Genomic DNA, 50,462 nt, shown 5'->3' with positions numbered 1-50,462 from the left:
GACCTCCAGCCAGTCGCGGCGGGTGGCGGTCAGATCCAGCCGTTGCTGCTGGATCTGACTAAGCAGCAGCGCCTTACGTTTTTCGCGTTCGACTTTACTGCTCATTATGCATCATCCTCCAGGGCCTGCCTGTCGTTAGCAAGTTCATGGCGGGTATGACGTAACAGCGTTGACTTACGGGCTTTACGTAGCGTCCATATCCCGCCAATGAGCGCCAGAAGCAACAGCACAACGGTGGTGGCTATCATCGCGTTGAGACGGTACTGAGGGTCAATGGCCCAGATGATAAGCACCATCAGGCTCATCAGGCCAAATGCTGCGAACAGCATAGTTAGCCCCAGCATCAGCAGTAGCTGAAAGAGGTTGGCTTTTTCCTCTTCCAGTTCAACAACGGCCAGACGTAACCGGGTCTCAACTATCTCAACGAGGATCGTGATGATCCGTTGTCCGATACCCAGTACGTTTTTGCCTGGACCTTGTGCGTGATCGGAGTCCGCCATTGTTAGCGGCGCGACAGCAGTACGCCAAGCACCACGCCGACCGCAGCGCCAATACCAACGCCTGTCCATGGATTTTCGCGTACGTAGTTGTCGGCTTTTGCCGCGGCTTCGCGAGTTTGCTTAGCAATCACATCGCTGGTTTCACCCAGGCGATTGCGGCTCTCTTTCAGCGCGCGTTCTGCTTTACTGCGAATTTTACTCAACTCTTCTTTCGACTTATCGCCAGAGGAGCTCAGTACCTCTTCAAGCGTATCCGCAAGGGATTTCAGCTCAGCGCGCAGGTGTTCCGTAGCATTATCTTTTGACATAGTTTTCTCCAGGTGAGTGGGTCGTTACCGTACTTAGTAATCGCGTGACTCGAGTTCTTTCAGTTCAGTCTGAGCTTCGGCAAGCTTGCGCTCGCGTTTGGTGATTTTATCTGTATCGCCTTTTTGTTTCGCCTCGGCGAGATCACGTTTACGCTCGGCGATCTCATCTTTCTGTTCTGCAATTTTTTTCTGATGCTCGGCACGTAGCTTGCTGTCAGAACAATTGGCCCGGACTTCGCTCAGGGCCTTGTTCAGGCCGTTGATACGACTCTGATTGTTGTGCTTTTCGGCATAGCTAATCTCCCGCTGAATATCGTGTTCTTTTTCCTGACAGAGGGTGTTGGCGTAGCTGCTGGCACTGAGAGCGAAAAGGGTAACAGCCAAAGCGATGCGGTATTTCATACTTGAACCTTCCATTGTGATTCGACCCGGTAACGCGAGGGTCGTTGCTCCAGATAAAAAAGCGTGGGCCATAAACCCAGCTTATTAATCATAGGCACTAAACGGCGAAATCACCAAAGTGGGTGAAATAATTCAGATTCCTGGAAGTTAACCAAAACGGTGTGGGTTATCACGCAAACGTGATAACCACTGCACCGCCTGATTATCATCATCCTGTTGGGCGATGACGAAGCCGTGCGGTAACGTTCTGTCGAGAACGACCTTCGCGGCTGCGCTTTGCGCGCTGGAATCAAAGGTGATCAGCAGCGCATCATTTTGCGGGGTAATGCTTTTAAAGCGAATGCCGTTGGCATCCAGATGATGCCAGATAGAAAAACCGTCTGGCATGCTGGCGCCCTGATTAACGGCGCGAATGGCTAGCGTCGACTCCTGCTGACGAATGGCAGACCAGGTCAGGATAAGCGCGCCTAAAAACAGGATAAAGGTGGCTGTCCAGGCCAATCGTCGGAGCGTTATGCGTGGTAGCAGCATAATTTATCCCCGGTTCCCGTATTTCTTTTTCCATAAAACAACCAGTGAACCGGCGAGGCCAAACACCAGTAAAACAACAGGAAGCAGCATCAGGCACGACATTAACTGATCTTCGTACTTGAGGAACACCGGTGTTTTGCCCAGCAGATAACCGAGTGACGTCAGGATCAAGACCCACAGCAGTCCGCTCATCCAGTTGAAGAACTGAAAGCGCGCATTGTTCAGGCCGGAGAGTCCTGCAATGGTCGGCAGCAGCGTTCTGACGAAGGCAATGAATCGCCCGACCAGCAACGCAGACAGGCCATGTTTATGGAACAGATGGTGCGCGCGCTGATGATAATGCGCGGGAAGATGAGAAAGCCAGTTTTGCACGATGCGGGTATTCCCCAGCCATCGTCCCTGAATGTAGCTGACCCAACAGCCGAGGCTGGCCGCGGTGGTGAGGAGCAGCACCGTTTGTGGAAAGCCCATTGCGCCTTTAGCAATAAGCACGCCGACCAGCACCAGTAAGCTGTCACCAGGTAAAAAGGCCGCAGGAAGCAGCCCGTTTTCCAGAAACAAAATGGTAAACAGGACAAAATACAGCATGCCAATCATCGACGGATTGGCCAGAGTTTCAAAATCCTGAGCCCACAAGGCATTCAGTAATTGAGTCAGTAGTTCCATTCAGTATTCCTGGAGAAATCGGTTGTCGTCATGCCGGTTTTCTGGAGTTTGTAACGCCGCAATATTATTGATCTTTTTTTGCATGTATCGCGGTCTGACACAAATTCACGGCCTGAACTGTTCCCTGTTAAGTTGCAAAGTAAGCAAGCACTGATACACAAAAATTCAAAACGCATGTAATTGTAACAAAGGTCAACGTAGTCCGTTATAGAAATTACGGTCGCTGAACCGTGATTTTGCTTATCGCAAAGGAGGGTGGCGAGAGGATTTACACAGGCTGACACTTTATACCTAATGCTTACCGAGCGTCAGAAACAGGCGCCCTGGCGCGCCTGTGAATATGAGAACGCTTATTTTGCCCCGTTAGCGGCCGTATCCAGATGAACCACCGGATTATCGGTAAAAAGATAACGGTCGGCGTTGAACTCAAAATCATCGCTGGTTTCGTTAAACAGCATCTGTTTGGTGTTCTCAAGGTGCTGCCACATCGCCAGTTTGGCAGCATGAGGATCTTTACGGATTAATGCCCGTAGGATCTGGTCATGGTCATCGCACCAGTTATCTACCGTGCGCAGGTCGATGTGATCGTGCAATTTCTTCCAGTACGGGTTGTGAACACGCTGAGTCCACATTTTTTCAACAATCGCCGCCAGTGCGGTATTTTGCGTTGCCAGCGCCACTTGCACATGGAACTGGAGATCCCACTCGGAGTCACGGAAGCTTTTTTCGTTGCGCGACTTCTCCTGGATTTCCATCAGTTTCATGATGTCCTGTTTGGTCACCTGGGTGGCGGCAAACTCGGCAATATTGCTCTCTATAAGCTGGCGTGCCTGCAGCAGTTCAAATGGACCGTAGCTGGCAAACTCAAGATTGGCATCTGGCGCGACGTAGTGTTTTGGCTGGTTAGAGATGACGTGGATCCCGGATCCTTTACGCACCTCAACGTAGCCCTCAACCTCGAGCATGATAATGGCTTCACGGACCACGGTACGGCTGACGTTCTTTTCATCGGCGATAAAGCGCTCGGCGGGAAGTTTTTCACCCACCAGGTAAACACCCTGCTCAATGCGCGCCTTCAGATCGGCAGCAAGTTGTTGGTACAAACGTCGTGGTTCGGTGATTTCCATATGCGCTCCAGGCATGATACGGCAGACTCTATTTGTTATACCACTTTTGCGAATTTGGCTCCACTTGTGACGATAAAAAAGCCGCCAGAACGCTGGCGGCTTTGAACGTATTTCGTTGGTGATTGAGTCAGGTCAACTTTGTGGTGCGGGATCGCCGGTTTGCGGTCCCGAGTCGACCTCGCTGGCCGGTTTGTTTTGCAGCACCGTCCAGATGACTAACGCACCGAGCAGGTCGAATACTGCCAGTACCGCAAACAGTGGGCTAAAGCCGATAGTGTCAGCCAGGGCGCCCACGACCAGCGCAAACAGGGTACTTGCCAGCCAGGCAGACATCCCGGTCAGACCGTTCGCTGTAGCCACTTCATTACGACCAAAGACGTCAGAAGAGAGGGTGATCAACGCACCGGACAGGGCCTGGTGAGCAAAGCCCCCGACGCACAGCAGCGCGATGGCAATATACGGGCTGGTAAACAGACCAATCATGCCCGGGCCAATCATCAGGAATGCGCCCATGGTGACGACCATTTTACGTGACACAATCAGGTTGACGCCGAACCAGCGCTGGAACAGCGGCGGCAGATACCCACCAACGATACAGCCGAGGTCAGCAAACAGCATGGGCATCCAGGCGAACATGGCAATTTCTTTCAGGTTAAAGCCGTAAACTTTAAACATGAACAGCGGGATCCAGGCGTTAAAGGTACCCCAGGCCGGCTCTGCCAGGAAACGCGGCAGTGCAATGCCCCAGAACTGGCGGTTACGCAGGATCTGCGCGACGGACATTTTCTTCGCCGTGCCGTTTTTATGCTGTGATTCCTGGCCGTTGAGAATGTAATCACGTTCTTCGTCGGACAGTTTTTTCTGATCGCGCGGGTGTTTGTAAAACACAAGCCAGCACATGGCCCAGATGAAGCTCAGGACACCAGAGATAATGAACGCCATCTGCCAGCTGTGCATCACGATGGCCCAGACTACCAGCGGCGGCGCAATCATCGCGCCAATAGAGGAACCGACGTTAAAGTAACCGACGGCAATGGAGCGCTCTTTGGCCGGGAACCACTCCGAGCTGGCTTTCAGACCCGCTGGGATCATCGCCGCTTCAGCTGCACCGACCGCGCCTCGCGCCAGCGCCAGTCCACCCCAGCTTCCAGCCAGTGCAGTCGCGCCACAGAAGACGGCCCACAGAACGGCGAACATCGCGTAACCTATTTTTGTTCCCAGCACGTCCAGAACGTAGCCAGCAACGGGTTGCATAACGGTGTAAGCAGCAGAGTACGCTGCGATGATATAGGAATACTGTTGAGTGGAGATGTGTAACTCTTCCATCAGCGTTGGCGCAGCTGCCGCCACAGTGTTACGCGTCAGGTAACCCAGCACGGTGCCAAGCGTCACCAGTGCGATCATATACCAACGTAACCCTTTAATTTTACGCATGTAAAACCTCATCGTTTTGTTATTTCCGCGAACGAGCGGTCATCTTCCTGTGTAGGGCGGAGGATGTTCTTTTTACGAAAGGGGTGACCGAAAAAAACCGGGACTCCCCGAACTTTGCCATTTCAAGAATCGTGCTAATTCGGTTTCCGTACCGGTCAATCCGATGGTGGACCATCGGTAATTTGCATTCCGTCGGCTTATGTATTGCGACGGCAAAAAGATAACTTGTCATACAGCTTTAAAAGGTGAGTGCCATCACAAAAGTGTGAATCTTCGTGTGGTCATTATTTCGATTCAGCAAAGCCAGTGCTGGCGCGGGCTGGCGTAAGATTTACCTCTTTGAGAGTAATTTTTTTGTCGCCATTTGTTGATCTAACTCACGAAAATATCTTCAGTCTGTGGAAATTGGTGTGATAACTTTGTCAGCATCAAAACATAAGCAATCTGACGCACTCGCTGAGAGGAAGACGATAATGACCCCGTTTATGACTGAAGATTTTCTGCTGGATACCGAATTTGCCCGCCGTCTGTATCATGATTACGCCAAAGATCAGCCAATCTTCGATTACCACTGCCATCTGCCGCCGCAGCAAATCGCGGACAACTACCGTTTTAACAACCTGTATGACATCTGGCTGAAAGGCGATCACTACAAATGGCGCGCTATGCGTACTAACGGTGTTGCTGAGCGCCTGTGTACCGGCGATGCGTCCGATCGTGAGAAGTTTGACGCCTGGGCCGCGACGGTTCCGCACACTATTGGCAACCCGCTTTACCACTGGACGCATCTTGAACTGCGTCGCCCGTTTGGTATTACAGGTAAGCTGCTGTCGCCTGCGACGGCGGATGAAATCTGGAATCAGTGCAACGAACTGCTGGCGCAGGAACAATTTTCCGCGCGCGGCATCATGCAGCAGATGAACGTGAAAATGGTCGGTACCACTGACGATCCGATTGATTCACTGGAACATCACGCCTCGGTCGCCAAGGACAGCACCTTTGCCGTCAAAGTGCTGCCGAGCTGGCGCCCGGATAAAGCCTTCAATATTGAGCAGGCAACCTTTAACGACTACATGACGAAGCTGGGTGAGGTGTCCGACACCGATATCCGTCGCTTCACCGATCTGCAAACCGCGCTGACCAAACGCCTGGATCACTTCGCTGCACACGGCTGTAAAGTGTCTGACCATGCGCTGGATGTAGTGCTGTTTGCTGAATCTAATGAATCTGAACTCGACAACATCCTGACGCGTCGTCTGGCCGGTGAAACGCTGAGCGAGCATGAAGTGGCGCAGTTTAAAACGGCCGTGCTGGTGTTCCTTGGTGCGGAATATGCCCGTCGTGGTTGGGTCCAGCAGTACCATATTGGCGCACTGCGTAATAACAACCTGCGTCAGTTCAAACTGTTGGGGCCGGATGTGGGCTTCGATTCGATCAACGATCGTCCGGTTGCGGAAGAACTCTCCAAACTGCTGAGCAAGCAGAACGAAGAAAACCTGCTGCCAAAAACCATCCTGTACTGCCTGAACCCGCGCGACAACGAAGTGCTGGGCACCATGATCGGCAACTTCCAGGGCGAAGGTATGCCGGGAAAAATGCAGTTCGGGTCCGGCTGGTGGTTCAACGATCAGAAAGACGGAATGGAACGCCAAATGACGCAGTTGGCGCAGCTCGGTCTGCTGAGCCGTTTTGTCGGCATGCTAACCGACAGCCGTAGCTTCCTGTCATATACGCGCCATGAATATTTCCGCCGCATTCTGTGCCAGATGATTGGCCGCTGGGTTGCCGCGGGTGAAGCCCCGGCAGATATCCAGCTGCTGGGTGAAATGGTGAGAAATATCTGCTTCAACAATGCGCGCGATTATTTTGCCATTGAACTGAACTAAGGTCCGGGTTGATATGCAATACATCAAGATCCATACGCTGGATAACGTTGCGGTTGCGCTGGCCGATCTGGCGCAAGGCACGCAGGTTAGTGTAGATAGCCATACCGTAACGCTACGACAGGACGTTGTACGTGGACACAAATTTGCCTTGAGCGATATTGCTCAGGGTGAGAACGTCATTAAATATGGCCTGCCGATTGGCCATGCTCTGGCGGATATTGCGGCGGGTGAACATATCCATGCTCACAATACGCGCACCAATCTGAGCGATCTGGATGAATATAGCTATCAACCCGACTTTCAGGAACCTGAGGTACAACCGGCAGATCGCGATGTGCAGATCTACCGTCGTGCCAACGGCGATGTCGGGGTGCGTAACGAACTGTGGATCCTGCCGACGGTCGGCTGCGTCAATGCCATGGCGCGACAGATGCAGACCCGCTTCCTGAAAGAGACCAACGATGCTGAAGGCATCGATGGCGTTCATCTTTTCAGCCACACCTACGGCTGCTCGCAGCTGGGTGACGATCACATCAACACCCGCACCATGCTGCAAAACATGGTGCGTCACCCGAACGCGGGGGCGGTGCTGGTGGTGGGGCTTGGTTGTGAAAACAACCAGGTGGATGCCTTCCGCGAAACGTTGGGCGAGTTCGATCCTGAACGCGTGCACTTCATGGTCTGCCAACATCAGGAAGACGAAGTGGAGGCGGGGATCGAACATCTCCATCAGTTGTACAACGTGATGCGCCACGATAAGCGTGAGCCGGGTAAACTGGGCGAGCTGAAGTTTGGTCTGGAATGCGGCGGGTCTGACGGCCTGTCCGGCATCACGGCTAACCCGATGCTGGGACGTTTCTCCGACTATGTGATTGCCAACGGTGGCACCACCGTGCTGACCGAAGTTCCGGAAATGTTTGGCGCTGAGCAACTGCTGATGAGCCATTGCCGTGACGAAGAGACGTTTGGTAAGCTGGTGACGATGGTCAATGACTTCAAGCAGTACTTCATTGCCCACGACCAGCCGATTTATGAGAACCCGTCACCGGGTAACAAGGCGGGGGGCATCACCACGCTGGAAGATAAATCACTGGGCTGCACGCAGAAAGCGGGTTCCAGCCAGGTTGTCGATGTATTGCGTTACGGTGAACGGCTAAAAACGCACGGTCTGAATCTGTTAAGCGCGCCGGGGAACGACGCCGTTGCCACCAGCGCGCTGGCGGGTGCTGGCTGCCATATGGTGCTATTCAGTACCGGTCGCGGCACGCCTTACGGCGGCTTTGTACCGACGGTGAAAATTGCCACGAACAGCGAGCTGGCGGCGAAGAAAAAGCACTGGATCGATTTTGATGCGGGACAGCTGATCCACGGTAAAGCCATGCCTCAACTGCTGAATGAGTTTGTCGATACCATCGTCGAGTTTGCTAATGGTAAACCGACCTGTAACGAACGTAATGACTTCCGCGAGCTGGCTATTTTCAAAAGTGGCGTAACGTTGTAATAATTGTACAGGCCTACGCGATCAGTAGGCCTGATAAGCGTAGCGCCATCAGGCATAAACCGTTGCCGGATGGCGGCGTAAACGCCTTATCCGGCCTACATGCTTGTCGCCTTGCTGTCGCACGAAATCTATTGGGTAATCGAAATAGAGTAGATTTTAAAAACGGCGTTTCATAATATGAGGCGCCGTTTGTTTTTGCATTTCCTCACAAGGATTTTTCATGACCGCGTATTGGCTGGCCCAGGGCGTAGGTGTCATCGCCTTTCTGATCGGGATTACCACCTTTTTCAACCGCGATGAGCGCCGCTTCCGGCTGCAGCTTGCCGTCTATAGTGCCACTATCGGGGTACACTTCTTTTTGATGGGGGCCTGGCCCGCGGGGATGAGTGCGGAGCTAAACACCATCCGAACCCTGGTCTCGATGCGCACCCGCAAACTGTGGGTGATGACCGTTTTTATCGTTCTCACGCTGGTTCTTGGGTTGGCGAAACTACAGCATGCGATGGAGTTACTCCCCATTATTGGCACGCTGGCCAGCACTTGGGCGCTGTTTCGCTGTAAAGGATTAACCGTCCGCTGTGTGATGTGGTGCGCGACTGCCTGCTGGGTGGTGCATAATTTCTGGTTGGGATCGATTGGCGGCACGATGATTGAAGGCAGTTTTCTGGTGATGAACGGCCTGAATATTATTCGTTTCAGACGCATGCAAAAACGGGGGATAGATCCCTTCAAAATTGAAAAAAGCGTACAGAAAGAAAACCCCTCCGCACCATGACGGAGGGGAAAAGTGATTAGCCGCGCAGGGCGTTGTTTGCCAGACGTTCGTCTTCAGCCTGGCAGGCTGCAGCGGTAAACAATACGTCGGTTGAGGAGTTCAGTGCGGTTTCACAGGAGTCCTGCAACACGCCGATAATAAAGCCGACGGCAACTACCTGCATGGCGATATCATTCGGGATACCGAACATATTACACGCCAGTGGGATCAGCAGCAGAGAGCCACCCGCCACGCCAGATGCGCCACAGGCACAAAGCGATGCCACGACGCTCAACAGCAGCGCAGTCGGTAAATCAACCGGGATCCCCAGTGTATTCACCGCTGCCAGCGTCAGCACGGTAATGGTGATCGCCGCGCCAGCCATGTTGATGGTTGCACCCAGTGGGATAGAAACCGAGTAGGTATCGCGGTCCAGATTCAGCTTCTCACACAGCGCCATATTCACCGGAATGTTGGCGGCAGAGCTGCGGGTAAAGAAGGCATACACGCCGCTTTCACGCAGGCAAGCCAGCACCAGCGGATACGGGTTGCGACGAATTTTCCAGAACACCAGCAGCGGGTTGACCACGAACGCCACCAGCAGCATACAACCTACCAGCACTGCCAACAGCTGCGCATAGCCCCACAATGTAGCAAAACCCGTGGTGGCAAGCGTGGAGGAGACCAGGCCGAAAATACCGATAGGGGCGAAACGAATCACCAGTTTCACCATAAAGGTGACGGCGTTGGACATATCGTTGACCAGATTCTTGGTCGTTTCATTCCCGTGGCGCAGGGCAAAGCCCAGGCCGACGGCCCATACTAGAATGCCGATATAGTTCGCGTTAAGCAGGGCATCAATCGGGTTCGACACCATACTCATCAACAGCCCACGCATCACTTCGACAATGCCCGATGGTGGCACAATATCGTTAGCGCTGCTGGCAAGATGCAGCGTCGAGGGGAAGGCAAAGCTGAACACCACTGCCGCTAATGCCGCGGAGAAGGTACCGAGCAGGTAGAGGAACAGAATCGGACGGATATTGGTTTTTTGCCCATGCTGATGGTTCGCAATAGAGGCCATTACCAGCATCAGAACCAGGATGGGAGCGACGGCTTTTAATGCGCCGACGAACAGGGTGCCCAGCAAACCAGCGGCTTCTGCAGCCGGTTTTGAGATCAGTGCCAGCGCAATCCCCAGTACTAAACCTATCAAAATTTGCTTAACAAGGCTCCCTTGCGCCAAACGCGAGATCAGCCCCGACGAACGTTGCGTAGTCATTTCGTAATCCTTTTATTGTGTTGTCGCCTGACCCTTGTGCGTTCTATAGACGCATCTTTCAGAGTGAGGCAAATGTTTGCATGGCTGAGTATAAGGAAAGAACACGCTTCGGGAAGCGAAATATCCTGGATTTTACGCTGAGATCATATTTTATAACTTTAAATTAACATCGTGATGACATGTTAAACAGAAAGCCCGACGCACACAGTGGGCGTCGGGCTTTGTAGGCTAGTGGATGAGTGTTACTGCGTTTGCTGCTTTTTATCGTGCTGGTGGTTGACCCACGCATTCACAATCAGCGTCACAAACAGGATCCCGAACACCACGCCTAACGAGATAGCGATAGGGATATGGTAGAAGTCGACAATCAGCATCTTGATGCCGATAAATACCAGAATGATCGACAGGCCGTACTTCAGCATCGAGAAACGCTCCGCCACGCCGGCCAGCAGGAAGTACATCGCACGCAGACCAAGGATGGCAAACAGGTTAGAGGTCAGTACGATGAACGGGTCGGTGGTCACGGCAAAGATTGCCGGAATGCTGTCGACGGCAAAGATAACATCGCTCAACTCAACCAGAATCAGCACCAGCATCAGCGGCGTAACGAACAGCAGACCGTTTTTACGCACGAAGAAATGCTCGTTCTCGATGGTGTCGGTCATACGCAGATGACCGCGCAGCCAGCGCACTAACGGCCTGTCGCCAATGCCGGAAGCATCATCTTTTGCCAGCGCCATCTTCACGCCGGTAAACAGCAGGAACGCGCCGAACACGTACAGCAGCCATTCGAACTGGGTGATAAGCCAGCTGCCCGCGAAGATCATGATGGTACGCAGAACAATCGCCCCCAGCACGCCATACACCAGCACTCGACGCTGCAACGCTGGCGGCACCGAGAAGTAGCTAAACAGCATCAGCCAGACAAAGACGTTATCCACCGCCAATGATTTCTCGATCAAATAGCCGGTGAGGAACGCCAACGCCTGCGGGTCTGCGACCGCACGCCCCTGGGTTTCTGCCAGATACCACCAGAATACGGCGTTAAACAGTAACGACAAGGTGACCCAGACGATTGACCAGGCAGCCGCCTGCTTCATTGACATCGTATGCGCGCCGCGACGACCCTGCAACAGCAGGTCGATGGCCAGCATAATCACCACTACAACAGCGAAGCCACCCCATAACAACGGTGTGCCGACAGTATTCATTATATTTCCCCATGCATAAAAAAACGGCCAACGCCGAATGACGTTAGCCGCTGCTTTTCATGCATAGACCTTGCCATTCGGCAAGGTCTCACTTACAACAACAAAGGAATACGTTGACGTATTCCTTTGTTATCGCCCGGCGACCGGATGTGGTTTTTCACACATCGTAATGACGATCAACCGACAACGAAGTTACTCCCCTTTGCGGGTAACAAAGTATTACAGGCCACGCTTTCAGTCAATGGCCTGCAACATTTGTTTTACACAGTTTTACGCAATCAGCGACGTATTCGCGCTATCTGCTGGGAAAACGACGCCGGTCTGGCGGCGAATTTCCGTTTGCAGCTTAGCGGTAATGCGACTGACAGCCAGTGCCGGGTGATCCACTTCGCCGGATTCAACCAGATGAGCAAAGCGCTCTGCCTCATACAGCATAGTATTGATGTGCTGAGGCACCGTCAGATCCTGCGTTTTTCCACCACGCGGAACAAAACAGACTTTCTGGCATTCGGAGATTTTCTCAATGACCAGTGACCCTGATTCGCCCTGAATCTCGCTGGCCAGCACCGAGTCGCTCACTTTGGAATGCTGTAACGTGACGCTGAAATCACCGTAGTTCAGCACCACAACGCCGTGGGCATCAACACCGCTTGCCAGCAGGCTGGCGCTGGCCTGTACGCTCTGCGGTTCGCCCCACAGCGCAACCGCCGAAGCCAGGCAGTAAAAGCCGATATCCATAATCGAGCCATTTGAGAACGCTGGATTAAAGGTATTCGGGTTTTCACCGTTCAGATAACGCTGGTAGCGTGAAGAGTACTGGCAGTAATTGATAAACGCCTTTCTGACATTTCCTACCTTGGGCAGAGATTGCTGCAGCAGCAGGAAATTGGGCAGGCAGGCGGTCTTAAACGCCTCAAACAACACCACCTGATTTTCCCGGGCGCAGGCGATAGCGGCATCGACTTCTGCCAGGTTTGATGCCAGCGGTTTCTCACAAATGACGTGCTTTTTATGGCGTAAGAACAGCTCGGTCTGCGGGAAGTGCAGAGAGTTTGGGCTGGCGATATACACTGCATCAATAGCGTCACTCTGCGCCATTGCATCCAGCGAAGTAAACAAATGCTCGACGAGATAATCGTTGGCGAAGCTTTGCGCCTGTTCAAGGCTGCGGGAATAGACTGCGGTTAACTTATATTTGCCGGTTTCATGGGCGGCATCCACAAACTGGCGGGTGATCCAGTTTGTGCCAATCACTGCGAAACGTATCATAAAGGCCTTCAGGCTGCGAAAAGGGATCCTTGCGCCAATTTAGCATGCCTTGCTGACAAAGCCAGTGCGCTACTGCGCAGTTTGTTTTAGCGATTGTTGCGTTAACCACAGGCGGGTGTCGAACTCCAGTTGGTGATACTGAGGTTCCATATGGCAGCACAGCTGGTAAAACGCTTTGTCGTGTTCTTTTTCTTTCAGATGCGCCAGTTCATGAACCACGATCATGCGTAAAAAAGGTTCCGGGGCGTTGCGAAATACGGTGGCGACGCGAATTTCCGCTTTTGCTTTCAGCTTGCCGCCCTGCACGCGAGAGACGGCGGTATGCAGTCCAAGCGCATTCTTCAACACGTGGATCTTACTGTCATACATCACTTTATTGAGCGGAGGGGCATTGCGCAGAAACTGACTTTTCAGATCCTGGGTATATTGCCAGAGCGCCTTATCGGTCGCGAAGTCATGCGTACCCGGATAACGCTTTTCCAGGACCGCGCCCAGACGTTGCTCGCTGATCAAGGTTCGAACCTGATCAAGTAAATTCTCCGGGTAGCCCTGCAGATAGGTCAACTGACTCATTTGTGCCCCATATAAAGTATAAAAAGTGTATACTCACGCACCCTTTTCAGGGATACGCCGAAATTTTACCATTCAGGAGGGCCGATGAGCCACATAGACAACGGTTTCCGTTCGCTGTCACTTAAACGTTTCCCGGAAACGGATGACGTTAACCCGCTGCTGGCGTGGGAAGCTGCAGATGAATATCTGCTGCAACAGCTGGACGATACCGAGATTTGCGGCCCGGTGCTGCTCCTGAATGATACCTTCGGTGCGCTGGGCTGTGCGCTGGCGGAACATTCGCCGTACAGCATTGGCGACTCTTATTTAAGCGAACTGGCAACGCGTGAAAACCTGCGTCATAACGACATTGCCGAATCCAGCGTCCAGTTCCTCGACAGCACGGTCGATTACCCACAGGCGCCGGGCGTGGTACTGATTAAGCTGCCAAAAACCATGGCGCTGCTGGAACAGCAGTTGCGTGCGTTACGCCTGGTCGTCACGCCGCAAACGCGTATTATCGCCGGGGCGAAGGCGCGCGATGTGCATACCTCGACGCTTGAGCTGTTTGAAAAGGTGCTGGGCCCAACCACCACCACGCTGGCATGGAAAAAAGCCCGTCTGATCAACTGTACGTTCAGCAATCCTGAACTGGCTGACGCCTCACAAACGCTGAGCTGGAAGCTGGAAGGCACCGACTGGACGATCCACAATCACGCTAACGTCTTCTCCCGTACCGGGCTGGATATTGGCGCACGTTTCTTTATCGAACATCTGCCGGACAATCTGGAAGGTGAGATTGTCGATCTCGGTTGCGGTAATGGCGTAGTGGGTCTGACGTTGCTGGAGAAGAACCCGCAAGCGAGCGTGGTGTTTGTGGATGAATCGCCGATGGCGGTGGCGTCCAGCCGCCTGAACGTGGAAACCAACATGCCAGACGCGCTGGACCGCTGCGAGTTTATGATCAACAACGCGCTGTCTGGCGTGGAACCGTTCCGCTATGACGCTGTGCTGTGTAACCCGCCGTTCCATCAGAAGCACGCACTGACTGATAACATTGCGTGGGAGATGTTCCACCACGCCCGCCGTTGCCTGAAGATTAACGGCGAGCTGTATATTGTGGCAAACCGTCACCTCGACTACTTCCACAAGCTGAAGAAGATTTTCGGCAACTGCGAAACCATCGCCACCAACAACAAATTTGTGGTGCTGAAAGCGGTGAAATTAGGGCGTCGCCGCTAATCGCTGATGCCGGATGGCGGTTAACACCTTATCAGGCCTACAACGAACTGCCTCGTAGGCCTGATAAGCGTAGCGCCATCAGGCAATGATGTGTGTAATTACCTTATCCGGCCAACGAAAGACATAACGTTAAATTTCCAGCGCCAGTCGGGTGCCTTGCGCGATGGCGCGTCGGGCATCCAGTTCTAACGCCACATCACACCCGCCGATCAGATGTACTGTTTTACCGGCCGCATGCAGCGGATCGACCAGTCCACGACGAGGTTCCTGACCTGCACAAATTACCACATGATCCACGTTCAGGAGCTGAGGCTCGCCGTTGATCAACACGTGCAGTCCATCATCATCGATCTTCTGATAGCTCACCGCCGGGATCATTTTCACTCCACGAGACAGCAGGGTGGCGCGATGGATCCAGCCCGTGGTTTTACCTAACCCTTGTCCCGGTTTACTGGCTTTACGCTGCAACATGACTATCTGGCGCGGGCTACGGGATAACTGTGGCCCTTCCGGGCGTAAACCACCTGCTTGCTGGAGGCTGGTATCGATTCCCCATTCCACGCAGAATTCTGCAATGTTTTGGCTGGTGGGCTCGCCGGGCTGGCTCAGATACATGGCGGTATCAAAGCCGATCCCGCCGCTGCCGATAATCGCCACGCGTTGACCTACCGGCGTTTTATCACGTAAGACATCAAGATAGGTCAGTACCTTAGGATGATCGATGCCGTCGATCGGCGGCGTGCGTGGTTCGATCCCGCTGGCGAGGATCACTTCATCAAACGAGAGCAGATCGTCTGCGGTGACAAAATGATTCAGCTTCAGCGTCACGCCGGTGACGTCGATCATCCGGCGGTAATAGCGCAATGTTTCGTAAAATTCTTCTTTGCCGGGGATCTGTTTGGCGATATTGAACTGTCCGCCGATCTCCGCGTTGGCATCAAACAACGTGACCTGATGACCGCGTGAAGCGGCGTTGATGGCAAAGGCGAGCCCCGCAGGACCGGCACCGACTACCGCCAGATTCTTCAGATGTGTCGCCGCTACGATCGGCATTTTGGTTTCATGACAGGCGCGGGGGTTCACCAGGCAGGACGTCACTTTGCCGACGAAGATCTGATCCAGACAGGCCTGATTACAGCCTATGCAGGTGTTGATCTCATCCGCTCGCCCGCTTTGCGCTTTTGACAGCAGCTCGGCATCGGCGAGGAACGGGCGTGCCATCGACACCATATCAGCATCGCCACGGGCCAGAATATCGTCGGCAACTCCCGGATCATTAATGCGGTTAGTGGTGACCAGTGGAACCGTTACGTGACCTTTCAGCTTGCGCGTCACCCAGCTAAACGCCCCGCGCGGCACCGGCGTGGCGATGGTCGGGATCCGTGCTTCGTGCCAGCCGATCCCGGTGTTGATGATCGTAGCACCTGCTGCCTCAATGGCTTTCGCCAATTGGACAGTTTCGTCAAACGTGCCGCCATTTTCCACCAGGTCGAGCATCGACAGACGAAAGATAATAATAAAGTCGTTACCGGCACGTTGACGAACGGCCCGTACCACCTCGACGGCAAATCGCATGCGGTTGGCGTAATCGCCGCCCCATTGGTCAGTCCGCTGGTTGGTGCGCAGGGTGAGAAATTCGTTGATCAGATAGCCTTCCGAGCCCATGACTTCTACGCCGTCGTAGCCTGCTTCCCGCGCCAGCTGCGCGCAATGGGCAAAATCCTCAATCAGTTGCAGCACTTCATCGTGGGTCAGCTCATGCGGGGTAAAGCGGTTGATCGGCGCCTGAATAGCGGAGGGCGCGACGAGGTGCGGCTGATAGCTATAGCGTCCGGTATGCAGAATTTGCAGCGCGATTTTGCCGCCTTCGTCATGCACCGCGTCGGTAATTACGCGGTGATGTGGTAACTGGCTGGCATCGTTTAACATCGCGCCGCCTTCCATACCCACGCCGGAAAGCGCAGGGGCAATACCGCCGCTCACAATCAGAGCGACGCCGTGACGGGCGCGCTCGGCATAGAACGCGGCCAGCCGTTCTGCGCCATCGGGATACTCTTCCAGACCGGTATGCATTGAACCCATCAACACGCGGTTTTTAAGCGTGGTGAATCCCAGATCGAGCGGGGCGAACAGCGACGGATAGCTCATAATTGTGTCCAGTATGTAAAATTATTGTTATGTGGTCGGATGAGTTACTAATTTAGCCGTCGCGGCGCAAAAGGGAAAAGGGGAATGCCGTGATTGTGATGGGATTCAAAAAAGGAGTGGGGCCAGAGAAAGAATTTGCCGGATGTCGGTGCAAGCACTTTATCCGGCAATAGGTCACAGCTTACTGTTTTTTAAGAAAATCATTATACAACATGTACAGATGCGCCGCGCTCCAGGAGAAGTTGGGGGCACCCTGTTGCGCGCCGGTCAGCGGGTTATAGTTTTCCTGAATCGGGCCGTCCGCGGTGAGTCCTTTGGCATGGTTGAAGAACGTATCCGCCATTTTCAGCGCTTCATCGCGGTAGCCGTAGCGCGCCATGCCTTTTAAGCCAAACCAGAACTGATCCACCCACACGCGCCCGCGCCAGTAAATATCCGGGCCGAAAGCCGGGTTGGTGAGCGCCGCGGTGCCCAGCGGCACAAAGGTGTTGAACTCTTTCGGGTCGAGCATCACCTTCACCACCGCGTCAGCATGAGACTGTGTGGCCGCGCCGTTAAACAGCGGTGACCAGCCTTCCGGCCCTTTCCCTCGTTCGACAATCGGTTTTCCGGCACAGCCGTTTGCCAGCGGCTTATCTTCAATGCGAACGTCATAGAAATACTGCGTATTCGCATCGAACATACAGGTATTGATGTAATCCGTCAGTTTCGTCGCCAGCGCCTGATAGCGTTTCGCCTCCTGCGTTTTCCCGAGCAGGGTCGCCATTTCCGCCAGGTAATGGTTATCGCTGACCATGTAGCTGGCCTGATCGACCGACTCCTGGAGTAGCGAATAGCCCAGTAATTTTCCGTCGTGGCTGCGATTTTCAGCGAATTTCACCACCCAGTCGCTGCGTTTGCCACCGTTAGCGACGTACTTATCCAGTTGTTCTTTGTCGATGAAACCAAACACCGCGGCGTCGTCACGTCCGGATTCCCACGAGGCGGCGACCTGCGCCGGGATCTCCAGACTGTCATACTGGCCGTTGCGGGTAACAGCGGCATAGTTTTGCAGCCCTGACAGGGTTTCTTCTTTGTCACCCTTTTTCACCGTGAACAGCATCTCGCCGCTGGCGGTGTTGTGCGCTTTATCGCGAGTGGCGCCGTACTCTGGAACGCCGTTGCCGTTATGATCGCGGTTACGCAGCCACCAGTCGTGGTATGCCACCAGTTTCGGGTACATTTCTTCGAGCCAGGATTTGTCTTTGGTGACGTTGTAGACTTCCATCACCGACCATGCCGCCAGGCTGGGCTTGGTGTTGCGCTCGTTCCAGTTACCGCCATCACCACCGCGTTCCGGGCTGAGGTTCCAGGCAATCAGATCGGGAATAAATCCCGCATCCTGTGGGCGCACCGGATCGCCGGGTTTAACCTGCCACGAGAAAACAGCGCGAATATTTTCTTTCGCGATATCCGGGTTAAAGTGCGCCATTGCAAACGCCTGCTTCCAGGTGTCCCACGGCCAGGTCTGATTGCCAGAGAACCAGCGGCCCGTTACCGACGGTGTCACGGTATTGTAGTTAACTGCGCCGCCCGGTGAGCGCCAGTTACCGTTCAGCGTTTCGATAGCTTTCACCGCCACGCGGGTTTGTTCTGGGGTGGCATCCGGGTTGTTTAAACCTTTTTTGAGATAGGATTCCCAGCGCTGCTGTGAGGCGAGCATGTAAGAAGACGGGCGCGCCAGAATATCGCGGGTCTGCGCCTGTTCTTTGCTGACCTCCTGCGCGGTCAACAGATGTGAATAGGTGGTGTAAAGCGTGGTAGAGCCATTGATATGCGCTTTACTGGTAAATCGGTGGCCATCAACAGTGGTGTTCATGGCAAGTGATTTGTGTACCTGATACTCCGACTCGCCGGAGGTCAGCAGATCCCAGGTTGATCGCACTTTACCGAAGGTGACCTTCAGGCCGTCGCGCGTAGCGATGATTTTTCGCTGGTAGTCCGGATACTCGCCATCAATGGTTTTATCGGAGAGGGGTTTTCCCTCTTTCGCTTCCAGCTTTTCCAGTAACTCTCCGTCCCACACCAGATCCAGCGGCGTATTGCTGGTGATTTTGGTTTCCAGTAGTGAGGTATGTGAACTGGCAAAGCGCAGCGTCATCTCGACCTGCACCGCAGTGGATGACAGTTTCTGTACCAGTGCGCCGGGCAGGCTGTAAGCCTCGAGAGTGAAATCGACCTTTTTACCGTTCTGGTACACCGTCAGCCGGTCAAAATTTGTGGCCATAAAGTTGATGTACTCTTCCGTAAGCAGCGCCACGCCAGGGAAGCCGCCCATTGTTGCAGGGCCATCCGGCAACAGGTGTCCGTGCCATGCGCCGAGGTCGAAAAAGGGATTAAAGCGCTGATGGTCGTCATAATCGTAGTCGTGCATATAACCTGGCGCGCCGGTGCGAGTGATGACGTTTTTAACGCTGTCTACGTTAGCTGCCAGTGCGGAAAAACTCATCAGCAGCCCACACGCCAGCGGCGTAAGAATAGGTGTCATGTTCATGGTATTCCGGTCCTTGTTACCAATAGAAATATTGCATCAGGAAGATCTGGTCGCTCGGGTCGCCAGATGCATTTTGCATATAGAACCGGCTGTCGAAGGCGGTGGCGAAACGACCGCTGCCGTATTCATACCAGATACCGAACTGCATAAAAGAGGTGGTTTCATCCTCGGCGTTGTCTGGCCGATGTTTGGCATAGCTGTAGGCGGTGGAGAGGTAGACGCCTTTGAGCGCTTCATACATGGCACTGACCATATAGCCGGTCTCTGTACCCCATTCATCCAGGCCGTCGGCGCGTCCGGTGTGATGCCAGGCGCGCGCAGCAAAGTTAGGCGAGAGAAGGCCGGTCAGGAACAGTTGTCCGGTGCCGTCGGTGATCTCCAGACCGTTCATCCAGGTTACGCCTTCGGTCAGGTCGTACTGGATGTAGCCATTCATCATGGCCGGATAGGTATACTTATCGTCGTAGCGATCGTATTTGCCGAAGTGCAGCCAGGCCTTGCTTTCATCATGATGTCCGGCAGGCGTGGCGGTCACGCTATAACGCAGCGGGCCGGTCAGGTTTTGCACTTTAATGGCGGTCATGATGTCGCGCGTGTTGGGGATGACGTAGCCCAGATCCGGCGTGAAGTCTCCCCACCATTGCAGGCCATCAAGCGATGAGTCCTGGCGCAGGCTGAGCATTAGCTCCGTGCCGTCATCGGTGCGGTAACCGCCGTAAAATCGGTTAATTCCACCTTCAAACCCGCCCCAGCTATGATCGGGCACCCAGGCGTTTCCCTGGTGATCCGCCTGCACGGTCCAGCCTTCGCCATAGATCAGACCAAACCACGAGCCGTGTTTAATTTCCAGGCCCCCTTCGATATAGGTTCCGTCACTGTATTTATGTTTATCCTGTCCCTCTAAATCCATATATCCCCCCATTCCCAGTTCGCCATAAAAACGAAATGAAGGAGAGGATATTGCGGGCGTTTTTGTGTCGTCGTGTTCTGCCGGTCGCACTTCTTCTGCACCCAGAGAGGAAACACAGAAAAAGGGCAGGGCAATAAATGCCCTGCAACAATGGCTATTGATTTTCATGCTTCTATCCTAAGCAAAATAAAATAATGTTTTTATTGTTATAGCCTTGGCGAATATTGTTTATTGTTATTATGTTTTATGAATTAATGACTGTCTGAAGCTGGTGCGGCTTCAATGGCTTTTTCTTCTTTGGTCAGTCCTTTGATGTATTTACTGTATTTCCACCAGGCAAAACCGAGGAAAATAACAATACCGCCGACGTTATAGAAAATAATGGTGATAATGTTGCCGCCGGTTGGGAACGTTGAAGCGATAAATCCAATGGTGAACAGGGCAATCAGCATCGATACCACGATAATCCCAGTTTTTTGCGATCCCATGCGGAAGTCGCGCGGTAAGTGGTCCAGCTTGGCGCGCAGATTCAAATAGGCCAGCATAATAAACAGCGGAGGCAGCATGGATGCCGCAGCGGTCATGTTAATGATGGTATTCATTAAATCCTGCACGGTATTCGAACCGAGCGTGGGGATAATCATCAGCGGTATCACGATCAAAAACTGGATCCAGGCTGCGCGAGCGGGAACGCCGTTTTCATTCAGTTCGACGGTTTTCTTGCCAAAAATACCTTCCGGGATTTCGGAGAAGAAAATTTTAACCGGCGTTGCGGTCCACATCAGCAGTGACCCAAACATTGCGGTAAAGGACACCAGACCGACAAAGCGGTTAACCACCAGCTCAGGTAAGCCGAAGTATGCGGCCAGACCGTGGAATACCTGCACCGAGCCACCGGTAAACTTCAGCTCTTTGCTGCTGACAAAAACGTTGATCAGCACTGAGGAGATTGAGTAAAGCACACCGATAAAAATCCCGGCGATAATAATCACTTTCACAAATGATTTTGAGCCACCCTTCACGTCGTTGACGTACACCGCCACGGACTCCGCGCCGCCTGCCGCCATAAAAATCCAGGTCGTAATACCGAGGAAGGCCCAGTTAAAATTCGGGATCATGGCATCCACGGTGATGGGATCGGCAGGCTGTACGCCGCCAACCAACGCAGTCCCCGCCAGTAAAATATAAGACAGCGTCAGCAGCAGCATCAGCGTGGAAGTGACGGAGGTAATCGGCCCGAGCATTTTTGCGCCGTTGGTCGAAACCCAGGTTGAGAAGGCAAACAGCACCATACTTAACACGGTGGTAGCGAACGGCGTCAAAATGTATTCGTAGCCTAAAAATGCATAGGAGGCATAGGCGATTACGCGCGGAAGTAACGAGGTAAAAAAGAACAGGTTAACGAACCAGTAGGTGTAGGCGGTAATAAATGCCCAGCGCCCGCCCAGTGAGCTTTTTACCCATGCGTAAACACCGGCTTCGGAGTTTTTGTTCAGTGAAACAAATTCGGCAATGATTAAGCAGAACGGAATAAAGTAGAAAATCGTGGCGAGGAAAAACATCGGTGCAGATGCCAGACCAAGCTCAATATTATTATTGATTACGTTGTTAAAACTATAAACGGCGGCAAAGGTCAGCGACAGTAAGCCGAACTTGCCGATGGTATTACGCTTGGTATCAGACATAGCACATCTCCGATTCCTGATTATTGTAGGGTACTGGCGGCACAACTTCTGTGCCGCCTGTCTTTTTATTTATTATGAAAATAACCATCTTCGATGGTGACTTTGAGTACGACTTTCTTCACCGCGCTATTACAGATAAAGCGGTAGGCTTCGTGGTTGTCGCAAATAACCAGCTGCCCTTCGTGTACTTCTACCGTTTTTCCGCATCCCTTCAGGTATTCGCGATCGGTTTCATCGCGATAGTATTCAACCACCTGTAAATCCTCTTTGGCGGCATACTCAATTTTTTGCTGCCCTTGCAGGTAGTAATGCACCTCAAAGTAACGGCGATGACCGGTAAATAGCGCATCGGTAGCGGAGTCGGTCTCCACGCGGTAAGTGAGCGAATCACCGATGGAATGGGCGACGCCGGGCTGAATGTTGTCGATATTTTCAATCGCCTCAACGCAGCGCTGCCACTTCCGACCTGAAGCGTAGAGTTGTCGGAACTGCTCTAAGTTATCGATGATCCTCATTTTGTATTCTCGCTGTGCAAATTCGTGGAAAAGAACTCCGTGCCAAAGGCGCGATTAGCAGTGGTCTGAACGGTGGCCTCGGTGCCGGAAATGGGCAGCAACGTAAAGTCGTAGTTGAACTCGCGGAACCAGACGCGCCAGGCGTCGAGTACCTCGCTTCCCCAGGAGTTGGAACCCAGGCCCAGTAATTGATGGTCCAGATTCAGAGTGATGTCCTCGCTGCGCTGGAGTTCATTGCAGTGCTGTGCGGCAAAGAGATTTTCGGGCGTATAGCGCCAGGCACTTAAATTGACAGGACGTTGTGGGACGACCAGCAGACCGTTGCCATGGCGGTTGGTCAGCGCTGCCCAGCGCACATCCTGGCGATTGCCGTTGTTTTGGGGGAACGGGTAGTTCTCGAACATCGCATCCACGGTCGAACGCCAGATATCGATAATGTTGGCCTGCTGGCTGTCGGCGTAATTCTCGCCCGGACCACGTCCGTAATACGCGACTTGCCCCAAATCACCGTTGATGCCCATGGTGAAGCCAATGCACGGAATAATGTGCGGATACTCGCCGTAAGGCTGACCGGAAAGCTCAACATTCAGCTGACCGTCGACCGTTACCCGCCAGCGGTAGGTGCAACGCATACCGAAATCAAATACCGGCGGGGCGATGATCGTCTGGCTGGTAATCACCACCGCATTGTCAGTGTGTTCGAGGGAAAAATCCCGCAGATGCTCCTGCATAATCTGTAAATGATTTGGCTGCCAGAGACCTTCGAACTCCTGTTTGTGGTTATCAATCGTCGGCTTGAAGAAATTAATCTTCGGCTCGCGGGTAATGAGCTCTTCGCCATTCACGTTCCAGCTGATCGGCTTCCCGTTCAGCTTTGAGAAGGTTATCGCGAAGTTATAGCCGCGAACGGTGCAGCGCAGGCGATCGTCTTCCAGCGTCAGGGCGCTGGCGTTTTGCTGACTAAACGGCACTGGCGTAGCGGTTCTGGCCTTCAGCGGGAACTGGTAAGTGGCAATATGGTGCCCGGCGTCGCTGTAGGACGTGCGGGAGTCTTTGCTGACGATGACATTGAGAAAGGTTTCCCTCTCATCCAGCGTCGGCAGCGTGCAGTGCAGCAGTGTGTCGCTGTTGGGGGCCACGTCGTGAAGTTTAATCCGCTGCGTGGAGAGCGTTTCTCCTTCGGCCCGCACTTCAATTTGCAGGGTGTAGTCGTCAAGCGTGGTGAACCACAGCTTATTTGCGACACGCAGTTCACCGCGCGTCAGGTCCTTCGCGTAGACCTTCACTGGGGCGATCACCTGCTTATACTCTTTCAGACCCGGTCCCGGTGTTTGATCGGGGTAAATCAGGCCGTCGAGGCAGAAGTTGTAGTTATTCGGGTAGTCGCCGTAGTCACCGCCAAATTTATACCAGACGTTGCCGTTATCATCTTTTGCCTGAATGCCATGGTCGCACCATTCCCAGACATAGTGTCCTTGAATGCAATCGTGCTGGTAAAAAACGTTTTGATATTCCGTCAGCCCGCCGGGGCCGTTACCCATGGCGTGGGCGTATTCGCAGATGATGCGTGGTTTCGGATGCGGATATTCACCAAACTCATTCATCAGCGGCACGCGGGTATACATGGTGGAAATAATGTCCACCACTTCGGCGTCGCGATCTTCTTCGTAATGCACCAGACGCGTGTTATCCAGCGCTTTCGCAGCGTGGTACATGGCACGAATATTACAGCCGTACCCGGATTCGTTGCCCAGTGACCAGATGACGATCGACGGATGGTTTTTCTGTGCGTGGATGTGGCGCACGATGCGCTCAACGTATACCGGTTCCCAGGTCGGATCGTCGGTGATGCGACTGATATCGCCGACGTTGGCGAAGCCGTGGGATTCGACGTCGGTCTCGGCCATCACAAACAGGCCGTAGATATCGCACAGCTCATAGAAGCGCGGATCGTTCGGGTAATGCGCGGTACGCACCGAGTTAATGTTGTGCTGCTTCATCAGCAGCAGATCTTTTTCGACCCGATCCATTCCGACCGCGCGGCCTTTCAGATGATCGTTATCGTGGCGGTTAACACCGTGCAGCATTACGTAGTGATTGTTGATGTAAAACAGCCCGTCGCGGATCGTAATGTCGCGGAATCCGACGCGCTGCGGAACCACCTCAATAATATTGCCGCTGGCATCTTTTAACGTCATCACTAAATGATAAAGATACGGCGACTCAGCCGACCACTGCTGTGGCGCACTAACCTCGAAATCAAAGGCAGTACGGGTGAGCTTATCGAGAGTCAGATGACTGATAACACCGCTGTGCAGCACCCGCTCACCGTCAAATAAGGTGTATTCCAGCGAGGTCTGTGCCGGTGAGTCGGCAAGGTTTTCCAGCACAATGTCGCAGGAGAGAGTGGCATCGCGGTAGTTATCATCGAACTCGGTACGAACGGTAAAATCCTGAATATGGGTCGCCTGCTTGCCCACCAGATAGACGTCACGGAAGATCCCTGCGGACCACCACATATCCTGGTCTTCGACGTAGGTAGAGTCTGCCCACTGCATCACGCGCACACACAGCAGGTTGTCACCGGTGTGCACCATTGCGCTGATATCAAATTCGGCCGTCAGACGACTGCCCTTGCTGAAGCCCACGTACTGGCCGTTGACGTACACTTCGAAGTAGGTTTCAACGCCGTCGAACTTAATCAGCGTTTGTTTTCCCTGCCAGCCTTCGCTGAGGGTAAACATCCGCTGATATGCACCGGTCGGGTTATCGGTGGGGACGTAGGGCACATCAATCGGGAACGGGAAACCTTCGTCGGTATATTGCAGCTTGCCGTGTCCTTCCATCTGCCACATGCCGGGGACGGTGATGCTGCCCCAGTCGTGCATATACTGCGACGTAAAGGCTTCTGGCACCTGCAGCGGATGCTCAAAGAACTGAAAATTCCACTGACCGCTTAGCAGTTGAAAAAGGCTGCTGGTTTCACGGGCAAACGAGCGAGCCTGCGCAACCGAGTCATAAGAGAAAAAGTATTCGCGTGGCGCCAGTCGATTTTCGTGGGTGAGCTGAATGTTTTCCCAGCGATTCATAAGGCCTCCCGGTGGAGAGAAATCGGAACCATTCAAAGTGATGGTGAGTAAGTGGTATTGCAGGTGATTTTAGTAAAAGTTTTACTAAAATATAGTGGGTAAGATGATTTACTTTAACTTGATCACGAAAATAACCCGTGCAGAGAAAAACAAGGCATGACAAAGCATGCCCGGTATCAGAAGAAACCGGGCGCGAAAAAAGGGAGGTTAGCGGGTGGTGCCGCGCAGTTTCAGCTTGCTGGGCACGAAAACCAGCAGCGGCAGCGCGCGTCCGTCACGGGCTTTTTCAAACAGCAGGTTAACGCCCTGACTGCCCATCATTTCTGAATGGATGCGCACGGTGGACAGCGGAGGGAAGGTGAATCGTGCCGTCGGAATGTCATTGACGCTAATCAGCGAAATATCCTGTGGAATCGCCAGGCCACGTTCGTGAATTGCGCGCAGAACGCCAATGGCGATTGAGTCTGAGGCGACAAACAGGGCGCTGGGATAATCTTCTTTGGCCAGCATTTTTTTCGCCAACTCATAACCTGACGAGCTGGAGAATCCGCCACGATAGATATCGTGTTCCGAGACCACCTGCTGCAGGCGACCGTATTCGACAAACGCGGCCTCGCGGATATCCGCTTTGCCCGGCTCGTCTTCACCGCCGATGAAGCCAATGCGGGTCACGCCCTGGGCGATGAAAAAATCGATACTCTCTTTGCTGATGCGGGTCAGATCGATATCGACGGCATCATAGTCGCTACCGGGTTCATGAAAGTCGATAAAGCAGATATTGTCGGTCAGCGCGGTTGCTGCGGCGCGCTGGGCAGGAGATGGCTTACCAACGATGAGAATGCCGGTAATATTTTTAAGGTCGGGCAACCCGCTGTGTTCATAGCAGTTGGTCAGTTCGATCCCCAGCTTTTCACATTGCGTTTCAATCCCGTGTCGTATGGCGAGATAGTAAGGATCGTTGATTTCCAAATCCTGCTGGTAGCTGTAGAGCGCCAGAATATGCTGGGGGCCGACCGTACTGGTCTGGTGTTTACGCGCGCTGCTGGTTTTGTACTCCAGCTTTTCCGCGATCTCCAGAATGCGACGCTTGGTTTCTTCTTTTACGTTTAGCGTCGGGTCATCATTTAACACCCGGGACACTGTCGCCAGGGATACACGAGCTTCGATTGCGATGTCTTTAAGTGTTGCCATGTTTACCTTTTCCCTGAGTTACCCCCGCATTGTAAATGAAGTGCTTATCTATTCACCTGTTTTCAGTAAAAAAAGTACTTCTAATTGACATATTCACGGTAAAACCCCGCTTTCAGAGTGTGATGGGCGCATCATTTTACGGCTTTTGAGAACAATGCCAGGACGGTTTTTTGCTAACATTTAGTAAAATTTTACCAAAGGAGAAAAGAATGGACACGATCGCATTTACGGATTTCACCCGAATGGAAATTCGCGTGGGAAAAATTACCCAGGTAAAGCGTCATGACAATGCCGATAAACTCTACATCGTTCAGGTCGATGTCGGCGAACGAACGCTGCAAACCGTGACCAGCTTGGTGCCTTACTACCGCGAAGATGAGCTGATGGGGAAAACGGTGGTGGTGCTGTGTAATCTGCAAAAAGCGAAAATGCGCGGCGAAACGTCAGAATGCATGCTGTTGTGTGCGGAAACGGACGATGGCAGTGAAAGCGTGCTGTTGACGCCAGAGCGCGTGATGCCCGCAGGCGTGCGGATTGTGTAAGCGTGTGATGCTGCCGGATGGCGGTTACGCCCTATCCGGCCTACATGTGATCCCGTAGGCCGGAAAAGTGCAGCGCCATCCGGCGTCTGTCACACTTGCTCCACGCTGACGCGTAATGCGGCCAGCGCTTTACGCGTTGAGCGTAATACCAACTCACATTGTTCGATGGTTAACGTGAGCGGCGGTTCGATGCGGATCGTCTTCGCGTTGTTCAGCGTTCCGGCGACCAACACCCGCTGGCGGAACATCTCACTGGCAAAGTTGTAGCCGATCTCATTATCAACAAATTCGATCGCCATCAGCATGCCTTTACCGCGTACGTCCTGCACCAGATCCGGGTATTCCCGCGCCAGATGTCGGAAGCCATCCAGCAACATATCGCCTTTTTGTTCTGCCTGAGCCGGTAAATTCTGCTCCAGCAGGACATTGATGGTTGCGAGTGCCGCCGCACAGGAAAGCGGGTTGCCGCCAAAGGTGGTGGTGTGCAGGAATGGGTTATCGAACAGCACGGAGAACACCTCTTCGGTAGCGATGGTCGCACCGATAGGCATTACGCCGCCGCCTAGCGCTTTCGCCAGACACATAATGTCGGGCTGCACGTTTTCGTGCTCGCAGGCGAACATCTTGCCAGTACGACCCATGCCGGTTTGCACTTCATCAAGGATCATCAGCGCGCCAAACTCGTCGCACAGTTTGCGCACGGCGGTCAGGTATCCCTGCGGTGGCAGGATCACGCCACCTTCACCCTGAATCGGCTCGAGGATCACGGCAGCTACATCGTCACCGGTCTTTTTACACTCGCTGAGCACGGTACGCATCGCGTCAATGTCACCAAACGGAACATGACGGAAGCCCGGCAGCAATGGCATAAACGGTTTACGGAACGTGGATTTGGCCGTCGCGGACAGTGCGCCCAGCGATTTACCGTGGAACGCGCCGCTGGTGGCAATAAACGTAAATTTGCCGCGTGGCGATTGATAGGCTTTCGCCAGCTTCAGCGCCGCTTCAACCGACTCGGTTCCGCTGTTGCAAAAGAAGCTGTATTTCAGCTTGCCGGGCGCCAGTGCGGCGAGCGTTTTCGCCAACATAGCCCGCAAGGGGTCAAGTAATTCCTGGCTGTGCAGAGGTTGTTTAGCGAGTTGATTCTGTACGGCGGAGACCACTACTGGATTACGGTGCCCCACGTTGAAAATTCCAAAACCGCCCAGGCAGTCAACAAATTCCTGTCCCTGGGTGTCGACAAGCGTATTCAGGCTTCCCGCTTGCCACTCTACGGCTCCGTAATCCCCGCCGGCAGTTACAGATTTTCGATACTCTAAGAACCCCGGATTGACATGCTCTTTGAAGTATTCAATGACCTCTCGGTTAAGTGCTTTCATTTCCTCATGATCAAGCGTTCGCTTTTCGATGAGGTTCAGTGCGTGTGCGCTGCAGGCCAGGGCCGATGCGCTGGAAGGTAACCTGTTCAAAATATGCTCCCGGAGTTCGCGTATCACATGATACTGAATTAAGTATTGCAGGGATTACGCCATCCCGGCGCGCTTAACGAAAATCGGGATAAACACCAGGATATATTTCATTTGTGAAACATTTAATACCAAAAGTTAACATTTGGCGGTATTTTGCCCAAGTTGACTCTCTGAAAACAGGTGAGATACGCGATCTTCTGCGCCAAAAACAGGCAGAAGTTGCACTGTGACGGTGCGCAGAGTGAAGCCTGATTGAATAGTTACAGGATGAAAGTATTTTAAATCAATGAATTAGAAAACATACAAATTCTGAGGTTTAATCGCAAATTGCGATCTAAATCAAATTTAACAACTAAAGATAAAAAAATTATCGCCGAAATAACATATGCCGAAAAAGTTAACAACCAGATAACCTGCATAGGACGCAACCATGTCTTCTGATCCCTACGTTAGTCAGCAGCATACTCCGCTGGATGATGATATTACCCTCATGTCGACTACCGATTTACAAAGCTACATCACTCATGCGAATGACACGTTTGTCCAGGTTAGCGGCTATCAGCTGAGCGAGCTGCTCGGCAAGCCGCATAATCAGGTTCGTCACCCGGACATGCCCAAGGCGGCATTTGCTGATATGTGGTACACGCTGCAACAGGGGGAGCCATGGAGCGGCATTGTAAAAAATCGCTGTAAAAACGGCGATCACTACTGGGTGCGAGCTAATGCGGTGCCGATGGTACGTGAAGGGCGAATGACCGGGTATATGTCGATTCGAACCCGGGCGACGCAGGAGGAGATTGCGGCGGTCGAGCCGTTGTATCAGGCGCTAAATGAAGGACGTTGCAACAAACGCATCCATAAGGGACTCGTGGTGCGTAAAAGTTGGCTGGGAAAGCTGCCGGCGCTGCCGGTTCGCTGGCGGGTGCGCAGCGTGATGACACTGATGTTTGCCGTGCTGGCGGCAGCGTTGCAGCAAATGGGCGCGGCGTGGCCGCTGCTGCTGGTGAGTGCGCTGGTGATGCTGGCGGGTACGGCGATTTTCGAATGGCAAATTGTACGCCCGATAGAAAATGTCGCCCGCCAGGCGCTGAAAGTGGCGACCGGCGAGCGCAACAGCGTGACGCACCTGAACCGCAGCGATGAGTTGGGCCTGATGCTGCGGGCTGTGGGGCAACTGGGATTAATGTGCCGCTGGCTTATTCACGACGTTTCAAGCCAGGTTTCCTGCGTGCGTAACGACAGCGATACGCTGGCAAAAGGTAGCGATGATTTAAACAAGCACACCCAGCAAACGGTTGAAAACGTGCAGGAAACGGTGACGACGATGAACCAGATGGCGGCGTCGGTGAAGCAAAACTCGGCGACAGCATCTGCGGCTGACAAACTCTCGATTGCCGCCAGCAGTGCGGCAACGCAGGGAGGCGAGGCGATGGAGACGGTGATCAAAACGATGGACGATATCGCCAGCAGCACCCAGCGTATCGGCACCATCACCACGCTGATTAACGATATTGCTTTCCAGACCAATATCCTGGCATTGAATGCGGCGGTTGAAGCGGCGCGAGCGGGCGAGCAGGGGAAAGGGTTTGCCGTCGTGGCAGGGGAAGTACGCCATCTTGCCAGCCGGAGCGCCAGTGCGGCGAATGACATCCGCAAGCTGATTGATGCCAGTGCCGACAAGGTGCAGTCCGGATCCAGCCAGGTTCACGCCGCTGGCCGCACGATGGACGACATTGTGGCGCAGGTACAGAACGTCACCCAACTGATCGCACAAATCAGCCATTCGACGCTGGAACAGGCAGACGGGCTGACCAGCCTGACTCGCGCGGTGAATGAGTTGAGCAACATTACGCAGAAAAATGCCGAACTGGTTGAAGAGAGCGCGCAAATTTCAGTGCGGGTGAAACATCGCGCCGGGCGCCTGGAAGATGCGGTGACGGTGCTGCATTAAGCACCGCTATTCGGGCGGAACAACGGGTTCCGCCCGATGACCCGATTAATCCAGCTGAGCGATATCCAGCGCTGCGCGATCGATAATACCGATGATTTTTTTGATCTGTGCATCGCTGGTGTCACCGTGATTGACCCGCAGATCCAGCACGGCTTTAAAGTTTTCCAGCGCGCGTTTCATCTGCGGATTTTTACGTAATTCAAAGCCAACGCAGCGTGCTTTAACGCGTTCATGAATAAGCGCCAGATGCTCGCGATTTTCCTCCAGCCACTGCAGGCCTTGCGCCGTGATCGTGATCTGTTTACGCCCACCTTCCTCTTCGCTGATGACAATCAGCTCTTGATCCTGCAAGAAATCCAGCGTCGGATAAATCACCCCTGGACTCGGCGTGTAGTGGCCCTGAGTCAGCGTTTCGATGGCTTTGATCAGCTCATAGCCGTGGCTGGCATCGCGGGTCAAAATATCCAGAATCACCAGGCGTAATTCGCCGTGACCGAAGAAACGCTGACGACGCCCGCCGCCACCGCGACCATGGCGATGCCCGCAGCCGTGCTCGTGGTGATGTCCTTCACTGTTGCAGCCTTCGTGGCGATGTTCTTCGCCTTTGCAGCAACCTTCGTGTGGGTGATCTGTATGTTTGCAGCAACCGTCATGGTGGTTTTGCATAGTAGTCTCCAGATGTTATTTCGATATATCTAATTTATATCTAAAAGTTATGATTTTGCAAGTGCGTGATAGGCTGGTGTTTTAATTGATTGATTTTTATGTCAATTATTATAAATGGTGAGAAGGGGATTTACGCCGTGGCGTGTATCAAAAAAATGCTTGCAATCTTTGTTATTAGCAATCATTATCATTTGAATATTAATTTAGATATATCGTATTATCCTCACGAAGGCGAAAAATGACAAAAAACACCTCACGCTACCCCCAGCGCGTTCGTAATGAACTGCGCTTCCGTGAACTTACCATCCTGCGCGTTGAGCGTATCAGCGCAGGTTTTCAGCGCATCGTGCTGGGCGGGGAGGCGTTGGACGGCTTCAGCTCACGCGGCTTTGATGACCACGCCAAAGTTTTCTTTCCTGAGCCAGGCAGCCATTTTGTGCCGCCGGTGGTTACCGATGAGGGCATCGTCTGGGCTGACGGTGTGCGCCCTGCGTCCCGGGATTACACGCCGCTATACGATGATGCGCGTCATGAACTGGCGCTGGATTTTTATATTCATGACGGTGGCGTGGCGAGTACGTGGGCGATGCATGCCCGTGCAGGGGATACACTGACGATTGGCGGACCGCGCGGCTCGCTGGTGGTACCGGAAGAGTATGCGTATCAGGTTTATGTGTGCGATGAATCGGGAATGCCTGCATTGCGCCGTCGCCTGGAAGCGCTCAGTCGTTTAGCGCGACGCCCGAACGTCACGGCGCTGGTGAGCGTGCAGGATGCGGCGTATCAGGACTACCTTGCCCATCTGGATGGGTTTGCTATCCAGTGGTTTGTCGGGCATGACGAACAGGCGGTGGATGACGCGCTGGCTCGGCTGACGGTGCCTGCAGACGATTATTTCATCTGGGTAACCGGCGAAGGGAAAGTGGTAAAAAATTTGAGCGCCCGCTTTGAAACCGAGGCGTTTGACCCGCAGCGGGTGCGTGCGGCAGCCTACTGGCATCAGCGGAAAGCGGCTGATTAATAATTTGACGGCGGAACGCCAAATGCCTGGCGGAACGCGTAGCTAAACGCCGCGGTGCTCGAATACCCCACGTCGAGCGCCACGGCGGTAACGCTTTTATTTTTCTTCAGCATTAACACCGATTCCAGAATACGCATCTTTTGCTTCCAGACGCTGAACGGTAACCCGGTTTCTTTTTTGAAATGACGCGAGAAAGTTCGGGCGGACATGCCAAGATGATTAGCCCAGTACTCCACCGAGTGTTCCCGTGCAGGAGATTCCTGTATTGTCCGGCACACTTTTGTTAATTCTGCATCCTGCGGCCAGGGTAATACAAAGGCGACTTCCGGTAATTGCAAAATAATATCGACCAGCACGCTCACCAGTTTTCCTTCTTTTGACTGGCTATCATAATGGCCTGAAATAACGTTGGTGGCGTAATGAATAAACTCTCTGGCGAAATCACTGATCGCCACCACTTTACACTCGTCGATGCGCTTCTCAAGAAAGCCTGGCTTAATATCCAGATTCTCTAAATACACGTCATCCAGCGCCCATACCGCATGCTCAATATTATTCGGGATCCAGATACCGTAATGTGCGGGAATTATCCAGCATTTACCGGCGACATCAATGCGCATGCTGCCCTTACGGGCGAAATGAAACTGGGTAAATGCGTGTGAATGCGGTGGAACATGGTTATTCGCTTCAAGGACATAAGAACGAAAGTACACGTCCTGCGGCAGTTCCGCCATTGAATCATCCGGGAAAGAACTCCACTGTTTTTGCCTGAGGGTGTCCATAAAAAATACCTGATACTTCCGGTGATGTGGCTTCTGTTCGATAGATCTTGTCCGCAAATCATAATACATACACCCTGTTTTCCATAATAATCTTGCGTAAGAATTATTCGTCCACCTTTGGTAAATACCATGAATTCGCTGTGTTCTGATGCTGTCATCGTCAATGAAACAAATGATAACTGGACCCGAATGGGGAAAGACCTGCTCCAGCAGGCTGATATCCAGATTAATGGTTCGCGCGCCTGGGACATTCAACTTCACCATGCCGGTTTCTTTAAACGGGTGCTGCAACAAGGCTCGTTAGGGCTGGGTGAAAGCTATATGGAAGGCTGGTGGGATTGCGAGCGGCTCGATATTCTGTTCTGCAAAATCCTTAAAGCAAAACTCGACCAAAAAATGCCGGGCAATCTGAAAGATATTTTACGCATTGCCAGCGCGCGTTTGTTTAATCTGCAATCACGCAGCCGTGCCTGGATTGTCGGCAAAGAACACTACGATATAGGTAACGATCTTTTCGCCCTGATGCTTGATCCCCACATGCAATATTCCTGCGGCTACTGGAAAGACGCGACAACATTAGACGACGCGCAGAATGCCAAATTAAAAATGATTTGTGAGAAGCTGCAATTGCAACCGGGCATGCGTTTGCTGGATATCGGTTGCGGCTGGGGCGGGCTGGCTGAATATGCCGCACGCCATTATGGCGTAGCGGTAGACGGGGTTACCATCTCGAAAGAACAGCAGAAAATGGCGCAGCAGCGCTGTGACGGGCTGGATGTCACTATTCTGCTGCAGGATTATCGCGACCTCGATAAACACTATGATCGTATTGTCTCCGTGGGGATGTTTGAACACGTGGGCCCGAAAAACTACGACACCTATTTCAGTATTGCCGACCGCTGCTTAAAACCCGATGGACTGTTCCTGCTGCATACCATTGGCAGCAATAAAAAAGGGATGAGTGTGGATCCGTGGATCAATAAATATATCTTCCCAAACGGCTGTTTACCGGCGATTTCCCACATTGCCGAGGCCAGCGAATCGCGGTTTGTGATGGAGGACTGGCATAACTTCGGCAGCGACTACGATAAAACGCTGATGGCCTGGCATGAACGGTTTAACCAGGCATGGCCGACGCTGTCGTCGCGTTATTCCGCGACCTTCAAAAGGATGTTTAATTACTATTTATGCGCGTGTGCTGGGGCATTCCGTGCCAGAGATATCGAGCTTTGGCAGGTGCTGTTTAGCCGGGGCGTAGAGGGCGGACTTCGCGTTTATCGTTAATGTTTTGCCGGAGTGCGTACTTCGTAGGCCGGATAAGCGAAGCGCAACAGCCTTTCTTCGCCGGATGGCGGCGCAAACGCCTTATCCGGCCTACAAAAGTGACCAAACCGTAGGCCTGATAAGCGAAGCGCCATCAGGCATTTCTTCGCCGGATATCAGCGCAAGCGCCTTATCCGGCCTACAAAAGCGAGCAAACCGCAGGCCTGATAAGCGTAGCGCCATCAGGCATTGATAACCCGTAGAACGAAGAACTTAGCCCAACTCACTCTCTGCCAGCGCTTTAAACACCATTGCCACCGCGTGTGCGCCGGGGTCCATATTACCAAGCAGGCTCTCACTGCTGAGATACGACGCGCGCCCGGCGTTGGCTTTGCTCGACAGGCAGGTCCGTTCTGCGCCTGCCAGCGCAGCGTCATAGGCGGCTTGCAGGTTATGTGGTTGTGCCAGTAGCGATGTTAGCGCGGGCTGCAGCGCATCAATCATCGTACGATCGCCTTCATCTGCACCACCGTAGAACTTCATCTGGGCGAGCCCCGTATTTAGCGCATCGGCGACCCCGGCACCCTGCTCCAGCTTTTGTCCGGCAGCGGTGAAGAAAATTGACATCAATACGCCGCTGGAGCCACCCATGACCACGGTCAGGCGCTCGCCAATCAGTGCAAACAACGTGGCAAGGTTAGCCAGCGGAAGCTGCTGGTGATGTAGCAGGTCGGCAATTTCACGCGCACCTGCGGCAAAGGTTGACCCGGTATCGCCGTCGCCGACTTTCGCATCCAGCGCATTGAGGTGTGCTTCAAGATTGGCGAGCGTTGCGGTGACTTGCTCAATAATCCCGGCAACCTGTTCGTTAGCCGAAGGCTGAAATTCCACACGTGCACTGCGCTGAGATGACGGCACGGTCGTGATGTCACGTGGCGGCACGGGCGTTGACCAGTTACTGGTTTCCACTTCGGTCAACAGCGCTTTTTCGATGCTTTCTTCCAGCACCATGGCGGTCAGCGAGAAGCCTTTCATATCCAGCGCGGTGACCAGCGAGGCTGGGCCAATCAGCCAGTCGATACGTTCGTGCAGCGGGCTGTTGGCCAGTTCGCGGGTAATGATGGCCATTTCGGCAACGGAAACGCCGCCGAGGTTATTGATCATCACTGCCAGACGGCCGGTTTCCGGCAGGGCGGCCATCAGCGTCTCTACCATCAGATTAACCACCTGCGCGCTGTTTTGCGTGTCAATCACCGACGCACCCGGCTCGCCGTGAATGCCCATGCCCAGCTCTGCATGGCCCAGATGGTGACGCGGAGCCTCGTCGGTCTCCTGTGGCAAATGACAGCTGGAGAGTGCGACGCCCAGGCTGAAGGTGTTGTTCGCCGCATACTGCGCTTCACGCAGCACGGTAGCGAGGTTGTAGCCACGTTCGGCGAAATAGCCGGCAACTTTGTGCACCAGGATGGTGCCAGCGATCCCGCGTGGATGCTTGTTATCCGGTAGCGAAATGTCGTCGCCGACGATCAGCATTTCGACGTTATAACCGAGCCGACGCGCTTTCTCGGCGGCCAGGCCAAAATTTAGGCGATCGCCGGTGTAGTTCTTCACGATCAGCAGGCAGCCTGCCTCACCGGTCACCGCCTGAATGGCGGTCAGTACCGCATCGACGCTCGGCGAAGCAAACACGTCACCGCAAACCGCGGCAGTTAACATGCCTTTACCGATAAATCCAACGTGGGCGGGTTCGTGACCTGAGCCACCGCCGGAGATCACTGCGACGTTCTCTTTGTTGAGATCGCGACGCACTACGATGCGGATGGCCGGATCGCTCTCCAGGCGTGCCAGGTTATTCCACGGACTGGCGATAATCGTACCGTCAATGACATCGTTAACGAGATGGGTACGCTGGTTAAAAAAGAATTGAGACATAACGGCTCCGGCAGGTTGAGTATTAAACAAACCCCCGAATGCATGGTCATGGTAGCGGAGGCGATGGAGAGATTCTGGCCGAGTCAGCGCGGAAAAAAACTCAAGTAAAATGAGTTTCATTTCGGAACGTAAAAACTGTTTTTTGTTCCTAAATGGAACGTAATGACGAGTGGAAATGGCTAAATGCGAACCCACGCGGCTTTTTTCACCGGCCGTCAGGGCAGGGTGTTCGGGACAGAGCGCTTTTTTTGCCGGTTATTCCGGCGGTAGATAACGAAAAGGCGAAACCGGGCCTCTTTGCGTGACAGAAATATGGGCTAAAGGAACGGATCGGGATCGCAAACCTTATCTTTTTTAGGGTTAATTGTTTCAATATGGAACGTATTTTCCTTTTATCCGTTTCATATCAGAACAAAAAGACGAATGATTTTTTTGTACTCGCCTCGCCATACACTGATTGCATCGCTCCGGTAGCGCTTTGTTTTCGCCGTTAGCATCAGGCTAAACAGGTCAATGCCAGGGCTCATCATGTCAAAACATGTACTTATTTGAGGATGAAAGGAATGCTAAACGTTATTCAATCTCCAGCCAAATATCTCCAGGGCCCTGATGCATCTATCTTATTTGGTCAATATGCTAAAAATCTGGCGGACAGCTTTTTTGTGATTGCGGATGATTTCGTGATGAATCTGGCGGGAGAGAAAGTGCTCAATGGCCTGCATAATCACGATATTAGCTGCCATGCGGAACGCTTTAACGGCGAATGCAGCCATGTGGAAATTAATCGTTTGATTGCCATTCTGAAGCAACACGGTTGCCGTGGCGTGGTCGGGATCGGCGGCGGCAAAACGCTGGATACCGCCAAAGCGATTGGCTATTACCAGAAGCTGCCGGTGGTGGTGATCCCGACCATCGCCTCGACCGATGCGCCAACCAGCGCGCTGTCGGTCATTTATACCGAAGCCGGTGAGTTTGAAGAGTATCTGATCTACCCGAAAAACCCGGATATGGTGGTGATGGATACCGCGATTATCGCTAAAGCGCCGGTGCGTTTGTTGGTTGCCGGGATGGGCGATGCGCTCTCTACCTGGTTTGAAGCGAAGGCCTGTTATGACGCCCGCGCGACCAGCATGGCGGGTGGACAGTCCACCGTGGCAGCATTGAGCCTGGCGCGCCTGTGTTATGATACGTTGTTGGCAGAAGGCGAAAAAGCCCGCTGCGCGGCGCAGGCAGGCGTCGTAACCGATGCGCTGGAGCGCATTGTGGAAGCGAACACCTATCTTAGCGGTATTGGTTTTGAAAGCAGCGGCCTCGCGGGGGCGCATGCGATTCATAACGGCTTTACGATTCTGGAAGAGTGCCACCATTTGTACCATGGCGAAAAAGTCGCGTTTGGTACGCTGGCGCAGCTGGTGTTGCAGAACAGCCCGATGGAAGAGATCGAAACCGTGCTGGCGTTCTGTCAAAAAGTCGGCCTGCCGGTCACCCTGGCGCAAATGGGCGTGAAAGACGGCATTGACGACAAAATTCATGCTGTTGCCAAAGCCACCTGCGCAGAAGGTGAAACCATTCACAACATGCCGTTCCCGGTGACGCCTGAAAGCGTGCATGCCGCTATTCTGACGGCAGACCTGTTGGGACAGCAGTGGCTGGCGCGTTAATCAGACATCAGTAACGCTCTGCGCCGGCATTTTCTCTCCTCTGACCGTCTCTGTCGGAGGGGGTGTCCAGGGTAAAACAGCGGAAAGGAATATGACGGCGCACACTCAGAACATTGGAAAGGACGTCTCTTCGGTTATTGCCCAGTCATGGCACCGTTGCAGTAAGTTTATGCAGCGGGAAACCTGGCAGGCGCCGCATCAGGCGCAAGGGCTGACGTTTGCCTCGATTTGCCGCCGCAAGACTGCGCTGGTGACGATTGCTCAGGCCGCACTGGAAGACGCCTGGGAGTTTATGGATGGTCGTCCCTGTGCGCTGTTTATCCTCGATGAGTCCGCCTGTATTCTCAGCCGCTGCGGCGATCCACAGACGGTGGAACAGCTGGCGGAGCTGGGTTTTCTCGACGGCAGCTACTGTGCGGAGAGTATTATTGGTAGCTGTGCGCTGTCGCTGGCGACTATGCCGGGGCAGCCAACAAAAACTTCAGGCGATCAGCACTTTAAAAAAGCGCTACATCCGTGGTCGTTCTGCTCAACGCCGGTATTTGATAACCACGGGCGACTGTTTGGCTCCATCTCGCTGTGCTGCCTGGTGGAACATGAGTCCGTTTCCGATCTCTCCCTGACGCTGGCGATTGCCAGAGAGGTAGGCAATTCGTTGCTGACCGACAGCCTGTTGGCTGAATCTAATCGCCATCTGAATCAGATGTACGGGCTGCTGGAGAGCATGGATGATGGCGTGATGGCATGGAATGAACAGGGCGTGCTGCAGTTCCTCAATGCGCGTGCCGCCATGCTGTTGCATCTGGACGTGCAGGCCAGTCAGGGGAAAAATCTTCATGACCTGGTGAATATGCCGATGCTGTTGCGCCGGGCAATCAAACATGCTCGTGGCCTCAATCACGTCGAAGTCACCTTTGAGAGCCAGCACCAGTTTGTTGATGCGGTGATCACCTTAAAGCCGATTGTGGAAGAGCAGGGCAACAGCTTTATTCTGCTGCTGCATCCGGTCGAGCAAATGCGCCAGCTGATGACCAGTCAGTTGGGCAAAGTAAGCCATACTTTTGAGCAGATGTCGGCGGACGATCCGGAAACCCGACGGCTGATCCATTTTGGTCGCCAGGCGGCGAGGGGAAGTTTTCCGATCCTGCTGTGCGGCGAAGAGGGCGTCGGTAAAGAGCTGCTCAGTCAGGCGATCCACAATGAAAGTGAACGGGCCAGCGGCCCGTATATCGCCGTTAACTGTCAGCTGTATGCCAACAGCGTGCTGGGACAGGATTTTATGGGCAGTGCGCCAACCGATGATGAAAACGGCCGACTGAGCCGCCTTGAACTGGCGAACGGCGGTACGCTGTTTCTGGAAAAAATCGAATATTTGGCACCGGAGTTACAGTCTGCATTATTGCAGGTGATCAAGCAGGGGGTGCTGACCCGTCTCGACGCTCGACGCCTGATCCCGGTGGATGTGAAAGTGATCGCCACCACCACGGTCGATCTTGCCAATCTGGTGGAACAAAACCGCTTTAGTCGTCAGCTGTATTACGCGCTGCACTCGTTTGAAATCGTTATTCCGCCGCTGCGCGCGCGGCGCAACAGCATTCCGGCGCTGATTTATACTCGCCTGAACAGCCTGAAAAAACGCTTTTCATCCAGCCTGAAGGTGGATGATGACGCGCTGGCGCAACTGGTGGCCTATTCGTGGCCGGGTAATGATTTCGAGCTGAACAGCATTATCGAGAACATCGCCATCAGCAGCGAGAATGGCCATATTCGCCTGAGCAACCTGCCAGATTATCTGTTTGCCGAACGACCGGGTATGGATACGACATCTTCGCTGCTGCCTGCCAGCCTGACGTTTACCGCCATCGAAAAAGAGGCGATTATCCACGCCGCCCGCGTCACCAGCGGGCGCGTGCAGGAGATGTCGCAGCTGCTGAACATTGGGCGCACCACGCTGTGGCGCAAGATGAAGCAATACGACATCGACGCCAGCCAGTTTAAGCGCAAACATCTGGAGTAGTTTCTTCGATTCTGGCCATCGAAAAGAGCGCGTCGGACAAGCGATTGATGTACCGCTTTAGTTCGTCGCGCACGGCGAGCGTTCTGTCCATCGCCGTGAGAATACGCTCCAGTCGACGTGCCAGCGTGCGCGCTACGTGTAGTTGTGCAGAAGCGAGGTTTTTCCCCGGAATGACAAACTCTTTCAGCGGGCCGCTGTGCGCCATATTGCGGTCGATCAGCCGCTCCAGTCTCTGAATATCTTCATCGCTAATCGTCTGCTTCAGGCGAATGATCCCTTTATCGTCGCTGGCGAGTTCCGCACCCAGCACAAACAGCGTCTTCTGGACGGTATGCAGATCCTCGCGTAGCTCGGTCTGGTGGGTTGTGGCATAGCATACGCCCAACTGGGAAATCAGTTCATCTACCGTGCCATAGGCGTTAACGCGGATGTCGTCTTTGTCGATGCGGCTGCCGCCAAACAGCGCGGTGGTGCCTTTATCGCCGGTTCGGGTATAGATGCGATACATTTATGTTATCTCACTGAAGGGAAGCACGTTGACCAGTTGGCCTGCGTTGGCGCCGAGCGTGCGGATCTGCTCGATCCCGGCGGCGATATGCCCGCAGATCAGCGCCCGATCCTCGGGCAACTGGGCATGCATTAAGGCAATCTCGCCGCTCACGCTGAGGCCGAGACCTACGCGCAGCGCCGAGCTTTTTGCTGCCCGTCTGCTGAGCGCCAGCGCGTTGCCGCTGTCGTCGCAGCTGATGGCCCGGCAAGGGACGCCTTGCTCTTCCAGCCCCCAGCATAGTTCATCAAGCACGCGGGAATCCTGCCAGCATGGGTGATAAAACAGGTTTACGCTCGGTGATGAAAGTGGCATCGCGTCCCCTTTGTTGTCAGAAAGCCTGATGGAAGAGCGCGGCAATTTCTTTCTCGTTACCTTTACGTGGGTTCGAGAACGCGTTGCCGTCCTTCAGGGCCATCTCTGCCATATACGGGAAATCGGCCTCTTTTACGCCCAGTTCGCGCAGATGCTGTGGAATGCCGATATCAGCAGACAGGCGGGCAATAGCGTGAATCGCCAACTCGGCGGCGTCCATGGTAGACAGGCCGTCGGTGTTCTCGCCCATAAACTCGGCGATATCGGCAAATTTTTCTGGATTAGCGATCAGGTTATAACGTGCCACGTGCGGTAGCAGTACGGCATTCGCCACGCCGTGCGGCATGTCATACAGGCCGCCAAGCTGGTGCGCCATGGCGTGTACGTAGCCGAGGTTGGCGTTGTTAAAGGCCATCCCCGCCAGCAGTGAAGCGTAGGCCATGTTCTCGCGAGCTTTCAGGTTGCTGCCCAGCGCTACGGCCTGGCGTAAGTTACGGGCGATCAGGCGGATTGCCTGAATAGCGGCGGCATCGGTGACCGGATTTGCATCTTTGGAAATGTAGGCTTCCACGGCGTGGGTCAGGGCATCCATCCCGGTGGCCGCGGTCAGAGGCGCAGGTTTGCCAAGCATCAGCAGCGGATCGTTAATCGATACTGACGGCAGGTTGCGCCAGCTGACAATGACAAATTTCACTTTTGTTTTGGTGTTGGTCAGTACGCAGTGACGGGTCACTTCACTGGCGGTACCGGCGGTGGTGTTGACCGCAATGATAGGCGGCAGCGGGTGGGTCAGGGTTTCAATTCCGGCATAGCTGTAGAGATCGCCTTCGTGAGTGGCCGCGATACCAATACCTTTACCGCAGTCATGTGGGCTACCGCCGCCGACGGTGACAATAATATCGCATTGCTCCTGACGAAACACCGCCAGGCCATCGCGTACGTTGGTGTCTTTGGGGTTTGGCTCGACGCCGTCAAAGATTGCTACTTCAATACCGGCTTCACGCAAATGCGCGAGCGTTTTATCTACCGCACCGTCTTTAATTGCCCGCAGGCCTTTATCGGTCACCAGCAGGGCTTTTTTCCCACCCAGTAGTTTGCAGCGTTCACCCACTACGGAAACAGCATTGGGGCCAAAAAAGTTCACATTTGGCACCAGATAATCAAACATACGATAGCTCATAATATACCTTCTTACGTTTATTTTATAATTCAGAGAAGCAATATAGTGCGGTTTCAGCTAATAGCTGGTCCTGTTCGACGGTGCCACCACTCACGCCGACGGCGCCAATTATTTTTCCATTTAATATAACTGGAAGCCCTCCGCCGAAAATAATAATGCGCTGTTGGTTGGTGAGCTGCAGGCCATAAAGCGATGCACCGGGTTGCACCGCATCGGTAATTTCGTGAGTACCCTGTCGCAGGCAGCAGGCGGTCCAGGCCTTATTGAGTGAAATATCGCAGCTGGTGACAAACGCCTCATCCATGCGCTGTATCAGCAGCGTGTTTCCGCCGTGGTCAACAACGGAAAAGACGACCGGGACGTTGATTTCAAGCGCTTTAGCCTCAACGGCGACCGCCATTTTCTGTGCGGCCGCCAGCGTGATGGTGGCGATGGGTTGGCTCTTATTCACGGTATCTCCTGTTAATTGTGTAGGGCTGAGGTCACGAAAAATATCGCGCGCAGCTATTTTTTATCATTGGGTTTTATTTATTTTCGCGCAGCACGTTATTAAGTCAATACAGTAAAAAATTCTAAAATAGCAAGTGAGTGATCTTCCTTTGGCGTTTATTGATAATGATCATTTAACCTCGTCACAATTCTCTATGGATATTCCAAATACGCGTTTCAATATGAAACGATGCGTTTTAATTGCGTGCCAAATTGGAACGTAATTAATTTTATTTTTTTATTATTCTGCTCATTTAAAGTTCGGCTATTGCTGATAAAGGCGATTGCTGGGACGGTAAACCACCAGCGATACGGCCCGGCGTCCTTATTATTTACTTTTTGAGTCACGCGCTATGAGAAGATCAAAACGATTCGAAGTTCTTGCCCAGCGGCCTGTCAATCAGGATGGGCTGATTGGCGAATGGCCGGAAGAGGGGCTGATCGCCATGGAAAGCCCCTACGATCCCGCGTCGTCAGTGAAGGTGGAAAATGGCCGTATTGTGGAACTGGACGGTAAAGATCGTGCACAGTTCGACATGATTGACCGTTTTATTGCTGACTACGCGATTAACGTCGCGGAAACCGAACGGGCAATGCAACTCGACGCGCTGGACATCGCCAGAATGCTGGTGGATATCCACGTCAGTCGGGAAGAGATTATTGCCATTACCACCGCCATCACCCCGGCGAAAGCGGTGGAGGTGATGGCAAAAATGAACGTGGTGGAAATGATGATGGCGCTGCAAAAAATGCGCGCCAGACGCACACCCTCTAACCAGTGTCACGTCACCAACCTGAAAGATAACCCGGTGCAAATTGCCGCCGATGCCGCCGAGGCGGGGATCCGTGGTTTTTCCGAGCAAGAAACGACCGTAGGCATCGCCCGCTATGCGCCGTTTAACGCGCTGGCGCTGCTGGTTGGTTCGCAGTGCGGCCGTCCTGGCGTGCTTACCCAATGTTCCGTTGAAGAAGCCACCGAACTGGAACTGGGTATGCGCGGCTTAACCAGCTACGCCGAAACGGTGTCGGTATACGGTACAGAGTCAGTGTTTACCGACGGCGATGACACGCCGTGGTCAAAATCCTTTCTCGCCTCAGCCTACGCATCCCGCGGGCTGAAGATGCGCTACACCTCCGGCACCGGCTCGGAGGCGCTGATGGGGTACTCAGAAAGCAAATCAATGCTGTATCTGGAGTCGCGCTGCATTTTTATCACTAAGGGCGCGGGCGTTCAGGGACTGCAAAACGGCGCGGTCAGCTGTATTGGTATGACCGGGGCGGTACCGTCGGGGATCCGTGCTGTGCTGGCGGAAAACCTGATTGCCTCGATGCTCGACCTCGAAGTGGCGTCGGCGAATGACCAGACCTTCTCGCACTCCGATATTCGCCGTACCGCCCGCACATTGATGCAGATGCTGCCCGGTACCGACTTTATCTTTTCCGGCTACAGCGCGGTACCGAACTACGACAACATGTTTGCTGGGTCGAACTTCGATGCCGAGGACTTTGATGATTACAACATTCTGCAACGTGATCTGATGGTTGATGGCGGTCTGCGTCCGGTAACGGAAGAGGAAACTATCGCTATTCGCAATCAGGCGGCTCGCGCTATTCAGGCGGTGTTTCGCGAGCTGGGCCTGCCGCTGATTAGCGATGAAGAGGTCGACGCCGCCACCTATGCTCACGGCAGCAAAGATATGCCCGCGCGTAATGTGGTAGAGGATTTGGCCGCGGTGGAAGAAATGATGAAGCGCAATATCACCGGGCTGGATGTTGTTGGCGCGCTGAGTGCCAGCGGTTTTGACGATATCGCCAGCAACATTCTCAACATGTTGAGGCAGCGTGTGACCGGCGATTATCTGCAAACATCCGCCATTCTGGATCGCCAGTTTGAGGTGGTCAGCGCCGTTAATGACATCAATGATTATCAGGGACCCGGCACCGGCTATCGCATCTCTGCCGAACGCTGGGCGGAAATTAAAAATATTGCGGGTGTGGTTCAGCCTGGCAGCATTGAATAAGGCGGTATGCGGTGGAATGTACAACTGAACGTAAGCCGGTTTTCACCTTGCAGGTTAGCGAAGGCGAAGCGGCAAAAGCGGACGATCGCGCGGATGAAGTGGTGATTGGCGTTGGGCCGGCCTTTGATAAATACCAGCATAAGACCCTGATTGATATGCCGCACAAGGCGATCCTGAAAGAGCTGGTGGCCGGAATTGAAGAAGAGGGATTACATGCGCGGGTGGTCAGAGTTTTGCGCACCTCGGATGTCTCCTTTATGGCCTGGGATGCAGCAAATCTGAGCGGCTCCGGCATCGGCATTGGTATTCAGTCGAAAGGAACCACGGTGATTCATCAGCGTGATTTGCTGCCGCTGAGCAACCTGGAGCTTTTTTCTCAGGCCCCGCTGCTGACGCTGGAAACCTATCGCCAGATTGGTAAGAACGCCGCGCGTTACGCACGCAAAGAGTCGCCCTCGCCGGTACCGGTCGTTAATGACCAGATGGTGCGACCGAAATTTATGGCCAAGGCTGCGCTGTTCCACATTAAAGAAACCAAACACGTGGTGCAGGATGCCGCGCCTGTCACGCTGCATATTGCCTTAGTAAGGGAATGACGATGAACGAAAACATCATGACCGCGCAGGATTATCCGTTAGCGACTCGCTGCCCGGAGAAAATCCTCACGCCCACCGGAAAGCCGTTAACTGATATTACTCTTGAGAATGTACTGGCAGGGCGTGTTGGGCCACAGGATGTGCGTATTTCTCAGCAAACGCTGGAGTATCAGGCGCAGATCGCCGAGCAGATGCAGCGTCACGCCGTGGCGCGTAATTTCCGCCGTGCGGCGGAACTGATTGCCATCCCAGATGCTCGCATTCTGGAAATCTACAATGCGCTGCGCCCATTTCGTTCTTCATTTACGGAGTTACAGGCCATTGCCGATGAACTGGAGCACACCTGGCATGCCACGGTGAATGCCGGGTTTGTCCGCGAATCGGCAGACGTGTACCAGCAGAGAAATAAGCTGCGTAAAGGCAGTCAGTGACGGAGGCGGTATGCCGTTAATTGCAGGGATTGATATCGGCAACGCCACCACGGAAGTGGCGCTGGCGCAGGATGGCCGGTTTGTTGCCAGCGGGATCGTCGCGACCACGGGCATGAAAGGCACGCGGGATAACATTGCCGGGGTAGTGGCCTCCCTGCAGCAGGCGCTGGAAAAAACATCGTCGTCGCTTCAGGACGTGACGAAAATCTGCATCAACGAGGCCGCGCCGGTCATTGGTGATGTGGCGATGGAGACGATCACCGAAACCATCATCACTGAATCGACAATGATTGGTCATAACCCGCAAACGCCAGGCGGTGTTGGCGTAGGGATGGGTACCACGATCGCCGTGGAGAAACTGGCATCGTTGAGCCTCGATCGGTTTGCGCAGGGCTGGATCCCGCTGGTGGGCGCAGAGATGGATTTTCTCGAGGCGGTGTGGCTTATCAATGCGGCGCTGGATCGCGGCGTCGATGTGGTGGCGGCGATCCTGAAAAAGGACGATGGCGTACTGGTCAATAATCGTCTGCGACGAACGCTGCCGGTGATTGATGAAGTCACGCTGCTGGAGAAGGTCCCGGAAGGGGTGCTGGCGGCGGTAGAAGTGGCGGCAGCAGGACAGGTGGTTCGGGTACTGTCGAATCCTTATGGCATCGCCACTTTCTTTGCCCTGACGCCGGAGGAAACAAAAACGATCGTCCCGATCGCCAGGGCACTGATCGGCAACCGATCCGCTGTGGTGCTGAAAACCCCGCAGGGCGAAGTGCAATCACGGGTGATCCCGGCGGGCAAGATCTTTATCAGTGGTGAAAAGCGCGGCGGAGAAGCCGATGTGGCCCAAGGCGCTCAGGCAATTATGCAAGCGATGAACGCCTGTGCGCCGGTCTGCGACATTCGCGGTGAGGCTGGTACTCACGCGGGTGGCATGCTGGAGCGCGTGCGTAAGGTGATGGCCTCGCTGAGCGGGCACGATATGAATTCAGTACATATTCAGGATCTGCTGGCGGTCGATACGTTTATTCCCCGTAAAGTCCAGGGCGGTGTTGCCGGGGAATATTCAATGGAAAACGCGGTTGGCATTGCGGCGATGGTGAAATCCGATCGGCTACAGATGCAGACGATCGCCCGTGAGCTGAGTGTGCGGCTGAATACGCCGGTTGAAGTGGGGGGCGTGGAGGCCAATATGGCGGTGGCCGGGGCATTGACGACGCCAGGATGCGCCGCGCCGTTGGCGATCCTCGACTTAGGTGCCGGATCCACCGATGCCGCGATTATCCATAACGATGGCACCGTTAAGGCGATACATCTGGCGGGAGCAGGGAACATGGTCAGCTTGCTTATCAAAACGGAGCTCGGCTTGAGCGATCCTTTTCTGGCAGAGGAGATAAAAAAATATCCGCTGGCGAAAGTGGAGAGTCTGTTCAGTATTCGCCACGAGAACGGCTCGGTGGAGTTCTTTCGTGAACCGCTCAGCCCGTCGGTGTTTGCCAAAGTGGTGTATCTGAAAGCGGGCAAAGCCATCCCCATTGAGAACCAGACGTCGCTGGAGAAAATTCGGCTGGTACGTCGTCAGGCCAAGGAGAAGGTCTTTGTGACGAACTGCCTGCGCGCATTGCGGCAGGTCTCACCCGGCGGCTCAATTCGCAACATCTCTTTTGTGGTGCTGGTGGGCGGTTCATCGCTGGATTTTGAAATCCCGCAGATGATCACCGACGCGCTGGCGCATTACGGCGTTGTTGCCGGTCAGGGCAATATTCGGGGAACCGAAGGGCCACGAAATGCGGTGGCAACCGGGCTGGTTTTGGCTGGTGATGCGAAAAAATAGTGCAGAAAACCACCACCGCAAGCGTTTGGCTGCGGCATAAATCAAATAAAGGCAACGTTCTCTTTGATATCCCGGCTGACTTGGGTACATAGTATAAAGGTGTTTAATACGCGGTTAATTTTAAGGATAAGAGCATGCCAACAGCAATTGAGAAAGCATTGGATTTTATTGGTGGTATGAACACATCGGCGCCAGTACCCCATTCCATGGATGAAAGTACGGCCAAGGGAATTTTAAAGTATTTGCATGATTTAGGTGTGCCAGTGAGCGCAGCAGATGTGATGGCACGCGGTGAGCAAGAGGGATGGAATCCTGAGTTCACAAAAAAAGTCGCTGGATGGGCTGAAAAAGTCGCCTCCGGTAACCGTATCCTTATCAAGAACCCTGAGTACTTTTCGACCTATATGCAGGAGCAGCTCAAAGAACTCGTGTGAGCTGACTATCGAATAACACGCTAACGGACGTTTCCACTTTCAAGGTGGTGGCGTCCAAAAGAGTTGCCCTCAACCAGCCAGACAGTGCCGATTTTTTTGCGTTGGTGCAGATGGACACATTGTGTACCGCTCCGCTTAATTGAACGTGTTGAATCCTCTAATTTAACTTCAGCATTAACATTATCAGATTAACACTGGACGGTGGGGGTGCTTTTACGCTGCCCGGAATGTGCGTGGTTACCCTATTGAAACTAATTTTTAATACTTTGCTAAACGACGGTTAAGACTTTTCTCGAATTTATTTATTTATGAAACCTAACTGATAAATCGACATTTCTTTTTTTTGCCAACCATTTTTCGACGACTAATGTAAGTTTTAAGAATGGAAAACTCTTAAATAACATGGGCTTTAATAGAGTTTGGTTTCTTATTTTATTATTGATAGTATCTCAAATAATAAAACTTATTAAATCATTGAGTAATATTTAACTATTTCATTTTTTAATGTTTTCGGAATTTAACTCTATCTGCTTTGATTTATATGATTTTTTTCACTTCCTTATTAAAAAGGTATGAAATAATCATCTTTGTTTTTGCTTTTATTAATTGTTTTTACCTAATGTTTCTATTTTTGCATGATTATTGCACCTTTGAAAAGAAAAGTATATTTTGGTAAAAAGTTATTGAGGCGTTTAATATGGATTTAATTAATTATGACTCTAGGCTTCGTCATCTTATGGATGTGGATTTTAGGTCCATACTAACGTTTATCGTTTTTGTTGACACGGGCAGTTTGTATGGTGCCTCACTGGTACTTGGTTGTTCTGCATCATCTATTAGCCTGCACTTGAAAAGAGTCAGAAGTTACTTTAATGACACCCTTTTCATACGTGAAGGTCGCAATCTCAATCCTACTGAATATGCTGTGGAATTAAGTCATCAACTTAAACTTGCATTTTATAATCTTGATACTGTCTGTCATGGGGAAAGTGCTGTTGCCGATTGTGAATTAGCTATCGGTGAAAATAAAAATTAATGAAACATAACCATTGGTTATGCTAAATAGTGCTTTTAAAATGTATTCGACAAAAAATAGAGCATAATATGGAAAATTTAAATTTTTCCTACGAGCGGGTATTGGTTATGGACACTATCTATTATAGTGCCCTTGGGCTATGTGCCTTTATTGATAGCCTGGCAGGTCGCTCAATTAGTCTAAGAGTAATGACGCTTTCCGCATTGCAGAAACAAGTGTCAGCCCGTCATGGGGAACCAGGGCGGGTACTCGTTATTACCGAGTTAACGAGCGAAAGTGAGACGCTGGCGGAAGGATTAGCATTCTTAAAGTTTGCAAAGGACGAGTGGCCTGCAGACCAATATAGTATTATTGTTTTTACCCGTTTACGTGACCCTCTGTTGCTGGCAGCAGTCGCAAATCTTCAACCTATGGGCATTGTTCATCGCGCGGAGGCGATTAATATCTTATCTAAACTCATGTTTTTCTCCGCTGACGCATCATCAGGCACGATCATGAGTCCGTTGATCACCAGGAAAGTCGGCCAGGTCGGCGGAGTTCGATTACCACAAAGGGAATTGCAGTGGTTTGTCCTGCAGACAGAAAAAATAGGACTGAACGAAACAGCGAGGCGAATGGGGATTAGCTATAAAACTGCTGCTACCTATCGGAAAAGAATATCAGTCCGTCTTCAATTAAGTTTACGTGAAATTAATGAAAGAGTGTCACGATTATAAGTGAGAAAGTTAATATTGCCATATCCCGCTGTACGGATTGCCGACAGCAATGTAGTCGTGATTTTATTATTAAAGCGATTGTCAGTTTACCTCAGCATGCACAATTTAGGGTTCTCGTTGTGAATAACGATGTGCTTGCCACGACGTTTATGAAATCTGCTCTACGGCAGTTGAGGAAATGTCAGTGCTGGACGTCATTGCATATAAGAGATTCCTTATTGCAGGGCTAATGTCGTTATACAGCAATTGTGCCTCTTCTGTTGGTATTAAACAACGGCCCTCTCTGCTGAATAGTTTTTCGGGAAAACAAGTACAAAATTTTTTCAACGAAAGGCTCACTGCAGACGGTGAACAGTTCATATAGTATGAAGCAGAAACTATCCCTCCTGTATTCATGACTGCGGCAAAAACAAGAATGTTGTTAATCGAAATATTCAGGTTTTTGAATTTTGAAAAATCAGATTGTGTAAGCAATGAATTATCCTTTTGAATTAATTTTCTTAAAAGAATATAAACATATAAGAAAATCAAAACAAACAATATAATAGATATATCTAAATATACGTTTTGATATAATGTAATGAAAATAGAGGGTTAGCCACCCTTTCTGATTTTTCCCTTCAATTCAATGTTGGCGTAAGAGGGCTTTTCCTGACATCGGCATCACCAAGGATGTAGTGTTCAAGATGACATACCGGGGCGGTTCAATCATAGTCGTATTGCATGTTGGGGAAGCGGACCCAAATTGCATCCAAAGAAAAAGGAGTCAGACGATCTCTCATCTAACTCCTTGTTTTGTTTGGTGGCCCCTGCTGGACTTGAACCAGCGACC

42 protein-coding genes and 2 pseudogenes are annotated in these 50,462 nt (G+C 52.8%); 17 read left to right on the top strand and 27 right to left on the bottom strand.

Annotation, left to right across the window (positions count from 1 at the left end; genetic code table 11):
* The 8 genes and pseudogenes from FDX01_RS23915 to FDX01_RS16895 form a co-directional block, all read right to left on the bottom strand.
* Positions 1-105, bottom strand: a pseudogene (locus tag FDX01_RS23915) (hypothetical protein); the annotation flags it as partial.
* Complete coding sequence (locus FDX01_RS16925; RefSeq protein ID WP_096755578.1) at positions 105-500, bottom strand: phage holin family protein; 396 nt, start codon at positions 498-500, stop codon at positions 105-107. The pseudogene FDX01_RS23915 and the gene FDX01_RS16925, both read right to left, overlap by 1 nt.
* A gap of 2 nt (positions 501-502) precedes the next feature.
* Positions 503-808 carry a YqjD family protein gene (locus FDX01_RS16920; protein ID WP_096755579.1) on the bottom strand — a complete coding sequence of 102 codons (306 nt, stop codon included), beginning with the start codon at positions 806-808 and terminating at the stop codon, positions 503-505.
* A gap of 33 nt (positions 809-841) precedes the next feature.
* Positions 842-1,210, bottom strand: coding sequence for a DUF1090 domain-containing protein (locus tag FDX01_RS16915; RefSeq protein ID WP_096759327.1), 369 nt, complete (start codon positions 1,208-1,210; stop codon positions 842-844).
* A gap of 147 nt (positions 1,211-1,357) precedes the next feature.
* Positions 1,358-1,741 carry an EnvZ/OmpR regulon moderator MzrA gene (mzrA, locus tag FDX01_RS16910; RefSeq protein WP_137400187.1) on the bottom strand — a complete coding sequence of 128 codons (384 nt, stop codon included), beginning with the start codon at positions 1,739-1,741 and terminating at the stop codon, positions 1,358-1,360.
* Between the two features lie 3 nt (positions 1,742-1,744).
* A complete protein-coding gene (gene yqjA / locus FDX01_RS16905; RefSeq protein ID WP_045447871.1) occupies positions 1,745-2,407 on the bottom strand; it encodes a DedA family general envelope maintenance protein YqjA in 663 nt (220 codons plus the stop codon).
* 350 nt (positions 2,408-2,757) lie between these two features.
* On the bottom strand, positions 2,758-3,534 hold the full coding sequence (exuR, locus tag FDX01_RS16900) for a transcriptional regulator ExuR (RefSeq protein ID WP_096755581.1): 777 nt from the start codon (positions 3,532-3,534) through the stop codon (positions 2,758-2,760).
* Between the two features lie 132 nt (positions 3,535-3,666).
* The gene (locus FDX01_RS16895; protein ID WP_096759328.1) at positions 3,667-4,968 is read right to left on the bottom strand and encodes an MFS transporter; all 1,302 of its coding nucleotides are present in this window, start codon (positions 4,966-4,968) and stop codon (positions 3,667-3,669) included.
* A 473-nt stretch (positions 4,969-5,441) separates the two neighbouring features.
* Between FDX01_RS16895 and uxaC the strand changes: the two genes are divergently transcribed.
* The 3 genes from uxaC (at position 5,442) to FDX01_RS16880 (ending at position 9,130) form a co-directional block, all read left to right on the top strand.
* A complete protein-coding gene (uxaC, locus tag FDX01_RS16890; RefSeq protein WP_096755582.1) occupies positions 5,442-6,854 on the top strand; it encodes a glucuronate isomerase in 1,413 nt (470 codons plus the stop codon).
* Between the two features lie 13 nt (positions 6,855-6,867).
* Positions 6,868-8,355, top strand: coding sequence for an altronate dehydratase family protein (locus FDX01_RS16885; RefSeq protein WP_096755583.1), 1,488 nt, complete (start codon positions 6,868-6,870; stop codon positions 8,353-8,355).
* A gap of 220 nt (positions 8,356-8,575) precedes the next feature.
* Positions 8,576-9,130, top strand: coding sequence for a YgjV family protein (locus FDX01_RS16880; RefSeq protein ID WP_115257430.1), 555 nt, complete (start codon positions 8,576-8,578; stop codon positions 9,128-9,130).
* 16 nt (positions 9,131-9,146) lie between these two features.
* On the opposite strand, the gene sstT is transcribed toward FDX01_RS16880, so the two are convergent.
* The 4 genes from sstT to FDX01_RS16860 all read right to left on the bottom strand — a co-directional run bounded on the left by sstT (position 9,147) and on the right by FDX01_RS16860 (position 13,444).
* Positions 9,147-10,391 carry a serine/threonine transporter SstT gene (gene sstT, locus FDX01_RS16875; protein ID WP_096755585.1) on the bottom strand — a complete coding sequence of 415 codons (1,245 nt, stop codon included), beginning with the start codon at positions 10,389-10,391 and terminating at the stop codon, positions 9,147-9,149.
* Positions 10,392-10,633: 242 nt separating this feature from the next.
* Positions 10,634-11,602, bottom strand: a complete 969-nt coding sequence (locus FDX01_RS16870) for a TerC family protein (protein WP_137400186.1) — start codon at positions 11,600-11,602, stop codon at positions 10,634-10,636.
* A 270-nt stretch (positions 11,603-11,872) separates the two neighbouring features.
* On the bottom strand, positions 11,873-12,871 hold the full coding sequence (locus tag FDX01_RS16865) for a Gfo/Idh/MocA family oxidoreductase (RefSeq protein WP_096755587.1): 999 nt from the start codon (positions 12,869-12,871) through the stop codon (positions 11,873-11,875).
* 69 nt (positions 12,872-12,940) lie between these two features.
* Entirely contained in the window at positions 12,941-13,444 is a 504-nt protein-coding gene (locus FDX01_RS16860; protein WP_096755588.1) for a M48 family metallopeptidase, read from the bottom strand.
* An 84-nt stretch (positions 13,445-13,528) separates the two neighbouring features.
* On the opposite strand from FDX01_RS16860, the gene rlmG reads away from it, so the two are divergent.
* Positions 13,529-14,665 (top strand): 23S rRNA (guanine(1835)-N(2))-methyltransferase RlmG, encoded by a 1,137-nt coding sequence (rlmG, locus tag FDX01_RS16855; RefSeq protein ID WP_135911360.1) that lies wholly within the window; start codon positions 13,529-13,531, stop codon positions 14,663-14,665.
* A 129-nt stretch (positions 14,666-14,794) separates the two neighbouring features.
* Here the strand turns inward: rlmG and FDX01_RS16850 are convergent, their stop codons facing one another.
* From FDX01_RS16850 to ebgR, 7 genes are all read right to left on the bottom strand, one after another.
* Positions 14,795-16,813, bottom strand: coding sequence for an NADPH-dependent 2,4-dienoyl-CoA reductase (locus tag FDX01_RS16850; RefSeq protein WP_096755590.1), 2,019 nt, complete (start codon positions 16,811-16,813; stop codon positions 14,795-14,797).
* 181 nt (positions 16,814-16,994) lie between these two features.
* Positions 16,995-19,346: an alpha-glucosidase gene (ygjK, locus tag FDX01_RS16845; protein WP_137400185.1), complete on the bottom strand. Its 2,352-nt coding sequence runs from the start codon at positions 19,344-19,346 to the stop codon at positions 16,995-16,997.
* Between the two features lie 16 nt (positions 19,347-19,362).
* Positions 19,363-20,424: a protein YgjJ gene (gene ygjJ / locus FDX01_RS16840; RefSeq protein WP_137400184.1), complete on the bottom strand. Its 1,062-nt coding sequence runs from the start codon at positions 20,422-20,424 to the stop codon at positions 19,363-19,365.
* 83 nt (positions 20,425-20,507) lie between these two features.
* Positions 20,508-21,941 carry an amino acid permease gene (locus FDX01_RS16835; protein ID WP_096755593.1) on the bottom strand — a complete coding sequence of 478 codons (1,434 nt, stop codon included), beginning with the start codon at positions 21,939-21,941 and terminating at the stop codon, positions 20,508-20,510.
* A 65-nt stretch (positions 21,942-22,006) separates the two neighbouring features.
* Positions 22,007-22,456 carry a beta-galactosidase subunit beta gene (locus tag FDX01_RS16830; RefSeq protein ID WP_115257437.1) on the bottom strand — a complete coding sequence of 150 codons (450 nt, stop codon included), beginning with the start codon at positions 22,454-22,456 and terminating at the stop codon, positions 22,007-22,009.
* Complete coding sequence (ebgA, locus tag FDX01_RS16825; RefSeq protein ID WP_137400183.1) at positions 22,453-25,545, bottom strand: beta-galactosidase subunit alpha; 3,093 nt, start codon at positions 25,543-25,545, stop codon at positions 22,453-22,455. The genes FDX01_RS16830 and ebgA overlap by 4 nt, the downstream gene beginning before the upstream one ends.
* Positions 25,546-25,752: 207 nt before the next feature.
* Entirely contained in the window at positions 25,753-26,736 is a 984-nt protein-coding gene (gene ebgR, locus FDX01_RS16820) for a transcriptional regulator EbgR (protein WP_137400182.1), read from the bottom strand.
* Between the two features lie 209 nt (positions 26,737-26,945).
* Here ebgR and FDX01_RS16815 point away from each other — a divergent pair, with 209 nt between their 5' ends.
* Positions 26,946-27,278 carry a tRNA-binding protein gene (locus FDX01_RS16815; RefSeq protein ID WP_137400181.1) on the top strand — a complete coding sequence of 111 codons (333 nt, stop codon included), beginning with the start codon at positions 26,946-26,948 and terminating at the stop codon, positions 27,276-27,278.
* An 89-nt stretch (positions 27,279-27,367) separates the two neighbouring features.
* On the opposite strand, the gene ygjG is transcribed toward FDX01_RS16815, so the two are convergent.
* Positions 27,368-28,747, bottom strand: a complete 1,380-nt coding sequence (ygjG, locus tag FDX01_RS16810) for a putrescine aminotransferase (protein WP_167456048.1) — start codon at positions 28,745-28,747, stop codon at positions 27,368-27,370.
* A 430-nt stretch (positions 28,748-29,177) separates the two neighbouring features.
* Between ygjG and FDX01_RS16805 the strand changes: the two genes are divergently transcribed.
* Complete coding sequence (locus FDX01_RS16805; protein ID WP_096755599.1) at positions 29,178-30,698, top strand: PAS domain-containing methyl-accepting chemotaxis protein; 1,521 nt, start codon at positions 29,178-29,180, stop codon at positions 30,696-30,698.
* A 45-nt stretch (positions 30,699-30,743) separates the two neighbouring features.
* On the opposite strand, the gene FDX01_RS16800 is transcribed toward FDX01_RS16805, so the two are convergent.
* The gene (locus tag FDX01_RS16800; RefSeq protein ID WP_137362791.1) at positions 30,744-31,364 is read right to left on the bottom strand and encodes a PadR family transcriptional regulator; all 621 of its coding nucleotides are present in this window, start codon (positions 31,362-31,364) and stop codon (positions 30,744-30,746) included.
* Positions 31,365-31,602: 238 nt separating this feature from the next.
* Here FDX01_RS16800 and FDX01_RS16795 point away from each other — a divergent pair, with 238 nt between their 5' ends.
* On the top strand, positions 31,603-32,385 hold the full coding sequence (locus FDX01_RS16795; RefSeq protein WP_115257442.1) for a siderophore-interacting protein: 783 nt from the start codon (positions 31,603-31,605) through the stop codon (positions 32,383-32,385).
* On the opposite strand, the pseudogene FDX01_RS16790 reads toward FDX01_RS16795, so the two are convergent.
* Positions 32,382-33,229: pseudogene (locus FDX01_RS16790) on the bottom strand (helix-turn-helix transcriptional regulator). The gene FDX01_RS16795 and the pseudogene FDX01_RS16790 sit on opposite strands and share 4 nt — an antisense overlap.
* 67 nt (positions 33,230-33,296) lie before the next feature.
* Here FDX01_RS16790 and cfa point away from each other — a divergent pair.
* A complete protein-coding gene (gene cfa / locus FDX01_RS16785; protein ID WP_096755602.1) occupies positions 33,297-34,451 on the top strand; it encodes a cyclopropane fatty acyl phospholipid synthase in 1,155 nt (384 codons plus the stop codon).
* Between the two features lie 252 nt (positions 34,452-34,703).
* Here the strand turns inward: cfa and FDX01_RS16780 are convergent, their stop codons facing one another.
* Positions 34,704-36,362, bottom strand: coding sequence for a glycerone kinase (locus tag FDX01_RS16780; protein ID WP_137400180.1), 1,659 nt, complete (start codon positions 36,360-36,362; stop codon positions 34,704-34,706).
* Positions 36,363-36,925: 563 nt separating this feature from the next.
* On the opposite strand from FDX01_RS16780, the gene FDX01_RS16775 reads away from it, so the two are divergent.
* Positions 36,926-38,023: a glycerol dehydrogenase gene (locus FDX01_RS16775; protein ID WP_115257445.1), complete on the top strand. Its 1,098-nt coding sequence runs from the start codon at positions 36,926-36,928 to the stop codon at positions 38,021-38,023.
* Between the two features lie 91 nt (positions 38,024-38,114).
* Entirely contained in the window at positions 38,115-40,040 is a 1,926-nt protein-coding gene (dhaR, locus tag FDX01_RS16770; protein WP_117342703.1) for a dihydroxyacetone kinase operon transcriptional regulator DhaR, read from the top strand.
* Here the strand turns inward: dhaR and FDX01_RS16765 are convergent.
* Genes FDX01_RS16765 through FDX01_RS16750 form a run of 4 tightly spaced genes read right to left on the bottom strand, consistent with a single transcriptional unit; the run spans position 40,018 to position 42,533 of the window.
* Complete coding sequence (locus tag FDX01_RS16765) at positions 40,018-40,548, bottom strand: cob(I)yrinic acid a,c-diamide adenosyltransferase (protein ID WP_096755606.1); 531 nt, start codon at positions 40,546-40,548, stop codon at positions 40,018-40,020. The genes dhaR and FDX01_RS16765 overlap by 23 nt on opposite strands.
* Positions 40,549-40,902, bottom strand: a complete 354-nt coding sequence (locus FDX01_RS16760) for a glycerol dehydratase reactivase beta/small subunit family protein (protein WP_137362795.1) — start codon at positions 40,900-40,902, stop codon at positions 40,549-40,551.
* Between the two features lie 16 nt (positions 40,903-40,918).
* Positions 40,919-42,082, bottom strand: coding sequence for a 1,3-propanediol dehydrogenase (gene dhaT, locus FDX01_RS16755; RefSeq protein WP_096755608.1), 1,164 nt, complete (start codon positions 42,080-42,082; stop codon positions 40,919-40,921).
* A gap of 22 nt (positions 42,083-42,104) precedes the next feature.
* A complete protein-coding gene (locus tag FDX01_RS16750) occupies positions 42,105-42,533 on the bottom strand; it encodes a heme-binding protein (RefSeq protein ID WP_117342700.1) in 429 nt (142 codons plus the stop codon).
* Positions 42,534-42,924: 391 nt separating this feature from the next.
* Between FDX01_RS16750 and FDX01_RS16745 the strand changes: the two genes are divergently transcribed.
* From FDX01_RS16745 to FDX01_RS16715, 7 genes are all read left to right on the top strand, one after another.
* Positions 42,925-44,592, top strand: a complete 1,668-nt coding sequence (locus FDX01_RS16745; RefSeq protein ID WP_096755610.1) for a propanediol/glycerol family dehydratase large subunit — start codon at positions 42,925-42,927, stop codon at positions 44,590-44,592.
* 11 nt (positions 44,593-44,603) lie between these two features.
* Positions 44,604-45,188: a propanediol/glycerol family dehydratase medium subunit gene (locus FDX01_RS16740; protein ID WP_096755611.1), complete on the top strand. Its 585-nt coding sequence runs from the start codon at positions 44,604-44,606 to the stop codon at positions 45,186-45,188.
* Between the two features lie 2 nt (positions 45,189-45,190).
* Entirely contained in the window at positions 45,191-45,619 is a 429-nt protein-coding gene (locus FDX01_RS16735; RefSeq protein ID WP_071697585.1) for a diol dehydratase small subunit, read from the top strand.
* A gap of 10 nt (positions 45,620-45,629) precedes the next feature.
* Complete coding sequence (locus FDX01_RS16730; protein WP_137400179.1) at positions 45,630-47,444, top strand: diol dehydratase reactivase subunit alpha; 1,815 nt, start codon at positions 45,630-45,632, stop codon at positions 47,442-47,444.
* 134 nt (positions 47,445-47,578) lie between these two features.
* Positions 47,579-47,878 carry a DUF1889 family protein gene (locus FDX01_RS16725; protein WP_115257453.1) on the top strand — a complete coding sequence of 100 codons (300 nt, stop codon included), beginning with the start codon at positions 47,579-47,581 and terminating at the stop codon, positions 47,876-47,878.
* Between the two features lie 697 nt (positions 47,879-48,575).
* On the top strand, positions 48,576-48,914 hold the full coding sequence (locus FDX01_RS16720) for a LysR family transcriptional regulator (RefSeq protein WP_135911380.1): 339 nt from the start codon (positions 48,576-48,578) through the stop codon (positions 48,912-48,914).
* 68 nt (positions 48,915-48,982) lie between these two features.
* Positions 48,983-49,630 (top strand): hypothetical protein, encoded by a 648-nt coding sequence (locus FDX01_RS16715; protein WP_137400178.1) that lies wholly within the window; start codon positions 48,983-48,985, stop codon positions 49,628-49,630.
* Positions 49,631-50,462: the final 832 nt, after the last annotated feature.

This window comes from Citrobacter sp. wls613, from assembly GCF_005281195.1.
GTDB lineage: Bacteria > Pseudomonadota > Gammaproteobacteria > Enterobacterales > Enterobacteriaceae > Citrobacter > Citrobacter gillenii.
This window is presented reverse-complemented; position numbering and strand designations above follow the sequence as displayed.

Coding starts and splice junctions, on each gene's coding strand:
- FDX01_RS16925 (WP_096755578.1), bottom strand. CDS start 500: ATGGCGGACTCCGATCACGCACAAGGTCCAGGCAAAAACGTACTGGGT.
- FDX01_RS16920 (WP_096755579.1), bottom strand. CDS start 808: ATGTCAAAAGATAATGCTACGGAACACCTGCGCGCTGAGCTGAAATCC.
- FDX01_RS16915 (WP_096759327.1), bottom strand. CDS start 1,210: ATGAAATACCGCATCGCTTTGGCTGTTACCCTTTTCGCTCTCAGTGCC.
- mzrA (WP_137400187.1), bottom strand. CDS start 1,741: ATGCTGCTACCACGCATAACGCTCCGACGATTGGCCTGGACAGCCACC.
- yqjA (WP_045447871.1), bottom strand. CDS start 2,407: ATGGAACTACTGACTCAATTACTGAATGCCTTGTGGGCTCAGGATTTT.
- exuR (WP_096755581.1), bottom strand. CDS start 3,534: ATGGAAATCACCGAACCACGACGTTTGTACCAACAACTTGCTGCCGAT.
- FDX01_RS16895 (WP_096759328.1), bottom strand. CDS start 4,968: ATGCGTAAAATTAAAGGGTTACGTTGGTATATGATCGCACTGGTGACG.
- uxaC (WP_096755582.1), top strand. CDS start 5,442: ATGACCCCGTTTATGACTGAAGATTTTCTGCTGGATACCGAATTTGCC.
- FDX01_RS16885 (WP_096755583.1), top strand. CDS start 6,868: ATGCAATACATCAAGATCCATACGCTGGATAACGTTGCGGTTGCGCTG.
- FDX01_RS16880 (WP_115257430.1), top strand. CDS start 8,576: ATGACCGCGTATTGGCTGGCCCAGGGCGTAGGTGTCATCGCCTTTCTG.
- sstT (WP_096755585.1), bottom strand. CDS start 10,391: ATGACTACGCAACGTTCGTCGGGGCTGATCTCGCGTTTGGCGCAAGGG.
- FDX01_RS16870 (WP_137400186.1), bottom strand. CDS start 11,602: ATGAATACTGTCGGCACACCGTTGTTATGGGGTGGCTTCGCTGTTGTA.
- FDX01_RS16865 (WP_096755587.1), bottom strand. CDS start 12,871: ATGATACGTTTCGCAGTGATTGGCACAAACTGGATCACCCGCCAGTTT.
- FDX01_RS16860 (WP_096755588.1), bottom strand. CDS start 13,444: ATGAGTCAGTTGACCTATCTGCAGGGCTACCCGGAGAATTTACTTGAT.
- rlmG (WP_135911360.1), top strand. CDS start 13,529: ATGAGCCACATAGACAACGGTTTCCGTTCGCTGTCACTTAAACGTTTC.
- FDX01_RS16850 (WP_096755590.1), bottom strand. CDS start 16,813: ATGAGCTATCCGTCGCTGTTCGCCCCGCTCGATCTGGGATTCACCACG.
- ygjK (WP_137400185.1), bottom strand. CDS start 19,346: ATGAACATGACACCTATTCTTACGCCGCTGGCGTGTGGGCTGCTGATG.
- ygjJ (WP_137400184.1), bottom strand. CDS start 20,424: ATGAAAATCAATAGCCATTGTTGCAGGGCATTTATTGCCCTGCCCTTT.
- FDX01_RS16835 (WP_096755593.1), bottom strand. CDS start 21,941: ATGTCTGATACCAAGCGTAATACCATCGGCAAGTTCGGCTTACTGTCG.
- FDX01_RS16830 (WP_115257437.1), bottom strand. CDS start 22,456: ATGAGGATCATCGATAACTTAGAGCAGTTCCGACAACTCTACGCTTCA.
- ebgA (WP_137400183.1), bottom strand. CDS start 25,545: ATGAATCGCTGGGAAAACATTCAGCTCACCCACGAAAATCGACTGGCG.
- ebgR (WP_137400182.1), bottom strand. CDS start 26,736: ATGGCAACACTTAAAGACATCGCAATCGAAGCTCGTGTATCCCTGGCG.
- FDX01_RS16815 (WP_137400181.1), top strand. CDS start 26,946: ATGGACACGATCGCATTTACGGATTTCACCCGAATGGAAATTCGCGTG.
- FDX01_RS16805 (WP_096755599.1), top strand. CDS start 29,178: ATGTCTTCTGATCCCTACGTTAGTCAGCAGCATACTCCGCTGGATGAT.
- FDX01_RS16800 (WP_137362791.1), bottom strand. CDS start 31,364: ATGCAAAACCACCATGACGGTTGCTGCAAACATACAGATCACCCACAC.
- FDX01_RS16795 (WP_115257442.1), top strand. CDS start 31,603: ATGACAAAAAACACCTCACGCTACCCCCAGCGCGTTCGTAATGAACTG.
- cfa (WP_096755602.1), top strand. CDS start 33,297: ATGAATTCGCTGTGTTCTGATGCTGTCATCGTCAATGAAACAAATGAT.
- FDX01_RS16780 (WP_137400180.1), bottom strand. CDS start 36,362: ATGTCTCAATTCTTTTTTAACCAGCGTACCCATCTCGTTAACGATGTC.
- FDX01_RS16775 (WP_115257445.1), top strand. CDS start 36,926: ATGCTAAACGTTATTCAATCTCCAGCCAAATATCTCCAGGGCCCTGAT.
- dhaR (WP_117342703.1), top strand. CDS start 38,115: ATGACGGCGCACACTCAGAACATTGGAAAGGACGTCTCTTCGGTTATT.
- FDX01_RS16765 (WP_096755606.1), bottom strand. CDS start 40,548: ATGTATCGCATCTATACCCGAACCGGCGATAAAGGCACCACCGCGCTG.
- FDX01_RS16760 (WP_137362795.1), bottom strand. CDS start 40,902: ATGCCACTTTCATCACCGAGCGTAAACCTGTTTTATCACCCATGCTGG.
- dhaT (WP_096755608.1), bottom strand. CDS start 42,082: ATGAGCTATCGTATGTTTGATTATCTGGTGCCAAATGTGAACTTTTTT.
- FDX01_RS16745 (WP_096755610.1), top strand. CDS start 42,925: ATGAGAAGATCAAAACGATTCGAAGTTCTTGCCCAGCGGCCTGTCAAT.
- FDX01_RS16735 (WP_071697585.1), top strand. CDS start 45,191: ATGAACGAAAACATCATGACCGCGCAGGATTATCCGTTAGCGACTCGC.
- FDX01_RS16730 (WP_137400179.1), top strand. CDS start 45,630: ATGCCGTTAATTGCAGGGATTGATATCGGCAACGCCACCACGGAAGTG.
- FDX01_RS16725 (WP_115257453.1), top strand. CDS start 47,579: ATGCCAACAGCAATTGAGAAAGCATTGGATTTTATTGGTGGTATGAAC.
- FDX01_RS16720 (WP_135911380.1), top strand. CDS start 48,576: ATGGATTTAATTAATTATGACTCTAGGCTTCGTCATCTTATGGATGTG.
- FDX01_RS16715 (WP_137400178.1), top strand. CDS start 48,983: ATGGAAAATTTAAATTTTTCCTACGAGCGGGTATTGGTTATGGACACT.